The following is a 57,671-nucleotide window of genomic DNA, read 5'->3' as shown; positions in this document are numbered from 1 at the left end:
AATCAGGATGTTGCGGTGCTGCAAGCGGTGGTGATGATTTCGGCGCTGGCGTTTGTGCTGATTAACCTGCTGGTCGATGCGTTGATGCCGCTGTTTGATCCCCGTCTGCAATCCATTGCCGGAGGTGCACGATGAGCCTGGTCGAGTACTCAACGGCGCGGAAAAGTATCCGCACAGCGCGGGTTCTAAACATCCAACCCGGATTATGGCTGGCGTGGGCGGTGATGTTGCTGGCGCTGCTGGCGGCATTCGCGCCCGGATTATTTACCCATTTCAGTCCCACTGAAGGCGTGCCCGGCGCACAACGGTTAGCGCCGCAAGCCGCTTACTGGCTCGGAACCGATCAGCTGGGCCGCGATCTCTACACGCGCATTGTGTATGGCGCATCGCAATCACTGTCGGCCGCGGTCGCCGCGGTGACGATGGGCTTGATTGGCGGTACCTCGCTCGGCGTGCTGGCAGGCGCATGCGGCGGGCGCACGGAAAACGCGCTGATGCGCTTAGTCGATGTGCTGTTATCGATTCCTTCGTTATTGCTGTCGCTGAGCATTTTGATTTTGCTCGGTTTCGGCACCGTGCATGCTGCGTTAGCCGTCGGCATCGCCTCGATTGCCAGCTTCGCCCGTCTGGCGCGCGGTGAAGTGGTGCGCGTGCGCCGCAGCGAATTTGTCGAAGCGGCTTATGGCAGCGGCGGCAGCTTCTGGCGCGTGTTGTGGCGTCACATCTTGCCCAACTCGTTGACGGCGGTGATTGCCTTTGCCGCGTTGCAGTTTGGTCAGGCGATTCTGGCGCTTTCAACGCTGAGTTTTCTCGGCTACGGCACGCCGCCGCCGACACCGGAATGGGGTTTACTGATCGCAGAAGGACGTAATTATTTGGCAACCGCGTGGTGGCTCACCACCTTCCCCGGCATCGTGGTGGTGGCGGTGGTATTGGCTGCCAATCGCATTAGTCGTCAATTGGCCGGAGGTGACGCATGAGCGCGCTATTAGCTATTGAAAATCTGACGTTGAGTTATCGCCAGCAAGGTACATGGCGTGAAGTGGTACACAACGTCAGCTTCGCGTTGCAGCCAGGTGAAATGGTGGCGCTGGTTGGTGAATCCGGTTCCGGTAAAACCACCACCGCACAGGCGATTATTGGTTTGCTGGCGGAAAATGGTCGCCGCGACCGTGGCAAGATTGTGCTCAACGGCACTGATATTGCCGGTTGGTCATCAAAGCGGCTGGATAGCTTGCGCGGCGTCAGCATCAGTTTGGTGCCGCAAGATCCCGGCAATTCGCTCAATCCGGTGAAAACCATCGGCGATCAAGTCGGTGAAATGCTGCAACTGCACTTGAAAATCAGCCCAGCGGAGCGACAACAGCGCGTGCTGGAGTTGCTGCAAAAAGTCGGTTTGAGCCATCCAGAGCAGCGTTTGAAGCAGTATCCGCATCAGCTTTCCGGCGGCATGAAACAGCGCGTGTTGATCGCCATCGCCCTCGCCTTACGTCCGCAAATCATCATCGCCGATGAACCCACCAGCGCGCTGGATGTCACGGTACAAAAACGCATTCTCGATCTGCTGGATGTGCTGCGCCGCGAATCCGGCACGGCGGTGCTGTTCGTCACCCACGATTTGGCGTTGGCGGCGGAACGCGCCGATCGGCTGCTGGTATTCCGTCATGGCGAAGTGCAGGAGCAAGGCCCAGCGGCGCAAGTAATTGCCGCGCCAAAACAGCCCTATACACGCCAACTGTTGCAGGATGCCGATCCCGGCGACAGCGCGTTAACCGTGCCCGCGCACGCCACGTTCTCCGCTCCAGCGATTCAACTTTCCGCCATCAACAAGCAGTTTGCGCTCAATCGTCAGCAGCAATTACAGGTGGCGAAAGACGTTTGCGTCACGGTTGCGCGCGGCACCACGCACGCGTTGGTGGGTGAATCCGGTTCCGGCAAAACCACGCTGGCGCGCATTCTGTTGGGATTTGAACAAGCCGACAGTGGACGCGTGGTGATTGATGGCATTGATGCCACCGCATTGCGCGGCGAAGCGCTGCGCCAGTTGCGACGTAAGATTCAGTTTGTCTATCAAAATCCGTTTGCTTCACTCGATCCGCGCCAGACGCTGTTTAGCATCATTGAAGAACCGCTGCGTAATTTTGAAAAACTCAGCCGGGATCAACGACGTCAGCGCGTCGAACAGGTCGCACAGCGCGTGGCATTGCCGCTGGATTTCTTATCACGTAAACCGCGCGAGTTATCCGGCGGTCAGCGTCAGCGGGTGGCGATTGCGCGCGCCTTGATTCTGCAACCGGCAATCCTGGTGCTGGATGAAGCCACCTCGGCGCTGGACGTCACGGTGCAAGCGCAGATCCTGCAACTGTTGCAGCAGCTACAACGCGAACTCGGCCTGACTTATCTGTTTATCACCCACGACCTTGCCACTGTGCGCAGCATTGCGCACAGCGTCACGGTGCTGTGCGCCGGTGAAGTGGTGGAGCAAGGTGACACCGTCACGCTATTTAACGCGCCGCAGCATCCTTATACCCGATCGCTGATTGACGCCATTCCCGCTTTCCGTCCGCTGATTAAGGAGTCTGCATGACGCGTAAACGCATTGGATTTTTCACCCGCTTGCTGGATGACACCACCGCGCAGCAGCGCTATCGCCTGGCAACCGAACAGATTCAGCACGCCGAACGTAATGGTTTCGATAGCGCGTGGATTGCCCAGCACCACTTTCACGAACACGAAGGCGGCTTGCCGTCGCCGCTGCTGTTCCTTGCGCATGTGGCGGCGCATACGCGCACCATTCGTCTCGGCACCGCCATCATCACTTTAGCGATGGAGAATGCGCTGCGCGTGGCGGAAGACGCGGCGGTGCTGGATTTGCTGAGCAACGGTCGCCTCGAAGTGGGCTTGGGATCGGGCGGTACGCCGACGTCGTTCCTGCCATTTGGTTTAACCATCGAGCAACGTGCCAGCGTGTTCGCCGATCATCTGCATCAACTGATCAGCGCATGGCGCGGCGATACGCTGGCGCATCCGGACAATCACCTGTATCCGGCGGCGCCAACGCTGGCGCAACGCGTGTGGATCGCCACCTTCTCGGTGGACGGCGCAGCGCGTGCAGGACAAGCCGGACACGGATTGATGCTGTCGCGCACACAACCGCGTCCGGCTGATCAGCCCGATTTAACTCTCGATCAAATCCAGAATCCGATGATCGATGCCTATCTGGCGGCGCTGCCTGCGGGCGTTGCGCCGCGTATTTTGGCGTCGCGCACCGTGTTCGTCGCCGATTCCACCGATTACGCGCGCCGTCTGGCTGAACCCAACGTGATAGCCGATGCGCACTATGGCGATGCCGAATCTGTGCTGGCCTCGTTGCTGGCCGATAGCACGATGCAACGCGCAACCGACATCAGTTTCCAGGTGCACTCCATCGATCCACCGCACGCCGACATTTTGCGTTCCATCGAACTGATTGCCGAATACATCGCGCCCGCGCTGCGCTGATAGCTCAGTGCGCACATCATTTATGGTGACCAAATAACGCTTTAACTGGAGGATTTCATGTCTCAACCCACCGATTTATTGGCCGCGCTGGCGGATATCGATCCGGCATCTGAACTGGCGCGCGCGCGTGCCGAACGCCCTGCCGCTACGCAACATGCGCAAGGCAGCTACGATGTGTTGTTCACCCAGGATGATGAAGATTTCCCGTTGGCTGAACGCTTGACTATCGCCGCACAAGTCGCGGCATGGCATGGCGCAACCCGCTTGCAGGCGCATTACCAACCGCAAAACGCCGTGCACAGTGCGCGGCTGGAAAGTGGCCGCGCGTTTGCCGAATTGCTGAGTCTGCATCCGGTCGATGCCGCACCGCAGCATATCGACAACCTGCAAAGTGCCGGTTGGTCGCCGCGCGGCATCGTCACGCTGGCGCAGTTGGTGGCTTTTGTTAGCTTCCAAAGCCGCTTGCTGGCGGGATTACGCTTGCTGAACGGCGAAGAAACCACAGCGCAGCCGCATGCGGTAGCCGGTAAATGGCACGACGCCCCGCGCACGTTGAGCGGCAAAACCGCGCTAACGGCGTTTACTCAGCAAGAATTAGGTTGGGAACCGTGGCTGGCGGCCAAACCGTTCAATGAATTCAGCGCCGAGGAGCAAGCCACGCTGAAGAAGTTTGGCCACGCCGATTCCGATTATTTCCGCCTGTTAGGACGCAATCAGCCGTTGCTGGAGCAGCGCACGCTTACCGACAAAGGCATTTTCTACACGCCAGGCGGATTGTCGCGCGCGGAACGCGAGTTGGCCGCCACGGTAGTGAGCAAAGTGAACGGCTGCATTTATTGCGCTTCGGTGCATGCGCGTAAAGCCAGCCAGCTATCAAAAGATGAAGCGGCCGTGCAGAAGTTGCTGAACGTTGCGCCAGGCGCTGAGCTGTCGCACGGACAATCAGCACGCTGGGCAGCGCAGATCGATCTGGTGGCGACCTTGTCGATCACGCCAACTGCCACCCGCTTGAATCAATTACAGGTGTTACGCGATCAGGGATTCAGCACGCTGGAACTGCTGGATTTGATTCAATCCGCCGCCTTCTTTGCCTGGGCCAACCGCCTGATGCTGACGCTGGGCGAACCTTTCTTACCTGAACATCAAGGATGAGCATGTCTGAGTTATTTCCGCAACAACTGCTGCGCTGGCGACGCGAGCTGCATCAGCATCCTGAATTGTCCGATCAAGAGTTTGCCACCACCGAACGTATTCGGCACTGGCTGGAGCAGATGAACATCCAGCCGTTACCTTTGGCCTTGAAAACCGGTGTTGTCGTTGAAATTGGCCACGGCGAACCGCTGATCGCCTTGCGTGCGGATATCGATGCCTTACCGATCGACGAACAAAGCGATCAGTCATGGCGATCACAACAGCCGGGCGTGATGCACGCTTGCGGCCACGATCTGCACAGCAGCGTCATGCTTGGCGTGGCGCAGCAATTGAAACGTATTGAATCCCAACTTCCCGGCCGCGTGCGCATTCTGTTTCAGCCTGCCGAAGAGATTTTCACCGGCGCCAAACAGCTGCTGGCTGCTGGCGCTTTACAGGATGTGCAGGCGATTTTTGGCTTACACAACGCGCCCGATCTGCCGGTGGGCACACTGCGTACCCGTGGCGGCGCGTATTACGCCAACGTTGATCGCTTCCAAATCAATATCAGCGGTAAAGGCGCACACGCCGCGCGGCCACACGAAGGCATTGATAGCATTGTGATTGCCAGCCACATCGTCACCGCGCTGCAAACCTTGCCGAGCCGGGTGTTTAGTTCGCTGGAATCGGTGGTGCTGAGCGTGACGCGCTTCACCGCGGGCAACAGCTGGAACGTGCTGCCACAAACGGTGGAGCTGGAAGGTACGGTGCGCACCCATAACGCTGATATTCGGGCACAAATTCCCGACAAAATTACAGCCTTGATCAACGGCATCGCGGCAGGATTTGGCGCGCAGGCCGAGCTGGTCTGGCAGGAAGGACCGCCGTCGCTGGTGAATACGCCAGAGTGGGCCGATTTCGCGCTGGATCTGGCGGCCGAGCAAGGATATCAAACCCAAGTCGGCACGCCGCAAATGGGCGGCGAAGACTTTGCATTCTATTTGCAGCACCTGCCCGGCGCGTTCGTCAGCATTGGCAGCGCCAGCGAATTTGGCCTGCATCACGGCGGATTTGATCCTGATGAAGCGATGCTGGAACCGGCGGTGCATTACTTCACCGAACTGGCACAACGCGCATTATCGACACTGCGCCAACAACAGGCGCTGGCATCGTGACCTTACGAACAAGGAGAAGACCGATGGCGATTTCTGTACCGGTTCCGCGTCTCGACCATGTGGTGATTAACGTTGCCGATCATTTAGACGACGCAGCCGCGCTGTTTCGTCGGCTGGGTTTCCAACTCACTGAACGTGGGCATCATTCGCTCGGCTCGAGCAATCATCTGGCGATATTTGGCGATAACTATCTTGAGTTGCTGGGTTTTGAAGCCGGCCGCGGCAATCTGCGTAAGGATTTGTGGCAAGCGCCGATTGGTCTCAGCGGCTTGGTGTGGAAAACCGAGGATGCCGATGCGGTGTGGCGCTATCTGGAAAGCCAGGATATTGATGGCGATCCACCCGCCAGTTTTTTCCGCCCGGTGACCTTGCCGGACGGCAGCGAACAACAAGCGCGCTTCCGCACCGTGCGCTTGCGTCCGGAGTTGGTGACAAATGGCCGCAGCTTTTTCTGCCAGCACGACACGCCGGATGCGGTGTGGCAAGACGCATGGCGCGATCATCCTAATGGCGTGATCGATATCGTGGAATTTGTGGTGGTGGCGCAAGATCCCGCCGCCGCCGCTCAGCCCTACAGCCGCTTGTTTGGCGCGGACAAACTCACCGCCTGCCAGGAAGGCGCATTTGTGCTGAAAGCTGGCGTCGCCACCGTGCGCTTCGCCGCCGAGAATTACGTCACGCAACGCTTTGCGGGATTACCGACCGATTACAACGGCAGCGCGCGTATGGCCGGGTTGAGTTTACGTACTCACGACTTGAGCAAAGTGAAAGCCAGTTTGTTGCTGGGTGATGTGGCGTTTCATGAGGAAGACGCGTCGATCATCGTGGCAGCCGATCAAGCATTTGGCGTGGCGTTGCGGTTTCAGTTGTAAAGGTTGGCGGTCACCATAAATGGCGACCCTACAACACGCAGCGCCCCCCACAGACATGCACCGATATCGTAGGGTCGCCATTTATGGTGACCGCAGCGCGCAGCGAATCCGCAGACACGCACCGATCGCGTAGGGTCGCCGTTTATGGTGACCGCAGCGCGCAGCGAATCCGCAGACACGCACCGATCGCGTAGGGTCGCCGTTTATGGTGACCGCAGCGCGCAGCGAATCCGCAGACACGCACCGATCGCGTAGGGTCGCCGTTTATGGTGACCGCAGCGCGCAGCGAATCCGCAGACACGCACCGATCACGTAGGGTCGCCATTTATGGTGACCGCAGCGCACAGCGAATCCCGCAGACACGCACCGATCATGTAGGGTCGCCATTTATGGTGACCGCAGCACGCAGCGAATCCCGCAGACGCGCACCGATCACGTAGGTTCGTCATTTATGGTGACCTGGTTAAAATAGTGTCATCTACTCCACGCATCAGCGAAGGTGAATATTAGTGACACCCCTCATTATCGAAACCTCCCGACTCATCTGCTCGCAAATAAAAGAAGCCGACTGGGACTTTTATCGTCAGCTACAACTAACCCCCGCAGTGATGCACTACGTCGCCGATGAAAAATCCTCAGAGCAAATTCGCGCTGACTTCAATTCCAGACTGCCAATCTGGTCGCCACTCAGCGCACATTGGCTATGTTTGGTGGTGCACGAAAAACATACCGGCAATCGCATCGGCGTCAGCGGCTATATTCACCGCGCCAGCGATAGCGCTGAAGTCGGGTTCCTGTTCGCACCAGAAGCACAGGGCAAAGGCTATGCCTATGAATCGTTGCAGGCTATTTGTGACTATGCATTTAGCGATGGCGGTATTCGACGCTTAAGCGCAACCGTCACCGCTGGCAATGTGCCATCGCGCCGTTTATTAGAGAAAGTCGGTTTCGTATTAGAAGGTGAGCTGCGGGAAAGTTATTGGCTAAGAGATGCATGGCGGAATGATTGGTTATTTGGCTTAGTGCGTGGGGAATAATGTTTCGACATGAGAGTGGAATTTTGTTCGCTTTGGATTGGCTATATTCGCTTAGCAAGGGGAAACTGCTGAGTACCAGAGTGAGCATCATTAAAAGCATGATTTGTTAAATTGTAGACCGCAGGTCAAAGAACTAAGAAGCAGCATTTTTTTGGAGAAATAGAATGAGTAATGGTGTTTTTGGCTGGTCACTTTTGGGTTTATTTTGTGGCTGTTTCTGGGGAGTATGTGTTGTAATAAAGGCAATTAGAACAGGAGTAGTCACGGCAAGCATCAATCATAAAAAGCGAACATTCTATCGTGGGGAACGCTATTATATTACTGTGCTAATCATGCTCTCACTCATAGTGGTGGTCGGATTATGTATAGGGACATGGTTACTATTGGCTCAATATGTGTAGGTGAAATCGACTACGGGTTGATATATCATTTTTATATCATAATAGCTCACATCAGCAGGTAACTTCCGGCTTCAGCTTTTCGATCTATGCGAACCTATTAAAGCCACCTTCTGGAAGATATTTAGGTTTTTTAGTGTACGATTACTGTCACCATAACATGAAAAATGGATAATTAACTTTATGGCTAAGATTAAATACCACTTGTCCCGTGGAAGCGATGTCATCCGTGATGGTATGTTCCTTGAATTGTCTGAGGCTGGAACAGCCCCGCTTAAGCAAATTGCTGAAGTCTTCTATTCCGATGTAACTCACGAGTTCTCTTTTTCTTGCTATGAAAGATGCATCCCTCTAGAAGAGGTTGAAAAGCTCATTCACGAAGCGAAAAAACTGCTTCCGCCTACAAAGCTGGAATCGTGATGGGCCTGAACGTCTGCTGAGTGCCAAGAGCGGACGTATTCGAAAGAATATATGGATATAAACAGGCGAAGAATAAAAGCGATTATTGGCTCTCAACGTCTTGAGCGTTTAGCCCCAACTTTTCCGGTACGATATCGTTCAATATTGCTATTAACTCCGGATCCATAAAGAGGTAATCGTCAGGTATATCAAGCACATGGATGGGTTTGAAAGTGATAATCCGACCATATTCTGCCACTAAACGGTTTTTGTGCTTATCTTCCATAACACAAATAACATCGGCCCAATGCAACAATTCGGCAGAGGCTCTTTTTTTAGCACTCCGGCTTGTGCCAGCAGAGCGTACGACAAGGAATGGATGACGGCGGAATACCTGTTCCGCCGTCGGGCTTCGCCATTGATTACGACTGCATATAAAAAGTACGTTCATCAGAATATTGGTACTCTTCAAGGCCCCGTATAGCAAGCTGTTGGTTAGTTATACGTGGATACTCAAGCCCCAGCTGGGCGGCACGCTGCAATTTCTTTGACCGCATATAGAGCATCTTCCAGTTTTTTTCGCCACGGTAAGTGATTAAAGACATGTGGACATCACGAGACTTATTGCGTTGCTTCTGGGCATTGCGCCAACCTCGGGAACGTTTCTTTTCCATTGTTTTACTCTCTCAGATTGATCGGGTTAGCAGCCGCGATAATACGGGGAGAACAAACCGGGCAATTTTAGCTTCTTCGGAAGACAATTGCTATTCAACGTCAGCAAAGCTTTCCTGCACAACCTTTACTTCGGTTAGCGAAATCGGCCGAGGGCTTGGCTCGCTGATGAACTGAAAAAAACCATAAATCATTCAGTGCTAATGTCCGCTCCTCGCTCTAAACGGACATCGTACCCAGACAAGATGCAAGCGCCATCCTCAGTTATATATCAATAGTCACTACTTCCTTGCCATCAGACCCAAGCCGTCAGGCCCGAAACGCCGGGGAGCCGAAGAGGGCCATCTGGCTTTAGAAAGTTTCAGGTGTAATGACCAGGCAATCGTGGACGCAGCTCCATTTATCGCGCGGGTTTTAAAACGTGAAATATTTCGCTCGCCATAACGGCGACCGGTTCAATTAAAACGACCAGCGCACGCCCGCGTTGTAACGCCAGCCTTTTGCGCCGTTGCCGTCGATCTCTTTGCGGTAATCCGCTTCGGCGTACAGCGCCGCATCCTTGTTCACCGTCGCGGTGCCGCCCACGCCGACATCCCACATTTTGCCGAACTTGCCACTGTCGAAGGTTTCATCACCGCCAACATCCGCCGCGCCGATCTTCGCTTTCGCGGTGCCGCCCCAACCCTGCGTGTAATTCACGCGCAGATACGGCGTGTACTGATTCGCGCTGCTGTCCTGCCAGGTTTTATCCACGCGCGCGCCGACGCGGCCAATCGTCTGGCTGTAATCGTCGTAGGAAACGCGGGTGTTATCGCGGTCGGTGAAGCTGTCCATCTTCATTTGCAGCCAGGTGATCTGCGCCTGCGGTTCGATTCGCACGCCGCCGCCCAGTTCCAGCGGATAACCGGTCTCAACCGAAGCCGTCCAGCCGTTGCCTTTTGGTTTGGCGACATCTTTCTGCCGTGCAATGTCAGTCGCGCCGCGATGCCAGCCCCAGCTCAGCGAGCCGTCCACGTAAAAGCCGCTGTCGCGCAGCCATGTGCCGTACAGCGAAAGCGTGTCGCTGTCGAAGCTGGTCGAGCTATAGCCATCTGCTGCGTGCGGGCGAATGCGCGTGCTGCCGCGCGTGTAGGCCACGCCGCCGCGCAGGCTGCTGTCCGCGCCGTCCACGCGAATCACATTGCCGCCGAGCTGCACCGCGCTGTAGTCGAGATCGAAGTCGTAGCCGTAATTGCTGATGCTTTGGTTAGTCTGGTATTTCAGGTTGGAGCCGATGTAACGGAGGAACATCTCGCCGCCAACCGCATCCGGATTTGCCTGCTGCTGACGCAGTTCACCGAGGCGTTTATGCAGATCGTCGGTGATTGCCAGCGAGTAATAAGCGAGGCCAACCGGCGCAGAGATGTAGGACGGCACCTGTGGCGTTGCCGCCAGACGCGCGACGCTTTGCGCGCTGCCTGCTGACGGCTGGCACAGGCTGCCGTCTTCGCACACGAAGGCGTTCGCCAGTCGATAATCCCACGCGCTGCCGCCTAGCGCGCTGCGGGCTGGGTCATTGCTGCCCGGCGCGAAGCTGTACAAACCGTATTGCCAAGGGCCGGATGCGACATAGCCGCTTTTCAGCGCAAAGCTGTTGGCATTCGCGCTGCCGGAAACCTGCGCCAGCGATACGCCTTCGTTCGCAGAGATCACGCCATCGCCGTTGCTGTCAAACAGCGGTGCTCCCGCAAGTTTTGCTTCAACCTGCGTTACGCCCGATGCCACGCCATTCACCAGCACCACATCGCTGCTGACCGCGGTGGTGTTCAGCTTGACGCTGCCGCCCGCCGAGGCCAGTTCGCCGTCAATCGTTAGCGTGTTCGCCGCAGTGTTGCCGCCGTTGGTGAGATCCAGGGTGCCCGCGTTATTCACCACCAGCGAATCGCGGGTTCTGCCCTGCAACAGCGGATTGACGTTGTCACCCGCGAACAGCATACTTCCCGCATCCACGTTAATCGTGCTATGCGCCAGTTTGATGTTGTCGGTTAACGTCCATTGGGTTTTGTGGAAATTCAGCGTGCTCCAGCCTGAACCCAGATTGGTGCCTTTTGCCGCATCATCGCTAGCGAACGAACCGCCGCGCGCCTTAAGTTGGCTGAGATTGAGCGTGCTGCCCGCGCCATTTTCCGTGGTAATGTGGCGCGTATCAGCCAGACTCACTTTCTGCACCGTGGCCTGATTAGCCGCGCCGCTGCCCATCGTCAAACTGCCTTTGATGGTGCCGCCGGTGACAATCAATTCATCGCGTCCGTTGCCGGTGTTCACATCGCCAACCACCGCACCCTCCACCAGCGCAATGACGTCATTGGTCGCGCCGCCCGCCACGACAACCTGATCAGGGAACGGTGCATTAATGGTGCCTTCATTGATAAACACCGTTTGCCCGCCGCGCAGGTCGACCAGCGGCGCAACGCGACTTTGCGAACTGATGGTGCCCTGGTTAATCACCTGGCTGGCGGTTTTGGTGACAATCGCCGAGCCGCCGTTCGCCGCCTGAATATCAATCAAGCCCTGAGAAATCACGTTGCCGCGGGTGTTGGCGATCACGCCATTGCCGGTTCCTGTCACCACAATCGAATAATCCGGCCCGATCACCAGATCGTTGTTGGTGGTTGAGCCATTGGCGTTTTCAAAGCGATAACCGGTGCCCGAACCGCTAACGTTAATTTGCGCACTGCCAGCGGAATTGAATGAGGTCGCTGAGCGAATACCGTTACCGTTTACCACCTCTAAACGCACGTTATCCAAATTGATGTTCGGGGTTTCGGCGCGGTTGTTGATCGCGCTGCCGCTGCCGTACGCGCCGATAATGATGTTATCGGCTTCGAACCCATCCGCACCGACATCCAGTAACAAGCCGTCGGCGCTGCCGTTAGACTGCATCACGCTGTAGCCTTGGCCGTCGCCGTAGATTTTCATCCATGCGCCGCTGCCGACGCGCATCGCTGCAATGCCATCATCGACGCGCAATGCGCTATCGACCGGCACATATTGACCGTAACCGCTTGACACATCGACGCCAATGCCTGACGCAATGTGCATGCTGCCGCGATTAATGAAGTTGCCGCCGTCATGCACGCGTGCGCCGGTGCTGTGCGATCCGCTGAGATCCACCACGCCTTGATACTGATTAAACAGGCGCGCACCGCCGCTGACATCAAACGCCGTCGCGTTGGCGCCGTTGCCGCTGATGGTGGAGGCTGCGTAGATTTCCGTTTCGTCACCGCTGACCATCGCGGCGGTGGTATTTTCGCCACTGAGCGCAATGCCGCTGCTGATCACGCCCTCGGCGCGGTTGCTGGCGCTCACCACCACAGCACCTTTGCCGCTCGCCACATAGTTATCGGTGTAAGACACTTGCGTGCCCTCGCCGCTTAGCACCACGCCGCGACTGTTTTCACCGCTGAGCGTCACGTTGCCGGGGGCTTGCGTGTACAGCCACGCGCCATTGCTGATGTCATACAGCGTGGAATTCGCAGTGCGCACATCTATATTGTTGCCGTTGCTGATTAATTGCGTTCCCTCATCGTTGGCGCGATAGCCGGTTTGATTCGGGTCGTTGAAGGTGATGCGGCTATCCGGGCCAAACGTGATTCGACCACCTAAAAATGCGTTGGCACCCATCGCGTTGTCGCCATACAGATTGATAGTGCCGTTTTGGTAGATGCGCGCCAAATAGTTGCTGGCGACCAGGCCAATGGTGGTGTTCAACTCAAAACTGTCGCGGTTGTAGATGTTGATGGTGCCGCTGTTGAAGATTTCGGTCAGCGGGGCGCTATCAAAGCTACGCTGCAAACCATAGGCATACAAAGCATGGCTGCGCAGCGTCATGTTAATGGTGCCGCTGTTGGTCACCTTCGCACCGTATTGCGCGTAAATGCCGCCGCTGTCCTCACCGGTAAAAGTGATGTCGCCGGTGTTGGTGAGCTGAGCTAAATCGGTGGCGATTAAGCCGACCTGGAAGCGGCCACTGCCGTTAATCTCAGCATGGTTGGTGAGATGCGTATCAGGATTGGATTGGTGTTCGGGATCAATCGTGTTGCCTTGCAAGGTGTCGGCTGAGCCATCGACTTCTGCCGCCAACACGCTAGAACCATCAAGGTTAAAGCGTGTCGCAGCATCAATCGTACCCTGCGCACCATGCGCAATTTTTAGCCCGATGCCCCCGAGACCTCCACCGCCCCCGTTGCCAATATTTAACGTTGCGCCGTTGGTATTAACAAGGGTTCCCACGCCGCTGCCGTACACGCCCGTGGTATTCCTTTCGTTCATGGAGAGTGTCATACCGCGGCCGTCAAAATCCGCGCCATCCTCTACGCGGAAAATCGTGCCGTATTCCACCGATGTCGAGTAGCTGCCGTTTTTCGGCAGGTTGATTTTGGCGTTTTCGCCTTTGGTGTAGAAACTGATTTGCCGTACCAGTCCCCAGATATCGCGCGGTCCGGCAACCGGAATTGCGTTGGCGCTAACGTTCACCGTGGCGTTGCCTTCGGCGCGAATACCAATCGCATCGTTGCCGCCAAGCTGAATCGGTCCGCTGACGTTGGCGACGGCGTTGCCGCCCTCTTCGCCGATTACCCAAACGGCAGTGTTGTGATCGGTTGTGCCATATTGGCCGGCATCGCTGAGAATATTGATAGCACCGCGCGAATACGCTGTGGCGCTTTCCCCCGCGTGGGCGATGACTTTGAGGCCGGTGCTGTTGTAGCCATTGAGGTTGATGGTGCCCGCTTTGCCATTGCCGACTTTGCCGCCGCTGCCGGAATCAACCACCAGCATGCCGATATTCTCGCGCGGCTGCCCTTCTGCCATCCCATTCACATCGATCACGCCGTTATTGCGTGCGGTGGCATTCGGGCCGTATTCAACCAGCATGCCAACCGCATTCTGCACCAGCGAGCCGATCACGATACGTCCGTTGTTGACGATGCGGGAATCGAGAAAGCCTCGAATAGCGCTTGCGCCGCCGCTGAGGTTCACCGCTACATCGCGGGTTGTGTCGTTCTTGTGATTTTGCGGCGTGCGCCCGATGTAAATGGTGCCGCCTTTGGCGTTGGTGAAACCGCCTGCGCCGCTGGCGATTACGCCAGTCATCGAGCCGCTGCCGATGGTTTCGGTGACGCCGAGATTGATATTGCCGCGATTGACCGCTCGCGCATCGTAGAGCGTAATCGCCCTGCTATCGCTGTTGCCAGGCTGGAAGTTGATCACGCCGTAATTGCTGAAGCGACTGCCGTTGCTGACAAGCACGCCAATACCTGCGCCTAAGGTGTTGCTATCGACGCCTTTGCCGTCAACGTTGTTGAGGAATCCAGCGTTAATCACGCCGTTATTGCGACCGCGCGCGTAGTTTAACAACTCTAAGCCGGAGCCGTTGCTGGCAAGTTTGCCGTTGATAATGGCTTTTGCGCCGTTGCTGGCGCGCATCACCGCGCTGTGGCTATCCAGCACTTCAAGGGTTTTGCCGCGATTGATTTTTACGCTGGCATCTTTCCCATCCGCGCTTAGTACCACTTGATCGCCCAGCGATTGCGCCACTTCATCGTCGTAATTGTTGGTGCTCATGCGATACACCACGCGTCCGTCGCGCTGGATGAAGGCTTTATGGAATTCGTCGTTGTAGCGGTCGGTGCTGAGGTTGGAAAAGGTGACTTGCTCGATCAGCCAATTATTATAGTGACGCAGATCGTTGATATTGTTGATGTTGAAGTTGCTGGTACTGCCATCCAGGGTTGTAACGCTGATAGCTCCGGCATAATCCACCACGCTACCCACGTCGTACGCCAGGCGATCGCCGCCATAAGGTGGCGTGGCCGCCGTAAAGGCGATGCGGTTATCTGAATCCCAGTTGAGATGCCCTTTTTTGGTAGCGGTAAACAGTTGGCTTTGTTTCGCCGCCATAGACCAGCTATTAGTAGATGAATTAGCCGCCGCGCCATGTTCGCCAATATCGATATTTAGCGTGCCGTTACTGACGGAACCGATGCGCGCATTAATATATTGTTTGTCGTTTACATCATAATAATCTGGCACTACGGTATCGAGGCCGACACTCGGTAAATCGACTAAATCAGCGGAGTTATAAACGTCGTAAGTTGTATATATCCAATCTTCGAAACTCGGTATTTGAATGGTGAGATTCTGCTGGCCTATTTGCAGCCGCGGCTCGCCAATCAAGTTGTCATTGATTATTCGACCAATACTTTGCAATTCGCCAAACGTCACCGTGGTTGCCCCGCTTTCACCGGGCGCGAATTGTGGTAAACCGCGCAGCGTTTGCGTCGATCCATTGCATAAGCAATAAGCTCCAACTTTATTGTCATTAATTTCAGGCGTATAAGGTTTTAACTCAGCCGCCCACGAGAGTGAAATAGGGAACATCAAACCTTGCGCCGCCACAAGGCTTAGTAACACCGGATTTAATTTGAACACAAAGTATTCCTCAACCGAGAAGACAACGCGCGCATGGGTAAGCCAACGCGCTGGAAGTTAAGTCGCTGATATAATTTGTTTCAGAAATTTAATATTTGGTATCTGGTGTAATGAGTATCTACGTATTGCGCGGAAAACGTCCAGTTTGAGTTAAGGAATTGTGAGGCGGGAGATGGGATTTAGGAATTTGGCTAGGGGCAATAATATAATTATTGGACCTAAAAATAAGTATGGCTGGTTATTGAATATTCTAAACAGCCCGACTTATGACTCTAAAAGCTTTCTAGCAGGCTTCAAGTCAAAATCAGCAGGCATTTGTTGCGGGGGAGATGGCGAGGTTGGTTTTAGCGGAGATTAACCTGATTGGCATCGAATATGGCCGTAGCTCAGCCAGGCTTTTTCGCTTTGGTGTAAATATCAGGGCGGGTGATGGTCCATGCATAATTTTCCCGATTGACGGGTTCATAGCCCAACTTTTCATAAAGCCAGGGCGCGGTGGTTGTGAATAGCATGATCCTGCGCAGTTGCTCAAAAACGGGATGATCGTGTATGCATTCCATCACCCATCTTCCCAGCCCTTCTCCTTGATGCTTTTCAAGAACATAGACATCACAAAGATAAGCGAACGTCGCGTAGTCTGTGATTAAGCGAGCGAAACCTACCTGGGTTTGATCATGATAAACACCAAAGTTAAGGCTGTTCTCGATTGAAGCAGAAACAGTATCCAGGGGAATACCCTCGGCCCAGGTTGATCTTGTCAGATAACGGTGAATAGCCGGTATATCCAGTTTATCTCTGTCTGTACTTACCAGGTAACTGCCCTTACTCCATTGATGTTTTTTTGCAGTGTTCACGTTCGTTCCTGCTTAGAAGATTTAAGGAAATCTAACCATATTAATTGAACGACTTAGGAATAAAAAAATTCCAGTCAGTTAGCAATGATGTGTTACTTACTCTTCTCACTTATAACAGACCGCTGAAACCGGAGTTGGACATCTTTGTGCCAGAAACGGACGTGAATATCAAAACAGAAAGTTCGCGGATAAGTGATTGCCAAAATATATCGGTCGCCATACAACGGCGACCACATTATTTCCAGTAATAACAGCGTGCAGGACTCGTAGCGGCGCAATTTATTGCGCAATGTCGAGTCGGGGAAATAAAGTCAAAACAACGCGATAAATCGCGCCGCTACTAAATGTGCGGTGATTAAATACGGCAATTAACACATCGGCATTTCGCCATTTTCATTGCCTATCAACATTGAGTAATACGCGTGTCGGCAATGGTTAAGGCAAAATCAGCGCCGAACACATCCACTGGAGAGTGAAATCCTGCACGAAATTCCCCGTTTACTACGCGGCGTCCCGCTTCAGCTGCGGCTTCAGCAGTGAAGCTGTAGCCATTTACGGTATCCAACAACAGATTCACCCGCGTTCCATTTTCATCTACCGCGACAATTGCTGCCTCGTAACGATGAGATGCACGCTCTTCATAGGTCGGACCATCAGGTAAATCAGCAAGATTGCCTTGTGGAAAACTATCGCCAGCCACATGCACGTAGGTATCGATGTTAGTAATACCGGTTGAACGCCCTATCGTTACCACATCCGGTAAAGTAACCGGGAAGCAGGATAATGTGCCTTGGGCAAACTGGAAGGCTTGCAGTGAGGGATCTTCTTGCTCAATCAACCGGTTGTTGCGACGAACCAACTGATGTGGTGAAAGATTTTCCACTGCGGTGATCGCTGACCCTCGCGACATGGGTCCACTCACGCGCAACGCTAATTGCACACTTTTGGGCTGCGCTAATAGCGCCACGGCATGCGCCGCCAATGTTCCCAGCATCGCTACGCTGCCGCCGCTGCCAGGCAATAACATCACTCCTGCCGCTTCAGCCTCATTGTCCAACGTCTCAGCCAACAAATAGCTATCAAGCTCTGCGGCTACATCGAGATAATGAACCTGATTTCTGATTGCCGCTGGCATCAGAATCGGTGCAGTGTGCTGAAAAGGCCCGGCACAATTAAGCACAGCAGTCACACCAACGAGTGCACTATCAATGTGTTGCTCACTTTCGAGTGTGAATAAACGATAGGGCACGTCGAGTTCTGCTGCCAAACCCCGTAATGCAGCAGCGTTGCGCCCCGCGAGAATAATATTCACCCCAAGCGCTACGGCATGCGCCGCCACCATGCGTCCGGTATAGCCGGTTGCGCCGTAGATCATTAATAACTTGGTCATCAGTGTTGCCAACTTTTAAAGACAAATTCGAGGCTATATCCGTCAGGATCAAAGACGTTCGCCGCGTAATAGCGCGGATCATAATGCAAACGTGCACCTGGTGCGCCGTTATCCGCTGCGCCAGCGGCCATCGCCGCAACATAGGCGGCATCCACTGCTTCACGGCTGTCGGCGACAAAACCGATATGTACAGCGTTGGCCTGAACCTCTCCCTGCTGCAACCAGAAGAAAACGCGTCCGTGAGCACCAAACCCTTTCAAGTCAGGATGGCCCGGCGGTCCATCTTTGCCGTCATAATCGTGGCTTTTGGCGATACAGAGCGGTGCGAGAGCCGCAGCGTAAAAAGCAATGGATCGGTCAATGTCGCTGACGGTGAGAAAGATGTGATCAAGCATGCGTACTCCCCAATTTAGATGTTGTAGCCGCCAGCAACTTCGATTGATTGCGCATTGACCCAAGCGCTATCGCTGTGCAGCAAACCCGCAATCACGCTAGCCACATCTTGCGGTTCGCCCACACGCCCGAGGGCTGTTTGTGCCGCGAGTATCGCCTCAAATTCATCATTCAATCCGCCACCCAATTCAGTGCGAATGGCACCAGGCGAAACCGCATTCACCCGAATTCGACGCTCTCCAAACTCTTTAGCCATATAGCGAGTAAGTACTTCGAGGCCACCTTTACAGGCGGCGTAAGGCGCAACGCCGGCTGTAGCCACTCGCGTGGTGGCACTGGTTAAATTGACGATGCTGGCACCGTCGGCCAACAATGGCAGCAAGGTTTGTGTCAGGAAAAATGGCCCTTTTAGATGAACATTCATCAAGCCATCAAACTGAGCTTCCGTCACGGAAGCCAGCGGATTAAATAATCCGTATCCGGCATTATTCACCAGCCCAACCAGCGGCTGATTTTGTAGCTTCTGCTCAAGCTGGGCGCGAAACGCCGCAAAACTGCCTACGTCACCCACGTCCAATTTAAGCGCTATGGCTTTACCGCCTTCGCCTTCAATTTGTTGAACGACCTCAGCTGCGGCTTCGGGATTGCTGTTATAGGTAAGAAAAACAACATATCCGCGTCTTGCACACTCTTGCGCGGTGCTGCCGCCAATACCGCGACTGCCGCCGGTGATCAGAACATTCATCAGTGATTCCTTAGTGGATGAGTTAACGAATTCAAGACTACGCAGACTTGAATGCCAGTGCTCATGCGATCCTCTTCAAATGTTGCCTGATTCTGCTTTTAGCTTGTCGGCGTGGGTGCGAGGTGATATCAAGGTGGGATGGAAAAACAATTGCAGGAACTGCGTGAGCTGGCCGCCGGGGCCGGAAATCAACGCACTGAAACCGCTATCCCACGCATTGCGATGGTTCAGGGTGAAATCCCGGAACATCGCTTGTCCGCAGTTTATGAACCGATGATTAACCTCATCCTCACCGGTTCCAAACGCATGACGGTGGGCGATCGCACCTATCAATATGATCCCGCAACTTACTTTGTGATGTCGGTGGATTTACCGGCTGTTGGTAATGTCTATCCCGATGCGCAAACGCACGCGCCCTATCTGGCGGTGAGTTTGACGCCCTCGCCACAGGTGATTAGCGATTTATTAACCAATTTGCCTAATTATGGCGAAGAGCCACTTTATGATTCCGGATTCGCGGTGGCCGCGGTGACGCCGGAGTTATTGGATGCCTGGCTAAGGATGTTGCGGTTGTTGCATAAACCCGATGAGATTGCCGCGCTGGCTCCCGCCTATGAACGCGAAATCCTGTTTCGCGTGTTACAGGGGCCGCTCGGTTGGATGTTGCGCGATATCGCGATGCCAGAAACCCATTTGGCGCGCATTTATAGTGTGGTGAACTGGATAAAACAGCATTACACGCAGACGCTGCGGATTGAAGAGTTGGCCGCCATGGCGGCGCTAAGTGTTTCGGCATTTCATCGCCACTTTAAGGCGATTACCGCGCTCAGCCCGCTGCAATACCAAAAACACATCCGGCTGATGCATGCGCGTACCCAACTATTTACCGAAAATCACAATGTCACCACCGTGGCGCATGCCGTTGGCTATCAAAGTCATACGCAATTCAGCCGCGAATACGCGCGCTTGTTTGGCAATCCGCCATCACGCGATCAGCGGCGAAAGAGCTAATCAAAACTTCAATTGCGCACGCTGGGTGAACAAGCGGCGATAGGCCAAATAGGCGGCGATGATAGTGGATAAGCTGGCGGTGCCGATCAGCATAAACGTCACCATAATCTGATACTTAATCGCTTTTACCGGATCGATACCGGCAAAGATCAGTCCCGACATCATGCCTGGCAAACTCACCAAACCAACGGTTTTTGCGCCATCGACGGTGGGAATCATTGCCGCACGAATGCTGGCGCGAATAAAAGCACCGGACGCCACTTTTACCGGCGCGCCCAAACTGAGCATTTCGAGAATTTTTTGCCGGTTATCGTCGAAGCGTTGATTGAGATTGGTGAAGCACAACCCCACCGCCACCATCGCGTTGCCAGCAATCATGCCGGAGATCGGGATCACCTGCATGGGAATGAATTCAATCGCGCCGCTCAGCACCAGAATGGTCAAAGTCAAAGTGGTGCCGGTGGTGATCGCCACAAAGGAGATGATAAAACCGTGGTCGATATTGCGACTGCGTTTGCGTGCATTGATCGCCGCATTGACGCAGATAAACAGCACCATCAGCAGCGTCAGCCAATCATTATTCAGGTCAAAAATCGACTTCAGCACGTAGCCCACAATCACTAACTGGATAATCGCGCGGCAAACGCTCCAGATAATGTCTTTGCCCATGCCCAACTTCTCTTTCTGGCTGATCAGCAGCGCAATCACCACCAGCATTAGCGAAAGTAACAACGAGCTATCGGTAATATTATGCTGGCTCATGTTCAGCTCCCTGCGCAGGTGCGTGCAGCTTCAAGATGTTATTGGCGCTGCGAATCTCATTTATATCGTGGCTAATGCCGATAACGGCCAAATTCTTCTCGCGCACCAACGAGTCAATCAAACTATTGATAATCAACTTGTTCTCTTCATCCAGGGCGCTGGTCACTTCATCCAGCAGCAACACTTTGGGCATAAATTGCAGATTACGCAGCAAGCCGACACGCTGCTTCTCGCCGCCGGAAAGTTGCTCAATGTTTTTATCCAACATCTCCGCCGCCAACTGCACGCTGGCCAATGAGGCCACTAATTGTTCACGTGTTGGCTTCTGCTGACGAATCTGCCACGGCAACGCCAAATTGTCGTATACCGTCTCGCCAAACAGCTGCGGCGTTTGGAAACAATAGGAAACTTGCTGACGATAGTGTTCGGGATTGAGCGTCGTGATGTCACGCTGTTCAAACGTAATTTTTCCGGCGCTGGCTTCCAGCAGCGAGGCGATGATCTTCAATAAGGTGCTTTTACCGCTGCCGGACGGGCCGGTCATCAATAACCGTTCACCGGCGTGGAGTTGCAGCGAAACCGGCGCTAACAGCGTGCGCCCCTGCATGGCGTAGCTCACCGCTTGCACATCCAGCAAGAGGGATTGGGTTGTCATGGGTATCTTCCAAAAAGTTTATGGCGTTTGCGATTTGCGCGCGCCGGGTCGCGTCAGCGCGTTACTGATTTCATACAGTTTGTTCATGCTATTCAAGGTGGCAATCGGCGCGGTCGCGGCTAATCCTAGCACCAGAATTTCCAGGCAGATCATCGGCGTGGCATGCACCGGCATTTTGTCGGCGGCACGGCTGCGCGGGATCTCAATCATCACATCGGCACGTTGCGCGAACATCGAATCGGTTGCGGCAGTCAGCAGAATAATCGGGATGCTGAGCCGCTGCGCCTCGGCAATTGTCACCCGGCCTTCAGGATGCGCACTTTTTTGCGCCATCATAATCAGCACATCGCCGTGGCGCATGTCAGCTATCTGCTCGCTGAGCGCAATGCCGGTGCGATTCAACACATATGATGCGCTGCCGTTGCGTTTGAACAGGCGCGCGGTGTAATCCGCCAGTATCGCCGACGCACCAATGCCAAAAATAGCCACCCGCTCCGCCTGTTGCAGCAGGTCAATCGCCTGTTGTATGGCTTCACGATTCGCGGCTGTCGCCAGCATTTCGCAGCTCATGCGATAGCTATCCAGCACAAAATCCACGCTGCCTTTCGCGTTCTGCGCCAGTTCATTGACGGTTGATGCCACCCGCGCCGGTGAACGTTGCTGCACCCCTAAATATTCTGCCATCACGATTTTGAGATCGCGGAAGCCCGAAAATCCCAACGCCTGGATGGCACGAATCACTGTGGCATCAGAGGTTTGCGTATCAATGGCAATACCGAGCGCCGTCTTCTCTAGCACCGCGCTGCGATGTTGATGGATGTAGTGCGCAACCTTCAATAAGCGTGGCGAGAGTTGATGTTTGCAGGCATGAAAACGTTCACCATATAAATCATAAGGACGTTTCTGGGTTTTCGGCGCGGAATGAGTCACGGCAGTTCAATACCTTTCAGTGCATGCGCCGGAATAACCCTATTATTGGCGCGAGGATTAAGAAAACCTTAATGCGTAAAAATAAGACAAAACAATCGATCAACTAAATGTGCCACGACATAACCCACCGTCGAACAGCAAAATGTAGTGTAAATTACAAAGCACAACAAAAACTACAACCACTACTACATAATGTCTTTATCATCATGAAATAAATGAAATTAAAAAACTACATTTAAATTTTATGTTGCAATCATTCATGTTTTTCTACTGTCGAAAAAACGATTTATTTAATTAAAAAATCCACAAACGTGCTAATAAAACACAACAATTTTGTTGTAAATGAAAATCAATCTCATTACTATCCAGACTTCTAAATATTCCTGTTTTGATGCGGATTTAAAATAATGAAGTATCTTTGTTTCTTTTCACCAGTGGTTAAATATACCCGCTCTGGCTCTCAGGTTTTACTGGCTTCGACCTTGCTGTACGGCACTTCTGCGATAGCAGCCGACTCAACTATTACCGTTACGGCAGATCAGTCTGCGGCTAGCGGCAGCTATAACCAGGAAGATGCGGCAGCCACCTTGCGCACCAACACGCCGCGCAGTGAAACCGCGCAATCGATCAGCGTGGTTACACCGCAAGTGATCAAGGATTATCAAGTCACCAGCCTGAATGATGCGGTGAAGTTTGTCAGTGGCGTGACGCAAGGCAACACGCTGGGCGGCACCGAAGATGGTTTTGTGAAGCGCGGTTTTGGCTCGAATACCGATGGATCGATTTTCATCGATGGCGTGCGCAGCAATCAGGGCTTAACCATGGATTCGAGTATCGACCATGTGGAAGTGTTGAAAGGATCGTCCTCGCTGCTGTACGGCATTCTCAATCCCGGCGGCATCATCAATTTGGTGAGCAAAAAGCCGCAGTATGAATGGAACACCCACATCAGCGGCGAATCCAGCAGCTTTGGCGGCGGCACCGGCATGGTGGACGTTACCGGGCCGCTGGGTAACGGTTTTGCTTTTCGTATGGTGGCGGAACGCCAGCGCGAAGATTACTGGCGCAATTTTGGCGTCAATGAACACACGTTATTGGCACCTTCCCTCAGTTGGTACGGCGATCGCGCATCTTTCAACATCAGTTACGTCGAGTATAAATATGACGTGCCATATGATCGCGGCACGGCGTTTATCGGCGGCAAACCGGTAGATATTCCCTACAATCGCCGTCTCGATGACAACGCTAACCACGCGTGGGGCAAGAACAAACGTCTCAACGTGACTTACGGCTACAACCTCAACGATGTTTGGGAAACGCATCTCAATTACGGCTGGATGCAGCGCCGTTACGACAGTAATGAAGTGCGCGCCACCGCGATTAACACCACCACCGGGATTGTCTCGCGCCGTGCCGATGCCAACCGTGGTTTCAACCATCAGACCGAATACACCTCGTGGGATATCAGCGGCTCGCCGGTGATCGCCGGAATGCAGCACGATCTGTTGCTTGGCGTCGATTACGAGCAGAACGAAACTTACAAAGCCCGCTCTTATCGCGGCACGGTTTCGCGCAGCTTTAATATGTACGATCCGGTGTACGGCGAAGAACCGGTGGTGAGCGACAGCACCTACAGCGATAGCATCAGTAATCTGCGCACTAACCTGTATAGCCGTTCGATCTTTGCCAAAGACAACATCCATCTGACTGACAAATGGATTGCCGTTTTGGGAGGCAGATTCCAGCGCTATACGCAAACGTCCAGCAATGGCTGGAATGATCCCGAGACAACGCTCAACGATCGCGGCAACGCCTTCCTGCCGCAACTCGGCGTGGTGTATAAAGTTTTACCGCAAGTGTCGTTGTACGGCAGCTACAGCAAGTCGTTCACACCATCAACGCAAACCGATGACAACGGTAATGTGGCTTCAACGGAAAAAGGCAGCACCTGGGAAGTGGGTTCCAAATGGCAAGTGTCACCGAGTTTGGCCGCGACGTTAGCGTTGTACCGCATCGATGAAACCGACATGTCGATCTTCATTAATGGCGTCACGCGCAACATTCCTAAAGCGCGTTCCACCGGCGCGGAGTTGGAATTAAACGGCGAGATCACGCCGGATTGGAATTTGATAGCCAACTACAGCTACGACAAAACAGAGATCGTTTCTGACAACGTCAATCCGGACAACGTCGGCAATCGTCTGGTGAACGCGCCGACCAACATGGGCAGCTTGTATCTCAGCCATACGCTGCGTTTCTCGTGGTTGCCGGGTGAATTGCGCCTCGGCGGCGGTGGTCGCTATGTTGGCACGCGTGCTGGCGATCCGGAAAACAGCTTTGTGATGCCCGCCTATACCGTAGCGGATGCGTTTATTGCGTGGGACAGCCAACTGGTGGGCAAACACACGCAGTTGAAGTTGAACGTAAAGAACCTGTTCAACCGTGAATACTACGAATCGAGCGCCGGTAACCTGCGCGTGATTGAAGGCGAGCCGCGCGTGATGTATCTGCAAGCGTCGGTGGATTTCTAAGGTGATTTGCTCCGTCCTCTTAGGGCGGAGCCATCAGAGAGAACGGTAATGAAACGAATTCTGCTGGCAGCGTTGTTAATGCTGCCTCTGCTTGCGCAAAGCAAAATGCTCACCGACAGTCTGGGCCGCGAGGTTGACGTGCCCGAAAATCCGCAGCGCCTGGTGATTGGTGAAAGCCGGATGATTTACACCCTGGCGCTGGTTGAAACCGGTAATCCGGCGAAACGCGTGGTGGGTTGGCCGGCGGATTTGCGCAACCTTGATAAGCAAACCTGGGATCGCTATGTAAAAGCCTTCCCGGAAATTGCCAATATTACGCAAATCGGCAATTCCAACTTTTCTCAGCTTAACGTGGAGAAAGTGATCGCGTTGCAACCGGATCTGGTCATATTGCCGGTTTACGCGCGCACGCCACCGAACAATTCACAGTTAATGCAGCAGTTAGCCGCCGCCCATATTCCGGTGCTGTTTCTCGATTTCCGCGTTGATCCGCTGAAAAATACCGTGGCGAGTTTAACCACGCTGGGCAAAGCGTTGAATGATGAAGCGAAAACCGAACGCTTTATTGCGTTCTATCAGCAACATATGCAGCGTATTCGTGAACGACTGGCGAGTTATCAAGGCACGCGTCCCAAAGTGATGCTGCAACTGCATCTGGGTAAGAAAGCCGAATGTTGTACCACCGTTGCACATGGTAATCTGGCTGATTTAATCGCGTTTGCCGGTGGCGATAACATTGCCGCCGGACGTTTCCCGGCAGTGTTCGGGCAACTCAATCCAGAAGCGGTGATCGCGGCCAATCCTGATATCTATATCGCCACCGGTTCAGCATCGCCTGCTGAGAGTGACTTTTTGCAACTCGGTCCGCAGGTCAGCGCCGACGCCGCAAGATCCACCTTCCTGCATGCGTTAACGCAAGACAGCACCGTCGCCGCGCTGCCCGCAGTGCAGCAGCAGCGCGCCTACGCGTTTTGGCAAAATTTCTATATGAGTCCGTGGCACTTGCTAGCGGTGGAGTTTTTCGCCAAAACCTTCCATCCCGATCTGTTTCATGACTTGTCTCCTGATGAAACGTTGAAGGAGATGAGTCAGCAGTTTTTGCCGCTGCCAGAGACGGGAACCTATTGGACGCATAATTAGGCTGTTAAAGATTAATGCGCACCCTGCGAAATCGGGCAGCAAATAGGGTATTGCGCGATCATCGGTCACCATAAATGGCGACCGTACGATTGTTCGGTACGATTATGGCTCTCATTTATGTAACTAAAGCACGGTTTTGAAGGGTCGCCATTTATGATGACCACTGCGCGCACAGGACCAAATCAGATCCACCCATTAATAAAATAACCTTTCCAAGACCCAGCCTAATGTTCGCTTAATCTTCACCAGTGAAAATGCCCTCAACCTAAGAGGAATTTTTCCATGAAATCGATGTTGTCCCGCCCTTTTAGCGAATATGCCGCCCTTGCGGTTAGCACATTCGCCGTGGTGAGTTTTCTTGCCATCTGGTTCGCCGCCTAAAACGCCACGCTGTGGCGTTTTTTTATTCCTGTTGTTGATCAATTGCTTGGCGGGCCGCACGCCATTCCGCAAAAAGATGACATCCACGCATCGTCAGATGACAAATTTGTCATCTTCCCCTTTCCTTTCTGTTCGGTGAGCTTCGATAAACTGGCGCAAATAAGATTATCGCTCTGAGGCATCATGGCACTGAAACACAAGGGCACGCTGTTGCTCATCACTGGCTTATTACTCGGCAGCGCAAGCTGGTACTTTTGGCCGCGCCAACAGGCCGATGCCGCGGTGAAACCCGCCAATGCGCCTGCGCTGGTGAGTATGATCAGCGCTAGCGTTAAACCGCTGCCGATCACCTTAACCACCCAAGGCCACGTGGTGGCGCTGAACCAGGTGGATATCCAGGCACAAATCACCGGCACAGTGAAAAGCGTGGATTTTCACGAAGGTGATTTTGTCAAAGCCGGGCAGCCGCTGTTCACGCTAGATAGCGCCAGCCAGCAAGCTGCTTACGATCACGCGGTCGCCACCGTCGGTGAATCCAAAGCCATGCTGGTTAAGGCGCAAAGCGATCTGCAACGCGGTCGCGCGCTCAAAGCGAAAAACTACATTTCAATGTCTGATTGGGACACCTTGCTAAGCAACGTGCAGCAATATCAGGCGCAATTTCAAGCCGCCCAGCAAGATGTGGCGACTGCCCGCGTTAATCTCGGCTACACGCACATTGTCGCGCCGGTCAGCGGCAAAACCGGTGCACTCAACGTCCATCCGGGCAGTCTGGTGCAACCAGGCAGCACCTTGCCGCTGGTTTCGGTGATGCAGTTTGATCCGATTGGCGTCTCTTTTACGCTGCCTGAGCAAGATCTCAAACCGGTACTGGCGGCGCAGTCGAAAGGCTCGGTTACCGTTTGGGTGGAAAATGCTAGCGGTACGCCGACAGCCGGCAAGCTGGACTTTATCGATAACAGCGTCAGTACCGCCAGCGGCACCATCAGCCTTAAAGCCCATTTCAGCAACAAACAGAGTTTGCTGTGGCCGGGTCTTTTCCAGAACGTGAAAGTAGATGCTGGCGTCACGCCGGATGCGGTGGTACTGCCACCACAAGCGGTACAGAACGGTCCGGATGGGCATTTTGTTTATGTCATCGACCAGCATAATCAGGCCACGGTCAAACCGATTACGCTGCTGCGCGTGCAACAGCAATTAGCGGTGATCACCGGCATTACGGAAGGAACGCAGGTGGTGAATGAAGGTGCGAACAATTTGCGTCCGGGTATGACGGTGCAAATCGCCAGCAATCAACATCAGGCGGTGGCGCAACCATGAAACTTTCAGAACTCTGTTTGCAACGCCCGATTGCCGTGCTGTTGTTGTGGATTGCCATCATGGTGGCGGGTTTTGTCTGCTGGCGTAATCTGCCGGTTGCTGCGCTGCCCACGTTTGATACGCCAACCATTAAAGTGAATGCCTCGCTTTCCGGTGCCAGTCCAGAAACCATGGCGTCATCGGTTGCTACGCCGCTGGAGAAGAATCTGGCGACGATTGCTGGCGTCAACATGATGACCTCGACCAACCTCGAAGGCGCAACCACCATCGTGCTGGAGTTTGATCCGTCGGTGAACATCGATTCGGCTTCAGTCGATGTGCAGGCAGCGCTGTATCAGTCGCTGAAGAAATTGCCGTCGCAGATGACCACCCCGCCGACGTTCAAAAAGGTCAATCCTGCCGATGCGCCCATTGCGCAAATCAGCCTTGATTCGCCGTCGATGACCTTGTCCGATCTCAACCGCTTTTCGGATGATCTGATTTCGCCGGCGTTATCGATGGTCAAAGGCGTGGCGGAAGTCACGGTGATTGGTCAAAAACGTTATGCGGTGCGGGTTGAAGTCGATCCCGCCAAACTCGCCGCCACCGACATGACGCTGGAAGAACTGCACACCGCGTTGAAAGCCGCCAACGACAACTCGCCAGTCGGTGAATTGGATGGCAAGCGGCAGATGATGATGCTGCAAACCAGCGGCGATCTGCGCAATGCCGATGATTTTAAAAACGTGGTGATTGCCACGCGCAACGGGCAGCCGGTGCGTTTAACCGATGTGGCTGACGTGCAAGACAGCATCGAAAACACCTTGAGCCACAGCGCGGTGAACAATCACACCGCGATCGTGCTGAGCATCACACGCCAGCCCGGTGCCAATTTGGTCGCTACGCTCGACACCATCAAACAGCTGATGCCAAAGTTGCAGCAGCAAATGCCTTCTTCGGTGCACATGCAGTTGCTCAACGACCGTTCTATTTCGGTGCGCAACGCGATTCATGACGTCAACCTCACCCTATTGCTGACTATCGCCTTGGTGATCATGGTGATTTTGCTGTTCCTGCGTCACGTGCGTGCCACCGCGATCCCTGCGCTCAGCGTGCCAATCTCGCTGCTGGGTGCATTTGGCCTGATGTACGCTTTTGGCTTGAGCCTCGATAACATTTCGTTGATGGGGCTAACCATCGCCGTCGGCCTGGTCGTGGATGATGCCATCGTGGTGTTGGAAAACATCATGCGCTACATCGAACAGGGCGAAGAACCGAAAAAAGCCGCGCTGAAAGGGGTAAAAGAGGTCGGCTTTACGGTGATTTCGATTTCCCTGTCGCTGGTCGCGGTGTTTATCCCGATCTTCTTTATGCCCGGCACCATGGGCTTACTGTTCCACGAATTTGCCTGGGTCGTTTCGCTGGCGATTCTGGTCTCTGCTGCCGCGTCGTTGACCATCATTCCGCTGTTAGTGCCGATGCTGTTCCGTCATCACGCTGAACACAACAAGCCAGAACCGGCGTGGAGCCAGCTGTTTGAACGGATGTTCGAAAGCCTGCGTCAGCGCTATGCGCACGGTTTAAATTGGGCGGTCGATCACCGCACCCTGACGCTTTCCGTGGCGGCATTAACCGTGGCGTTGACTGCCTGGCTGTACGTCAGCGCACCGAAAGGCTTCTTCCCTCAGGAGGATATCGGCCAGGTCACCGCCAATATCGATACGCCGCAGGATATGTCGTATGACGCGCGTAAAGATGTGGCGTTCAGGCTGGGCAACACGCTACTTAGCGATCCGGCGGTGCAAACGCTGGTAACCAAAGTGGATCACGACACCACGCAGTTGAATATCACGCTGAAAGATCAAACCCAACGTCCAGCGATGGCGCAGGTTCTACAGAAAATGCGTGCCGAAACCGGCTATTTGCCAGGTATCAAGGTCTATTACAGCCCAGTGCAGAACTTTAAAGTTGGTGGCCGTTCGGCGAAAAGCACCTATCAATACACGCTGCAATCCGTCAGCAGTAGCGCAGGTCTTAGCCTGAATGACTATGCTAATCAATTGATGGCAGAAATGAACAAAAGCGGCGTGTTCGTGGGGGTTAATAGCGATGCACAGCTGAACGGCTTGCAAGCGCAGCTGACGATCGATCGCAATAAAGCCTCGTTGCTGGGTGTCGATGTCGATCAAATCAGAAGCAATCTTTACGCGGCTTTCGGTACGTTGCAGGCGTCCACCATTTACGCGCCGGAGGACAGCTACGAGGTGATCATGGAAGTGAAGCAGCCATTCCGCCAGAACGAAAGCGATCTGTCGCAAATCTATGTGCGATCCTCGACCAATGCCCTGCTGCCGCTCTCTACCTTCACGCACATTAGCCGCGTGCAAGGCGTCACCGCCGTCAACCATCAGGGACAACTCCCAGCGATTACTTTGTCGTTTGATTTAGCGCCGGGTAAATCGTTGTCCGATGCCACGCAGGCGATCACGCAGGCTGAAAACAACATCAACTTGCCATCGACCGTGTTTGGCACCTACGCCGGGCAAGCGGCGCTGTTCCAGCAGTCGCAAAGCAGCCAAATCTGGCTGATTGTGCTGGCATTGGCGGTGATCTACGTGATTCTGGGCATGTTGTATGAAAGCTGGATTCACCCGATCACTATTTTGCTCGGCTTGCCTTCGGCGGCGGTCGGCGCGCTGCTCTCGCTGCGCATCATGCAGTTGGATCTCACTTTTATTGCGATGATTGGTATTTTGCTGCTGATCGGTATCGTGAAAAAGAACGCCATCATGATGATTGATTTCGCCCTGTCGGCGCAGCGCGAGCAAGGACTCAGCGCACACGACGCGATTATTCAGGCCTGTTTGCAGCGTTTCCGTCCGATCATGATGACCACCTTGTGCGCCATTATGGGCGCATTACCGATTGCCTGCGGCTGGGGCGCGGGCGCAGAACTGCGTCAGCCGATGGGCGTGGCGGTGGTTGGCGGCCTGATTTTCTCGCAGTTCATTACGCTCTTTATTACCCCTGTGCTCTATTTACTGTTTGAGCGCACAGGCTCGCGTTTAGACGCACTGATCCACGCGGTGGAAGAATCATGAGATTGCTATTAGTTGAAGACCAAAATATGGCGGCGGATTACATCGCTAAAGGCTTGCGCGAAAATGATTTTGTGGTGGACGTTGCCGCCAACGGCATTGATGGCCTGCATTTACTCCTAACGCACGATTACGACCTGGCGATTCTCGATGTGATGCTGCCCGGCATGAACGGCTGGAAACTGCTGGAACTGGCGCGTCAGGCTGGCAGATCAACGCCGGTGATGTTTTTGACCGCGCGCGATGACGTGGACGATCGCGTCAAAGGGCTGGAGTTGGGTGCAGAAGATTATCTGATCAAACCGTTTTCGTTCAGTGAATTACTGGCACGCGCGCGGGTGATCCTGCGCCGCCAAACCAGCAATGTGCAGGCGGTGAGTGACGAATCTCAGCTGCAAATCGGCGGACTGGTGCTGGATGTGGTGAAGCATAAAGTCACGCGTGATGGTACACGTATCGAGCTGACGCAAAAAGAGTTCCTGCTGCTGAGCTTGTTGATGCGCCGCAGCGGCGAAGTGCTGTCACGCACGGTGATTGCCGAGCAAGTATGGGATATGAATTTCGATCCGGAAACCAACGTGATTGATGTCGCCATCCGTCGCTTACGCGGCAAAATTGATGATAACTACGCCACAAAGCTGCTGCACACCATTCGCGGTGCCGGTTATGTACTGGAAGAAAAAGAGCATGTTGATACCCCGTAACGTCCCGATCACCCTACGTTTAACCTTGTTCTTTTCGGTAGCGATGGCAGTGGTGCTGTATAGCGTGTCCGGCTTGTTGTATCAGACCTTACGCGATCAACTGAACACCAAAGATGTCAATGAGTTGCGCAGTACGCTGCAATTTCAGCAAGAGATTGCCACCACCATCAGCGAACGTCAGGGGCCGCAAGAGCAGTGGCAAAAGGAGCTGTTTGAATTTATTGCCGAGCAGGATCGCCTGTCGCTGCGCATTATTAGCCCGGATGGCAAAATCTGGTCGCAATCAAAAAACATGCGCGTGCCGGTGGCCGATTATCCGGCGCCCACCGCCAATTTTAACTATTCCAGCTGGAAGCATCGTGACGGCGAACTGCATGAAAAATACCTGATCACTGCCACCACCTTTACGTTGAAAGGACATGAACAGTGGTCGGTGCAGGCCGCGCTGAATGTGTCACGCAATAATGAAATCATCGAAAATTATTGGGCGCGCATGCAAATCGCGGCGGCGTTGGCAATTCTGGTATTTGCAGCGGGCGGTTATTGGCTGGCGCGGCGCGGTTTGCGTCCATTGCGGGTGATGAGCCAGCAAATAGAGCAAATTAATGTTGAGGAGCTGCACACGCGTTTGGCCTCCGAACGTTGGCCGTCAGAACTCATTATCCTGGCGCGATCTTTTGACAATATGCTGACGCGTCTCGAAGCCTCATTTGATCAACTGACGCGTTTCTCATCCGATTTAGCCCATGAACTGCGCGGGCCGATTAATAATTTAATTTCTGCAGCCAGCGTGACGTTAAATCAGCAGCGCGCCAACGCAGAATATCAGGAAACGCTGGAAGCGATTGTCGAGGAAGGCGAACGTCTTTCCCGCACCATCTCTTCAATGCTGTTCCTGGCGCGTGCGGATAATAGTCGTGAGCCGTTGAAGAAAGAGACGTTAAATAGCGAAGTTGAATTCCGCCGTTTAATTAGCTTCTACGGCATTCTGGCGGAAGAGAAAAATATCACTTTGACCCAACGCGGCACGCTGACTTTTTCCGCCGATCCGCTGCATTTCCAACGCGCCCTAGCCAATTTATTAGCCAATGCGCTGCATTACACGCCAGCGGGCGGGCATATTTCATTGCAGGCGCAGCGCGATAATCATGGGCTGCATTTTAGCGTGATTGATGATGGCGAAGGCATCGCGCCGGAACATCTTCCGCATCTGTTCGAGCGTTTTTACCGCGCAGACGAATCACGCAGCAGCAACGAAAATACCGGTTTGGGATTGGCCATCGTCAAAACTATTGCTGAACTGCACGGTGGAAAAGTCAGTGTAAAAAGCACGCCGGGCAAAGGCAGCACTTTCACCCTTTCATTGCCGGACACCTTGAGTCTGTCAAAATTGTAATCTGCATGTTTAAAGCGGGTCACTGCGGGTGAGAGATAATAACGCCATCAACACAAACGGTGTTGTTTTAACCCCGAGGTGACCTATGAAACATAAACTGATGGTAATTGTCTTAGCCGCTTTATCATTACTGGCCATGACGCAGGTTGAGGCAAATAGTGGCGTCGAGCGTACCGCAAATACCTGGCTGCTGACGCCAGCGAGTTGGACACACAACCGCAATCAAATCGAAGAGAATTATCCATTCGACCTGCATGAGAGCAAGATTAATAACGGCGATGGCGATCAGGCGCGTCATTACAATAATGGCAGCGATCAGCATCCGTTAAGCGATCAATCAGTTTCATCGCCGGTATATCAGCAGAAGCAATAATGTTAAATCGGTCGCCATAAATGGCGACCTTACTTTCCTACGTTGTATCCATAAATTCCCCAATCTCTCGCCAACCGCTACAATATGCACTGTCTTAATTCGTTCGAGTATTCAGCACATGCGCAAAACCGATCACCTTGGCGGCATTACCGCTTTTGTCACTACCGCTCAGCACGGCAGCTTCACGGCGGCGGCGGAACGTTTAGGTTTGACCAAATCGGCAGTGGCGAAAAGCGTGGCGCGACTCGAAGCACGATTAGGGCTGCAACTGTTTCAGCGCTCAACCCGCCGCCTGAGTCTAACGCCCGACGGCGAGCGGTTTCTGGAAAGCAGCCAAAACGCGATTGAAATTCTGGAGCAAGCCGAAGCCGAACTCACCTCACATATCGTTGAGCCTGCAGGCAGATTGCGAATCGATCTGCCGGCGGCATTTGGCCGGCAACGCATCCTTCCCCATTTGCTAAACGTTCTGCGTCATCACCCTAATCTCGCCATCACCGTGACCTTCAGTGAACGCTTTGTCGATCCGATTGAGGAAGGCATCGATTTGGTGGTGCGCATTGGTGAACTGGCGGACAGCAGCGGCTTAGTGGCGCGTCGCTTGACCACGCAAAAGTTGGTGATCTGTGCTTCGCCCGGCTATCTCCAGCAACATGGCGTACCGCAACAACCCGCCGATATCAGCCAACATCACTGCATTGTCGGACTGCGCCGCAATCAGCCGAAAAACTGGCTGTTGAAAAATCCAGAGGGTGAGATTACCCGCTTGATTCCCCCTGCAACCCATGAATTTGCCGATGGTGATGCCATGCTCGCGGCGGTGCGCGCCGGTTGTGGGCTTTCGCAATTGCCGCGCTGGTTAGTGGGGGAGGATTTGGCGAGTGGGAAACTGCAAGAAGTGCTGAACGAACATGCCGGAGCCGAAATGCCCGTCAGCGCTTTGTGGCCGAAAAGTCGCCAGTTGCTGCCTAAAATCCGCTATATCGTCGATATATTGGTGAAGGCAGCTGAAGACGGTTTATTAGATTAACAGTTAGTTTTGCTTGAGCGGGTTACAGGCAACACTAGCGGGATTGTCGGCGCGCTGCTTAATCACGATGCTAATAAAGGCCAGCAGCGCAAAGATGATGCTGCTGAACACCACCGAATGGGTGCCAAACTGGGCGATAAACCAGCCGCCGACCAGCGAACCCACGGTGATGCCGAGGTTGGAAAACGACATATATAAGCTGTTGGCAAATTCCGGTGCCTGGCTGGCTTCACGCATCAACCAGGTTTGGCTGATCACCAGTCCTGAAGAGTGGAACGCGCCCCAAAAAACCGTTAACAGGCACATCGCTAACACTGAACTTCCCACCAGCCAAATCAGCAGCAAGACAAACGCGAACAGCAGTGGATAGAGATACGTGGTTTTCACCACACTCTTTTGCAGGAAGCTACTGAAGACAAAATTGCCGATGAAACCACAAATACCAAACAGCAGCAGCATGGCACTGATGTCGTTGTTATCCATCTGAGTAATACGCGCGAGATAGTCTGCGACGTAACTAAAGCTGGAAAACATCGCAGCAAAAATCATCGTGACCGTGACGATGGTTAACCACAGTTTGCCGTTACGTAACACGCGTAGCTGGCTGGCGTAAGAGACCTTCTGCGTGGCGGGCATCGACGGCACAAACAGCAGGATGCCGATAAAGGCGACCAGACAAGCCGCTGCCGCAAACCAGAACGCCACCGCCAATGAGAAATGTTCGGCCAGTAAGGTATTCAGCGGCACGCCCAACACCAAACCGACGGCGACGCCGGCAAAGATTTTGGCCGCGGCACCGGCAGATTTTTCTTTCGGCACCGAGTTGCTGGCGACCACTAACGCAACGGAAAAGAACACCGCATGCATCAACGCTGGCAAGATTCGGAATGCCAACATCATGTTAAACACATCGGTGGTGGCGTAAATCAGGTTTGAAACCACAAACACCAACAGGATCGCCAGCAACACGGTTTTTTTGTTGACGCCAGACAACAGCAGCGTAATAAACGGGCCGGTTACCGCCACAATCAGCGCGTAGATGCTGACCAAAAATCCGACCTGCGTGGCGGTAACATGCAGTTGTGAAACCAGTTTTGGCAGCAAGCCAATAATGCCAATTTCCGTGGTGATGACGCCAAAAACGGCGACAGAAAGCGTCAATAACAGCAGTGAACCTTTGTTTTGCATCGTACTACCTATAAGAATAAGCCTGTTTTGGATAGCGCTATTCTTAAGGAGTTAGCTCAACTCGGAAATATCACTCTACGCGCATCTTTGACGACATAAATTCGTCAATCGCCGGTAAAACCTCCGCGCAGCCAATACACCGACGGCATACTGAGATACAGCGCCAGCATAATCGAGACAAACACATCACCCGGCCAGTGCATGCCCAATGCCAGGCGGCTGATAATTACGCCCGCGGCCCACAGCACAATTACCACGGAAAGCAGCCATTTACCGCGCGATAGCAACAAACTCACCGCCATGAGCGCCCAGGTTGCGGCGAAAATGGTATGTCCTGATGGGAACGCAGGATCGGTTTGCGCCAGCCAATGTTGCTGCTGCCAGACGGGAATCGTGCTGTTGCTGGCTAAATCCCGTTTGATCAGCTGTTGCCGCTGCGCGGCATCAAGCTGATAGAAGTGCTGATCGGCTTGGCGATCAGTTTGGCTCAGCCACACTACATAAGGACGCGGTTCTTGGTTGTGTTGCTTGATCACATTGATCGCCAACTGACCGATAATCACCGGTAACAGCAACGCCAAGGCAAATTTCCCCCATTGAATACGCGGGATGCCGAGCGAATAAAACATCATTATCAGCAGCACCAATGACGTTATATAACCAAAAGGTCGGCTGACTGTTTGCGTCAATAAATAAAAGCCCCACAACAATGACGATTGTGCATTGGCATGCCATTGCCAATGTAATACCCACGCCAGCAACGGGATGCAAAATAACATCCCACTGATGAGTAAAAGTAAAAATAGCGGTTTGCGCAACAGTTGCATGCATATAACCCGCATCAGCTTTTAACATTCGAACGTTTCAATGAACCAAATAGCCAATCATTCAAACGATACAGTTTGCCAAACAGCGGATCGAACATATGTTCTGACTTTTTCACTATCCAGCCACAGAAGGTTGCCACTAAAAGTGAACCTAAAATATCGCCTGGGAAATGCACGCCTAAATAGACACGTCCCCAACCAATAAACAGCGCCAGCAATAACAAACTCATACCCGCAACGTTTCTTTTGCTGAAGATAAAACTAATGGCAATGGCACAGGCCAGCGTCATGTGGTCGCTGGGGAACGAGGAGTCGGCAACATGGCTAATAAAGGTATGGCCGATTGGCACCATAAAGGGCCGCGGATGCGGGAAGAAATGGGCAATCACCATGTTCGCGCTTAACGCCAACAGCGATGCCAGTAACGCCTGAAGCGCGATTTTCTGCTTGGTGTTATTGAAGCTAAACCAATAAATCAGCAGCATCAACGGATAGAGGAAAATTAAACCGGAAGCACACAGATTGCCGAAGCCCAATAATAGCTGTGATGCGTGTGCCGGGGCATTGATCCACAAAAATAATGTATCGTTAATATTTTCCGCAGTTTCAGACGTTAAAAACATATTCCTCTCCTTGTAAACTTAAATATGTGGCAGTGAAAGTTGCACGTTCAAACCTGATGACGTTTGTTTGGCTGAACTGAGTTTCACCTGCCCTTTCATGCGCGCCATCATGGCGCCGACAATGGATAATCCCAGGCCAGAACCAATAACATCGCTGCCCTCAATACGATAAAAGGCATCAAATACCCGCTCTCTTTTATCAGGTGGAATACCGGGGCCAGAGTCTTCAACTTCAATCGAGACCCAGCCTTGCTGGTCATGCAGCGAAATATCTATTTTTCCGTGTGCTGGCGTATATTGAATTGCGTTGTGGATGATATTGCGCAATACCGTATACAGCTCAGAAGGACGAACAGAAACTAACGTGTTGCTTTCGCCGACTACGCCGATATCCTGCGATTTCTCTTCCGCTAAAGGATGTAAATCTGAAATCACCTGTTTGATCACCGTAAATACCGCAATATTCTCCGGCGGTGGCAATTTGATATTTTCGCCACTTTGCGCCCGGCTAAGGCTTAATAATTGCTCGACCAGCGCCGCCATGCGTTTCATTCCTTCACGCAATACGCCGAGGCTGTTGCGGCTGGCTGGCGGCAAATCACCGGCCTCTAAGCGAGCGGTTTGCAGCAGCAACGCCGTCAGTGGCGAGCGCAATTCGTGTGCGGCGTCCGCCACAAATCGCCGCTGCAATTCCACCGATTCCGCCGAGCGCTTTAATAAACGATTGATCGCATTGACGAAGGGCGTGATTTCGCGCGGCAAGGATTCACTGTTAATCGCCGCATTTAAGCCATCACTTTGCGCATCCACATCATCGGCCAACTGGCGAATGGGACGGAAAATCTTGCGCACCAAATCGGCGACCAAATACAGCAGCACTGGAAACAGAATGAAGAATGGCACCAGAGTGCGCAGCGCCGAGGATAACGCCACGCTTTCACGCACCGAGGCGCGCTGCGCAACCGCGACGCGAATGCCATCATGCACATCCTCAATCAACACCCGATAAGCGTGCCGATTGATCTTTAGCGTGTGAAAACCCGTGTCTAAGTTGGCCGGTAACGCAAAGTGATCTGGCGAGGTTGCCAACGCCTGGCCTGCGGGCAACAGAAAATGCACCACCACGCGTGACGCTTCTTCATCGTGCAGCGGCGGGCTGACAAAATTGTCGTTGCGCGGCGTGAGCATGCCATCTTTGGCGAGGCTGGCAATTTGCTGCAATGACGAATCCTGCAACTCATGCGCTTCATCCCAGGCAGAGAGAAAACCCAACACGCCGCTCAATAACGCAATGCCGCCCACCGCCATGCATAGCACGAACGACAGGCGCAGCTGCACCGACTCGTTCACTCGCCTTTTGAGACTTTCCATCCCACGCCTCGAATATTTTTAATCGCATCACTGCCCAGTTTTTTGCGCAGCGCATGGATGAAATATTCCACGGCGTTGCTTTCGATCTCCTCGCCCCAGCCGTAGATCTTTTCCTCCAGCTCGCTACGCGAAAATATTTGCCCCGGCTGCATCATCAGTGCGTGCAGCAAGGCGTATTCGCGGCTGGATAACAGGTGTTTTTGCTGACGTTCGATGTGTAGCACTTCGCGCGTAGTGGGATTGAGTTCCAGCGTACCGTTGGTGAAAAGCGGCGTGGCGTTGCCCGCTTTGCGCCGCATCACCGCTCTGGCGCGCGCCAGTAACTCGCTCATTTCGAACGGTTTGAGCACGTAATCATCGGCACCGGAATCCAACCCTTGCAAGCGATCTTCCAACGCATCGCGCGCCGTGACGATCAGTAAAGGCACTTGATTACCGCGACGACGCAGATCGTTGAGCACCTCGAAACCATTACGCTGCGGCAGTCCCAGGTCTAGCAGCACCAGATCGTAATGGTGCGTTTCAATGCTAAGCAATGCTTGCGCGCCGTCGCGCACCCAATCCGCTGCATAGGCGGCATCTTTCAGTGCCGCATGCACCGCGGCACCGATCATGCGGTCGTCTTCAACCAGCAGCACTCTCACGGGCGCTCCTGCGGAATGCGACTGTAGAAACTGGATGCGCCGATTAACGTCACCATGCCGACCAGGAAAATAATATTCACTGGCGTGGTGCCGTAACCCAATCCACCCTCTTTAATCGGCTGCGAGAACAGATCAGCCAACGCCGCGCCTAAAGGTCGGGTTAAGACATACACCGTCCAGAAACACGCCACAGCGCTGAGCACGCGTAAACGCCACAGGAAAGCGCTAATCGCAATTAACACCGCAAACAACAGCGAGGTGGACAAATATCCCAGTCCTAAACGTTCGGCTAAGGCATCGCCCAATGCGGTACCAAAGGCGAAGGTGATCATGATGGCGAGCCAATAATAGAGTTCACGGCTCACGGTATTAATTGCGGAGAATTCCAGCGTTCCTTCAGTGCGATGCCAGAACATTAAAACCATCACTAAAGCGGAGCCAAACATCGCTACCGAATAGAGCAGCGGCACTTGCATTTGGTCGGTTAAATAATCGGTGATCAGCGTACCGGTAATACTGACTAATAAAACGGTTATCCAGTAAAGCCAGGAAATATAACGCGGTGACTTAAGCTGGAAAATAAGCACGATGAGGAATAAACCCGCCGCGATGATTGAGGTATGCACCAGGCCAAAGCCCAGGCCAAAATTAATCCAGTCGGCTCCGGTTTCTCCCACCGTGGTCGACATCATTTTCAACACCCAAAACAGCAGCGTCGCTTGCGGGACCTTGGTTTTAAGGTCGGTTAAATGATCGGTCATGTTGGGATTCCCCGTCTGAGTATTGAACCCAGCATGACGAAGTAAACTTAAAGCTCCCTTAAATTGGGCAAATATTCATTTGCAGGATGTGCATGAGGTTGAAAACGGTCACCATAAATGGCGACCCTACGGGTTAATATTGATATTTTTCAATATCATAACCATTTATGACAATTTTGTGATGGTGCTTAAGGTTCACTTAACCTTAGTTTCTTAAGCTTTCTCGCATCTTCACTCATACGGATGTTTTCATGACGTTTTCGCTGTCAAAAAGACCCACGTTAAGTCGGCTGGCTTTTATTGCCCTATTTTCGGTTTATATTGCGGTTTTTCTCAACATAGCATTTTATCGTCAGGTCATTAGCGCCTTGCCGCTGGATAACCTGCGCAATATTTTGGTGTTCCTTTCCATGCCATTAGTGGCATTTAGCGTCATCAATATTATTACCACGCTTGCCTCATTTATCTGGCTCGACCGCTTAGTGATTGCGCTGTTTGTGTTGGTTTCTGCCTCGGCGCAATACTTTATCTGGAGCTTTGGCATTGTCATCGACCGTTCGATGATCACCAATGTGATGGATACCACGGCATCGGAATCAATGGCGTTAATGTCGCCGAAATTAATTGTCACGCTGGTGATCAGCGGCCTGCTGGCTGCGCTATTGGCGTGGTGGATTCGTGTCAATAATGGCCCATCTTTCTGGAAAAGCGCGGCTAAGCGCATTGCGTCCATCGTGCTATCAGTGCTGTGTATTTCATTGGTAGCCATGTTCTTTTATAAAGATTACGCCTCGCTGTTCCGTAATCAAAAAGAACTGATTAAATCGCTTAGTCCATCCAATTCCATTGTCGCCACCCTTTCCTGGTATAACCACAGCAAAACCGCGAATTTACCGCTGGTGCAAATTGGTCTGGATGCGCAGCAAAAGCCGCAAATGTTGGCAGGCCCGAAGAAGAACCTGACCATTTTAGTGGTGGGTGAAACCACGCGTGCGGTGAATTTCCAGCTTAATGGTTATGAGCGTGAAACCACGCCACTGCTGGCAAAAGATGACGTCTCGTATTTCCCGAATACCCAATCGTGCGGTACCGCAACGGCGGTTTCATTGCCTTGCATGTTCTCGAATATGCCGCGCAGCAATTATGATGATTCACTCGCCAGCCATCAGGAAGGTCTGCTGGATATTATTCAGCGCGCGGGTGTGCAGGTGTTGTGGAATGATAACGACGGCGGCTGTAAAGGTGCCTGCGATCGTGTGCCGCATCAGGATATGACCGCGCTTAACCTGCCGGATATGTGTCACGATGGCGAATGTTATGACGAAGTGTTATTCCACGGCATCGAGGATTACATTAAAAATCTCAAAGGCAACGGCGTGATCGTTCTGCATACCATCGGCAGCCATGGTCCAACGTATTACAACCGTTATCCGCCGCAGTTTAAGAAATTCACGCCAACCTGTGATACCAATCAGATTCAGGATTGCTCGCAAGAACAACTGGTAAATACCTACGACAATACCATTTTGTATATCGATTACATTGTCGATAAAGCCATCAATGTGCTGAAGTCGCATCAGGACCAATTCACCACCAGCCTGGTCTATCTCTCTGACCATGGCGAATCACTGGGTGAAAATGGCGCTTATTTGCACGGCATGCCGTATGCCATTGCACCATCAGAACAGAAACATGTGCCGATGCTGATTTGGTTGTCGCCGGATTATCAACAGCGCTATGGCGTGGATAAATCCTGCATCGATAAGAAAGCGGCACAGCAAGGTTTCTCGCAGGATAACTTGTTCTCTACCATGCTCGGCTTAACCGGTATTCAGACCCATGAATACAAGCCAGCTGATGATATTCTCACCGCGTGCCGGAGCGATCATTAATGAAAGCGCTGATCGTAGAAGATGATGAATTGCTGTTGCAGGGCTTAGTGATTGCCCTGGAAAGAAAAGGCTATATTTGCGACGCGGTTTCCACCGTGCGCATCGCCGAAGCCAGTTTGCAAAGTGGGCATTACAGCCTGATTATTCTGGATTTGGGCTTGCCTGACGACGATGGGATTAATTTTCTTCTGCGATTACGTCAAAACAAAATCAGCGTGCCGGTATTAATTCTTACCGCACGCGATAGCGTTAATGACCGAATTATTGGCTTGGATGCTGGGGCTGATGACTATTTGCTGAAGCCCTTCTCATTGGATGAGTTATTAGCGCGCGTTCGTGCGCTGATTCGCCGCCATCTTAATGAAGGTGATGAAACGTTAAATGTCGGTGAGTTTTCACTCAACATCAGCAATAAGCAGATTTGCCTGGCGGGCAAAGCGCTGGAATTAACCCCAAAAGAGTATGCGATATTGTCGCGCTTGATGTTTAAAGCTGGGCAACCGGTGCATCGCGAAGTGTTGTTTAACGATATTTATAATTGGTCCACCGAACCGGCCACCAATACCTTAGAAGTGCATATTCATAACCTGCGTGAAAAGATTGGTCGCTCCTTTATTAAGACCACGCGCGGCTTTGGTTACACCTTAGTGGTGGAAGAAGAGTAAATGCGCAGTTTGGCCGCTTGATTTGTCTATAAGAGAAATTTAAGTAATAATGCCCTCCGCTGTCGAGCACATTCCAGGGAGGAATAGATGTCAGTTTTGCCTTATTATTTCGCGATCGTTTTCATTCTCTGCATTGCCTTTATCTCCATTAGCTTGGTGCTCGACCTGTTCGATATGCGCTGCTGGATGCATCACACCACCGATTTCCTCGAACAAACATTAAAAAATTCGCCAGAAGAATAGCGCGTCGGGTGCCGATATCTGCGCGCCTCAACGCGGTCACCATAAATGGCGACCCTACAACGATTTTTCCGTAGGGTGCGCATTTTTGCGCACCTGTTCCAACATGCCGACTCTACGATTTCACTCCGCACCAACGCACCAACGTCAACGCAATCGCTTTGGTGCACGCCACCAAATCGCTGATCGGCACATGTTCATTGGGTTGATGCGACATCGCCGGATCGCCGGGGCCGAAGTTCACCGTTGGCGTTTGGCCGAGCGTACTCGGCAAGCCAATATCGCTGTGCGCACCGAATCCCGCCAGTTGCGGATTCAACGCCGCATCACCCACGCCTTGCTGGAAAGTGGTAACGAAGGGATGATCGGCGGCGATTTCGGCGCAATCGGCATCCAGAATCCATTCAATTCGCGCCGGATGTTGCGCCAAATAGGGATCGAGCGCGCAAACCTTCGCCACGTGCGCTTCAATCTCTTTTTTGACGTTGCCGCCCAAGCCCATCTCATCTTTTTCGGCGGGCAAATATTGCACATCAATCACGATCTCGGCGCGACCGGCAATTGACGCAGGATGTTCACCCACTTTCAACTGGGTGACGATGATTTGATTCGGTAGCTCCATTAGCGGATGATTTTTATTCGGTTGGCTTTGCCAGCGACGATTAAGCACATCCAGGCCATCGAGCATTTGTCGACACAAAGTGACCGCATCCACCGGGCCGCTGCTGTCCCAACTGTTTGGCGTGAGTTCGGCATGCCCGCCGATGCCATCGAGAATAATCCGTCCCCACAAAATGCCGTGGCAAATCGGCGAAATACGATTGGCCGTCGGTTCAGTCATGATGCCCGCATCAGCTTTAAAGCCGCGATCGACCATCGCCAGCGATCCCATGCCGCCAATCTCCTCATCGACCACGGTGGTGAACACCACATCGCCCGCCAGACGAATGTTGAGATCCTGCAACAACTCCACCGCCATCAACATGCAGGCGACGCCGCCTTTCATATCGACTGCGCCACGGCCGTACACCGCCGCATTTTTAATTTCTGGTACGAACGGATCGCTGTGCCAGTGTTCCGGCGGCCCCTGCGGCACCACATCAATATGGCCAGTTAGCATCAGCGATTTGCCGCCGCCCGCGCCCGCTAAGGTGCCGCCCAGATTAGGACGGCCTTCAAAAGTGCGGCCTTTATTTGCGCCCGGCCGACCCTGATATTTGTCGTACAGCGCCGGGCCATCGGGATCCCAAAGATCGGTTGTCATGCCCAGCGCTTCGAGGCGTTGTTGCAGATACCGTTGGCAATCACGCTCGCCCGGTCCAGCCTCACGCGGATCGGCCTTCACAATCGAGGGAAACGCCAGCAGGTCGCACAGTGTTTGTGCGATACGTTCGGCGCTGGCATCAACGTGCGCGCTGATTTGTTCGGTCAGATTCATGGTTATCTCCGATAGATGAAAAGTCGTTGTGCCATCAACACGATAATTAACAGAATGCCCACCACGCCAAGTTGCCAGACGCTGTTCAGTCCCAACTGCAACATGCAGGTTTTGATAGTGACCAGCATCAGCGCCGCCGCTAATACGCCGATCACGCTGCCGCGCCCGCCAAAAATGGCGACGCCGCCGAGCAGGGCTGCGGTGAGAGATTCGAGTTCCAGATTGACGCCGATTTCTGGCCGCGCGCTGCCCAGCCAACTGAGAGAGACAAATCCAGCACAACCCGCCAGTAATCCACTCAGGCAGTAGGCCAGCAAGCGCAGGCGATCAACCGGGATGCCAACCAGGCGCGTGGCGTGTTCATTGAAGCCGCAGGCGTAAATCCACTTACCCCACGCGCTTTTGCTCAGAATCAGCCAGGCGATGAGGAATGCCGGGATCACGCAGGTGAGAAACGGCAAGGGGATCGCCAATTGCGCACCGCGTCCCCACTGGGTTAATTCCGCTGGCACCCCAGCAATTGCTGCGCCGCCGGTTAATGCCAGCGCCAGGCCGGAAAACAGATAGAAGCTGCCGAGCGTGACAATAAGCGGCCAAAGCCGTAACCGGGCGATCAGCAAGCCGTTGACCGCCCCCGCCAGCGTGCCGCTAATCAGACAAACCAACGGCAGCAATGCCGGATTGAGTCCCTGATCGAGCGCCAGCATGCCTATTACCGCCGATAACGACACATTGCCGCCGACCGACAAATCAATGCCGCCACCGCCAGTCATCACCACCAGCGATTGGCCGAGTGCGACCAATGACAGCAAGGTGGCGAATTGCAGAATCGAGGTGATCGACCAGCTCGCCAGCATCTGCGGTAGCACCAGCACGATACCCAGCGCCAGCAACAACCACAGTGCGATCAGTAGCGTGATATCCGGTGATTTGCGCCAGAAAGTCATGCCAGCCTCCGGAAGGTAAACATGCGTCCGCTGACCGCTTCGCTGCTAAGAACAATCAGCAACACCGCGCCAGTCACCACGGTTTGCCACAGCGACGGAATCCCCACCAGCAGCAAGCCGTTTTGCAGAATGCGCAGCAATAGCACGCCGAGCAGCGTGCCCAACAAGCTGCACGAACCGCCGGTGATGCGCGTGCCGCCCAGCACCACCGCAGCAATCGCTTCCAGCGCTAAACTGCCGCCAACCGTCATTTCAACATTGCGATAGGTGGCGATATAACAGGTGGCGGCGATGCCACACAGCAGGCCGCTGATCATGAAGGTGGCGATGCGCACTTGCGTCACCGGAATGCCTGCCAGTCGCGCTTTCTCCTCTGAATTGCCCGCCGCCAGCAGCCACAATCCGTACGGCGTGTGGCGCAACATCAACCACACTGCCGCCCACGCCAGCACGATGATCCACGCCATCAGCGGCAATCCCAGCAGCGAATGCATTAATCCGCTGGTTAAACTGTCGGGCAAGCCGGAAAGCCACTGGCCGCCGAGCAAAGCGAACAAGCCGGTGCGCCACACGCCAAACAATCCCAGCGTGCCGACAATGGCCGGAATGCGGCCAATCACCACCACCAGCGCGGTGATCAACCCCAACAGCAATCCCAGCAGCGGACCGGCCAGCGCCGCCAGCCACGGTGATTGCGCCAGCAGCAGTTGCCCGACGCCCCACGCCGCCACGCCCATCACCACGCCAACCGACACATCAACGCCGCCCATCGCAATCACCAGCGTCATGCCAAGCGCGATCAGCAGAAGTTCGCTGCTGTTGCGCAGAATGGTTAACAGGTTATCGAGCGTAGCGAACCACGGCGAAAACCACGCGAAACCGGCGCTGGCGAACAGGGCAATCGCCAGCAAGGCGATCTCCCGTGAAGTCATCTGCATGCGCATCCCCGTTAGAATTTGAACTGATCAACGTTCTCTTTGGTGAACACCGCAGGCGAACCGAGCAGCAATACGCCGGTTTTGCTGTCAAATTTCACCGGCTCGGCAAAACTCGGCACGTTGTTTTCGGCGCTGAAGGCTTTGCCATCAATTAACTGCTTACCGGCCCACACGGTCAGATAGCCGAGTTTTTCCGGGTCCCACAGCACGGTGTAACCAAAGGCACCGCTTTTCAGGTAAGAGCGTGCGGTGTTCGGGCTACAGAAGCCGCTGCCGATCACCTTGCCATTTTTGCCGGCGGTCTCAATGGCTTGTGCCACGCCAGGGCAAGTGGTCGATGCCATCGCGATCAAGCCTTTAAGGTCAGGATTGGCTGACATCAAATCGGTAGCAATCTGCGCCGCGCGGCTGGCGGAACCGCCCGCGTACTGCGGTTTGAGTAAGGTGACGTTGGGATATTTGCTCTTCACGCGCTGCTGCATGAAGCCAATCCAGCTATTGAGGTTCGAAGCGGTGGCTTCACCGGAGACGATGCCGATTTTGCCGTGATCGCCGACGCGCTTGACCATCTCATCAATGATGGTTTCGCCCAATCCCTGATCGGTGGCCTGCGCCACGTACACCGGACGGCCGCTATCTGGCGCATCACTGTCGCTGGTAAACAAATGCACGTTGTTGGCTTTGGCCTGCGCCATCACCGGCGCGATGCTGGAGGCATCTAATACGCTGATACCAATCGCATTGACCTTCTGCGCAATCAGGTTTTGCACGATCTGCAACTGATCCATTGGGTTGGTATCCACCGGCCCGCTGTAGACAAACTCAACGCCCAAATCATTGGCGGCGCGTTTGCCGCCCGCTTCCATCGCCTGGAAATAGGGAATGCCAATAATCTGCGGCACAAACGCCACTTTTTCAGCGGCGAGCGCCAGCGTGGAAAACAGTAAAGAGAGAGAACAAACAGCTGTAGTTATTCGACGCATCTTTATTTCCCCTGGATTGATGAAGTGACCATTAGGCATTTTCAAAGGCGCGCGCTTCGGGATGCGCACCGGTAATTAATGAAACGATTTCATCGGGCGAGGTTTCAGCGTGACGGCGCTCGGCAATTTTTCGTCCACGACGAAACACCACCATGCGATCGGCCACCGCAAACACATCGCTGATGTTGTGGCTGATTAGCACCACCGCGCAGCCGCGTTCAGCCAGCCGGCGCGTCAATTGTAGGACTTTTTGCGTTTCGGCCACCGCCAACGCGGCGGTCGGTTCATCCATGATCACCAGTTGCGCATTGAGATTCAGCGCGCGGCAAATCGCCACCGCCTGGCGCTGTCCACCGGACAGGCTGCCAACTGACGCTTCGGCATCGGAGATGTGCGCATCGAGATCTTTCAGCAACTGATCGACCTGTTCACGCATCTCACGGCGGCGCAGAAACGGAATGCCCAACACGCGCCGCTTCAGTTCACGCCCCAAAAACACGTTTTCTGCAATGCTGAGGTTTTCCGCCAGCGCCAGCTCCTGATAAATAGTGGCGATGCCATGTTCGGCGGCCTGACGCGGCGAGGTGAATTTCACCGCTTTGCCGTCGATCCACAGTTCGCCGTCGCTGGCGCTGTAGGCTCCCGAAAGCACTTTGGTGAAGGTCGATTTGCCGGCGCCGTTATCGCCGAGTAACGCCAGCACTTCGCCACGATGGATGCTGAGATTGACCTGGTTCAATGCGGTTAACGCACCAAAGCGTTTGCAGATATTGCGCGCCTCAATAAAGCAGTTATTCATCTTCACGCCCCGCTGCTGGGATAGGCGGCACTGTGAAAATCGATTTCCCACTGCAACACTTGGCCGTATAGCACCGACAAGCGGCTTTTCTCTTCGGCGCTCAATGTCTGCGCGCAGGCATCCAGTTCGCCTTTCAGCCACAACGCCTGTTGGTAAAACTCATCTTCCGCATGCATATCGACCCAACGACGGATGTCGCTGTCGGCAATCGGTTGGCTGCTAACGCGTGCGCACCAGTGGTAGTACATCCACTCCGCGCCAAACATCAGCGTGATGATCTCGGCAAAACTGCCCTGCTGCGCCACCTTGAACATGCCATCGCGAAACGCATTCACGCCGGGCAGATCGTCGGGGTAATCGTTGGGATTGATGTTGCGCTGCGCCAGCACCTGTTCAAACCAGGCGATTTGCGTGTCCACCAGCGCATTCAGCACGCCGATTAACCAGCGCTGCTGGCGAATATCCGGCGCTTTGCTGACGGCCAACGCAAAGATGTTGATGGCAGTGGCGACGAAATTGCCTTCAAACACCAAATAGCGATTGAACACACTTTCAGGCAGTTGATTGCGTTCGATATCCAGCACAAATCGGTGCTGCTGCATCGCCTGCCACAATGTTTGATGCTGCTGCAAAAGCTGATCGCTGAAGCTCTCCATCACGCCTCCTCCAGCGCCGCTTGCGCTACCGCCATAAAATGCTTCACGCGCGCCAACTCCACTTCGTTCCACCACACACCATCCACTTTTAAGGTGCTGGCGACGATCACGCCCTGGGTGCGTCCAAGGATTTGGCAGATATTGGCGGGTGTGACGCCGGAACCGACTAACAGCGGCAGTTCAGTGGCGGCACGGATTTCATCGATTTCGTCCAGCGTGGCGCTGTCGCCAGTACGTTGGCCGGTGGCGATCACCGCGTCGGCTTCGAAGAAATCGACGTCGCGGGTGAGTTCCTGGATTGAGCGATCGGCAACAATAGCGTGGCTGCCGTGTTTCACGTGGCTGTCGGCGAAGACGCGGATGTGTTCGGCGCGCAGCTGGCTGCGATAGCGCAGCGCTTTGGCGGCAGCACCTTCAATAAAACCTTCATTAGCGATATAGGCGTTGGCCCACTGATTAACGCGCACAAAGTCGGCACCGCCTGCCAGCGCGGTGGCAAAGGCGGGAATCGCCGCATTCGCCAGCACGTTAATCCCCAATGGCACGCCAAAACGCTCACGAATCTTTTCCGTGATCACCGCCATAAATGCGGCGGTTTCTGGGCCAATATCGTCGGGTTTGGCAAACGGAATATCGCCATGATTCTCGATAATCAAGCCGTGCACGCCACCAGTAATATAATTATCTGCATCACGCAGCGCGCGCTCAATAATATCTTTCAATGGCTTATTACGATATTTAGGCGAACCCGGAAAGGCATCACAATGCACCACGCCAATCACTGCTTTCTTCCTGGAAAAAATATCTTGTATTGCGCTGCTTTTTCCTGCTGATATAGAAACCATCTTCTTCACCTTATTAACGAGAACCATTATGCGAGTTTATGTTGCAGGGAATATTGTGGTTGATGAAACCTGGTCGATTAACGATTTACCACAAAAAGGCGCGTCAATTCACGGCGTAAAAACATCGCAGGATATTGGCGGCAAAGGCGCTAATCAGGCGATCGTTATTTCACGCTGTGGTATTGAGACACGCTTAATTGCAGCAACGGGTAATGACAGCAATGGCGCATTCATTCGTCAACAAATTGCGCATGAACCGCTAACGTTATTACCCAAAAGTTATTTAACCACGCATAGCGACACCTCAATTATTCTCAACAGTAGCGACGGTGATAATGCGATTATTACCACCACCGCGGCAGCAGATGCTTTAACACTAGAAGAAATGCTGCCCTATTTAGCCGATGCCCAACCCGGCGATATTTTATTGCAGCAAGGTAATTTCTCACTGGAGAAAACCCGTGCGCTGTTTATCTGGGCCAAAGCTAACGGCTTGATCACCGTATTTAATCCTTCGCCGGTGAATGCCGATTTCGCGCAACTCTGGCCGCTGATCGATATCGCCGTGGTCAATCAATTAGAAGCCGAGCTGTTACGTCCTGCCGGTGTGAACCACTTAGTGATCACCCAAGGTGTGCAAGGTGCCTGGCTGATCACCGATCGGGAAAAGTGCTTCAGTCCGGCGTCCACAGTGCGCGCGGTAGACAGCACCGGCGCGGGCGATACCTTCCTCGGTGTGATGCTGGCTTCGGCGCTATTGCGCGGCGTGCCACCCGATGAACTTGCCCTGCAACATGCCAGCCTGGCCGCCGCGATCACCGTCAGCCGCGTTGGTACCGTGAACGCTTTTCCTACCGATCAAGAACTCGCTGCGCTCCTGGCGACGCGCAGCGTGTAAACCTTACTTGAACAGCGGACGGTAACTATCCACGTTCGCTTTGGTCACCACGGTGGCGGGCACTAAAATAGTTTTGCTCACCGTTTTGCCTTCAGAGATAGCGTTGAGGGCTTTCAGCGCCTCTTCGCCCATCTTCTTCGGATCCTGCTGCAACACGGCTGTGACGTAGCCGCCATCAATGCCGCTGATGGCTTTCGCCGTCAAATCCCAGCCAAATACTTTGATATCTTTCTGGCGTCCCTGGTTTTCTACTGCGGCAATCGCGCCCAATAACGCCGGTTCGCCGGTGGCATAAATCGCAGTTAAATCCGGGTTACCGGTGATCAGGTTTTCCGCCGCCGTCATGGCGTTGTCCTGAATATTTTGTCCATCAACCACATCCGCAACGGTGATTTTGCTGTTGCTTTTGATGGTGTCTTCAAAGCCTTTTTGCCGTTGGTTTTGGATCGCCGAATTCAGCGCGCCGACAATGCCCAAACGCGCTTTGCCGCCCATCTCTTTCGCCACATAATCGACGAAATATTTACCGAGGATTTTGCCGCCTTCGAGGTTATCGACACCCACTTGCGCCGCTTGCGGTCCTGCCGGTAATACCGCGTCAATGGCAATCACCGGAATTTTCGCCGCCGCCGCTTCTTTAATAGCAGGCATGATGCCATTGACATCAATCGCATCCACCAAAATACCTTTCACACCTTGCTGAATATAGTTTTCAATCGCATCGTTTTGCGCCACCGGATTATCGGTGGCATTGAATATCACCAGATCTTTACCGCTGGCTTTTGCCGCTTCTTGCGCGCCTTGATTCATTAGATTAAAGAACAGCGCTTGCTGATTAATCTGCACTAATGCATAAGTGGGCGCGGCTTGCGCCACAGAGAAAAATGAACCCGCAGAAATGAGAGTGGAAGCCAATACCAATAAACGCAGTTTTCCGGTGAAAGATAACATCATGGTGTTCCTCGTCGGGAATAAAAAATAATCAGCGTATCCCAGCGTTTTAACGCTGAGTTTATGTGGCGGGCAAATATCGATGGAATGATGTCATTCACTGCAAAAATGCAGTGTTGTTAAGGCAGCTGGATTAAGCGTTTTTCGGTTTCCCATCCGTTAGGAATACCTGGTGAATTAGCTTAAATCAGTTTGGGAATAGATTCCCGGTGATGCGGTAAACTGAGCATACAATTCGCCGAGTGAATATTTTTGTCAAGTGTTTATTTGGTGAGTGATGTGCAATGATTAAGTCTGGTGAAGGAATAGGTCACCATAAATGGCGACCCTACGAATGTAAGGCGCGGTTTTGTAGGGTCGCCATTTATGGTGACCACACCGCGACCAGCAATGAATATGGCGAGGAACATGAGTACAAAACGCGTGTTGTTATCTGACGTGGCAAAACTGGCCGGGCTATCGAAAGCCACGGTTTCTCGCTACATGAATCACAGCATCGTCTTGCCGCAAGAGACGATTGATCGCATTCAGGCCGCCATCCGCCAGCTTGATTATCGCGGCAACAGCCTCGCGCGACGTCTGAGCAAAGGCGGCAGTGAAACGCTGGGTTTGGTGCTGCCGGATATCACCAACTCCTTCTTCGCCGAACTGGCGGATGCCGCCGAAGAAGCGGCCTCGGCGCGCGGTTACAGCCTGGTTTTGTGCATCACACGCAACAATCCCGACAAAGAAGCGCAATTTATTCGCTGGCTGGATACGCGTCAGGTGGATGGTTTGCTGTTCACCACCAACCGCCCGGACAACGGCGTGCTGTGCAGAGAGGTGCAGCGTCATCAGCATATCGTGTTGCTTGATGAAGATATTCCCGGCAGCAGCGTGCCGAAAGTGTTCGCCGATAACGTTCAAGGTGGGCGCATCGCCACCGAACAGTTGATCGCCGCGGGACATCGCCATATCGCGTTTATCGGCGGGCCGGAACAGTTGATGAGCGTGCGTGAACGTTATCTCGGCTTCTGCACCGCGATGAAGCAGGCCGATTTATCGGTGCCGCCGGAATGGGTGATGTACGGAAATTATCAGCGTGAGTTCGGCCAACAGTCATTGCAGCAGCTGTTTCGTGGCGCCAGGCGCCCCACCGCCGTGTTCGCCGCCAGTGATTATTTAGTGTTGGGCTTGCTGGATGGTTTACGTGCCAGCGGGCTGCAAGCACCTGAAGCACTTTCGCTGGTTGGCTTTGATGATGCCAATTACACCGACCTGACTCAGCCGCGCATTTCCACCATCCGCCAACCTGCGCGGCAGCTGGGTTACACCGCAGTGGACATCATGTTGCGCCTGCTGAATAACGACGCCGACATCCCGCTGGAAACCCGTTTGCCGGTGGAATGGGTCGGACGTGATTCGATTCAGATTCTCCATCCCTGAACCACAATGGCGCAAAAACGCACAACTTTGGCGCAAAACATCAGCAATCAACGCGTTATTCACTCACTGAGGTAAACCGGTTTACTCATCACTTGAATTTTATCTTGCTGAATTCACTTAGTTTTTCTCTTGCCAGAAGTGGTTAATTTATAACCTGGCACAGAAGCTGCAACGCGGATAGCGGCAAACAAATATCGTTGATACGTATTGTGGTGTTGCTGCGAACTGGCGTTTTATCTGACAGGTAAACCGGTTTACTAGCATGTAAATCGTGTTAGATCGGCGCGGTTCGTAGCAACAGACAAGGTTCCCGGCAATAGCAATGGGAGTGATCAGATGCAGCAGCCACACACTACGCCAGCGCGGGTAGAGATGATTAACATCACCAAAACGTACGGCTCGATTCGTTCCCTGCGCGGCGTCAATTTGCAACTGGCCCCGGGCGAAGTATTGGGATTGGTCGGCGATAACGGCGCCGGGAAATCGACGCTGACCAAAGTGCTCTCCGGCGCGGTGGTGCCAACCAGCGGCACCATTCGTATCGATGGCGAGCAGCAGCACTTCGCCAATCCGGCCGATTCGCGCCGCTGTCATATCGAAATGGTCTATCAGGATTTGTCGCTGTGCGACACGGTGGATGTCGCCGGAAACCTGTTTATGGGACGCGAGCCGATGAAATCGGTGCTCGGCATTCCGTTCCTCGATCAAGCCAAAATGCACGCCGAAGCGCGTGAAATGCTTAAAGGTTTGGGGATTTCAATTCCCGATACGCGCCTGTTAGTGCGCAATTTATCCGGCGGTCAACGCCAGGCGATTGCGATTGCGCGCGCGGCGGCATTCGAACCCAAAGTGCTGATCATGGATGAACCCACCGCCGCACTGGCGGTGGCCGAAGTCGAAGCGGTGCTGGAGTTGATTCGCCGCGTGTCGGCGCGCGGCGTCAGCGTGATCCTGATTACTCATCGCTTACAGGATCTGTTCCTGGTGTGCGACCGCATTATGGTGATGTACGAAGGCACCAATGTGGCCGACCGCCGCGTGGCGGATACCAGTTTGAGCGATATCGTTAACTTGATCGTGGGTGAGAAATTTACCGCTCACTCCGCGGCGGCACATTGAGGTCACAGGATGAGCATCATGAATTTGAGCAGTTCGCGCATGATTCAACATTCGCTGCCGCGCCGCCTGTTGCACAACCATTCGGGCGTGGTGAGCATTGCGCTGTTTTTCATCTTTTGCTGCGTGGTGTTTTCGCTGATCACCAGTAATTTTCTCACCAGCACCAACTGGCTGAATATCATTCGGCAAAGCGCCCCACTGCTGATTGTCGCCACGGCGATGACGCTGGTGATCACCACCGGCGGCATTGATTTATCGGTCGGTTCGACGCTGGCGCTGGTCGGTGCGCTATCCGCTATCGCCTTGAATAATTGGGGTTTGCCGTGGCCGGTGGTGCTGATCGGCGGTTTGTTGCTGGGCGGATTGGTCGGTGCCATCAACGGCTTCTTTATCGCCTTTGAAGGAATTCCGGCGTTTATCGTAACGCTGGCGACATTGGCGGTGGTGCGCGGCATCGCGCTGCTGGTGACGCAGGGATATTCGATTCCGGTTCCGGCCGACAGCTTGTTTACCTTCATGGGCCGCGCATGGGTAATGGGCATCCCAATGCCGGCGCTGATTGGCATCGTGGTGCTGTTTGCCGGGCATATTGTGCTGAATCATATGCGTTTTGGTCGCTACGTCACGGCGATTGGCGCTAACGCCGAAGGTGCGCGCCGCAGCGGCATCAATACCAAAGCGGTCACCATGAAGGTGTACATCATCAGCGGTATGGCGGCGGCGCTGGCGGGGATGATCATCACCGCACGTCTCGGTAGCGGCTCCTCCAATCAGGGCGAAGGTTTTGAGTTGCAGGTGATCGCCGCAGTGGTACTTGGCAGCACCAGCCTGTTCGGAGGCTTCGGCACCATAATCGGCACGTTACTGGGCGCGCTTTCAATTGCGATTATCCAGAACGGGCTGATTTTGTCGCACATCTCGCCGTTCTATACGCAAATCGCCACCGGCACCATCATCCTGCTCGCCATCTGGCTCAACACCCGCATTCTTAATCCCACGCGCGCACCGGCAAAAGGATAGCTCATGAAAGGATCGATTTTTCGACACGCGGAACCGCTGCCGCTCGGTGTGTGCAGTGGCCATGTGATGACGGTTTTAGGCCCGCTGCCGCTGGCGGAAATGGGCGTGACCTTGATGCACGAGCACATTTTGCTGGATGCGTCCGGCAAGTGGGTGCCGCCCTGCTGTTGCAGCGATCGCCATATCGCCGAGATGCCGGTCAAAATCGAGAATCTTGGCGAGTTGCAGATGAACCCGCTGATGAGCCGCGATAACTGCCAGCTGTTTGACGTGGATTTAGCGATTGAAGAGTTAATGAAATACCGCGCGCTGGGCGGCGAAACTATCGTTGATCCCACCAACATCGGTATTGGCCGCGATCCCAAAGGATTGCAACGCATCGCGCGTTTAACCGGGCTGAATATCGTGATGGGCACCGGTTTATATCTGGAGCCGTCGCATCCTGAATGGGTAAAAGCGATCAGCGTTGAACAACTGACCGACAAACTGATCTTTGATCTTGGCGGCGCGGCAGAAAAACCCGAGGTGATTGCCGGGCTGATTGGCGAGATCGGCATTTCCAGCCGCTTTACCGCTGATGAAGAGAAGTCATTGCGTGCAGCCGGACGCGCCAGCGCCGCCACCGGCGTGCCGATTCAGGTACATCTGCCCGGCTGGGAACGTTTAGGCCACAAGGTGCTGGATATTCTGGCGCAGGAAGGGGCCGATTTGCACCATACCGTGTTGTGCCACATGAATCCGAGTTTCGCCGATAAAACCTATCAACGTGAACTGGCGGATCGCGGCGTGTTCCTCGAATACGACATGATCGGCATGAGCTATTACTACGCTGATGAAGCGGCGCAATCGCCGTCGGATGAAGAGAATGCGCGCGCCATCGTTGAGCTGATCGCTGACGGCTACATTCAACAAATCCTGCTATCACAAGATGTGTTCCTGAAAACCATGCTGACGCGCTTTGGCGGTCACGGTTACGGCTACATCCTCAAACATTTTGTCCCGCGTCTGAAACGTCTTGGCGTGAGCGGCGAACAACTCGAAACATTAATGATTGCTAACCCGCAGCGCGTGTTTGGCGGATAAAGGGAGAATCGAATGCAGAAGCAAGTGTTGCTGGTGGGCGAATCCTGGACCAGCACCTCAAGCCACATTAAAGGCTTTGATCAGTTTGCCACCGCCACCTGGCACAGCGGTGCCGGGGATTTTATCGCGGCATTAAAACACAGTGATTACGCGGTGACGCACATGCCAGCGCATGCCGCCGCCACCGATTTCCCACTGACGCTGGAAGGTTTACAGCAATGGGACGTGATTATTCTGTCGGATATTGGTGCCAATACGCTGTTGTTGCATCCCGATACGTGGATGAAAAGCCGCCGCACCGCTAACCGTCTTGCGCTAATCCATGATTATGTCGCTGCGGGCGGCAATCTGATGATGATTGGCGGCTACTTCAGTTTTCAGGGCATCAACGGCGGCGCGCGCTTCCGTAATACCCACGTGGAAAAAGTGCTGCCGGTGCGCTGCCTCGCCTGGGACGACCGCATTGAAACGCCAGAAGGTTCTACGCTGGAGATCGCGCAGCATCATGCCGTTTTCAGCGCTATTGAGGGTGAATGGCCGTGGATGTTGGGTTACAACGAAGTTGAGATGCATCCCGAAGGTACGCTGTTGGCGACGGTCGCGGGCACATCGCATCCTTTATTAGCGGTACGCGAATATCAGCAAGGCCGTTCGTTGGTGTGGACCAGCGATATGTCGGCGCACTGGCTGCCGGAAGAGTTCACGCAGTGGCCTGGCTATCGCCAACTGTGGATTAACTGCCTTGATTGGCTGACGGAGCGCGCGTGATGTGCCCGGCTTCGCTCTCGCTTGCCCAGCGACTGCTCGGTTTTGACACCATCAATCCGCCCGGCAATGAAGCGGCGTGCATGCAGTTTTTTGCCGACTGGCTAAGTGACAATGGATTCGAGGTCACGCTAAGCGCATTTGGCACCGATCGCGCGAATCTTATCGCGACGATGTCCGGCGCGGCCGACGGCAAGCCGCTGGCGTTTACCGGTCATCTGGATACCGTACCGTTGGGCAATCAGGCCTGGCAGCACGATCCATTTGGTTCAGAGATTGACGGCGATCGCCTGTACGGACGCGGCTCCAGCGATATGAAAGCGGCGGTAGCGGCTTTCGCCCTCGCCTGCGTTGAGCAGCAAGCAGCGATTCGTGCCGGACGTGGCGTAGTTTTGCTGATCACCGGAGGCGAAGAAACCGGTTGCGATGGTGCGCAGGCACTGATTGAAGCCGGAAATTTACCGGAAATTGGCGCGCTGATTGTCGGAGAGCCGACCGCCAATTATCCGGTAATTGGCCATAAAGGCGCATTGTGGCTGCGCTGCGAAACCCACGGCAAAACCGCGCACGGCGCGATGCCAGAATTGGGCATCAACGCCATTTATCTGGCCGCCGATGCGCTGGGCAAAATCCGCCACTTTTCGCCTGGCGCGCCGCATCCATTAATGAAGCATCCGACGCTCAATGTTGGCCGCATTCAGGGCGGATTAAACATCAATTCGGTACCGGATCGCGCCGCCTTTGATGTGGATATTCGCAGTGCGCCTAACTTGCAGCACGCCACCATTCGCCAGCAGTTAAGTGATTTCTTGGGGGAATCGGTGCAGATGACGACGTTGGTGGATCTGCCTGCGGTGCTGAGTTCAGCGGAAAATCAGTGGGTTCAGTCAATATATCGACTTTGTCAGACGCGGTTTGATCAGCCGCTGGAAGCGCGCGTGGTGCCCTATTTTACCGATGCATCGCTGCTGCTGCCCGCGTTGGGCAATCCGCCGTGCATTATTTTAGGCCCGGGAGAGCCGAGCATGGCGCATCAAACCGATGAGTATTGTTTGTTGAGCAAATTGAGTGAAGCCGAGCAGTTGTATGCGGAGATCATTGGCGAGTGGATGGCGGGTTGAGAGAGGTCACCATAAATGGCGTAATGCCGATCAGTTAAGCCAAAAATGATCGGTTGAACGATCCGGCAGTTCTGCAAGAATCCGTAATCTATCAGGGATTACGGATTTTTTTATGTTACTCAGT

General features: G+C 53.8%; 52 protein-coding genes (1 of these 52 running past the window's edge). 28 read left to right on the top strand and 24 right to left on the bottom strand.

The window, feature by feature from the left end; translation table 11 throughout:
• From ACPUC7_RS22255 to ACPUC7_RS22215, 9 genes are all read left to right on the top strand, one after another.
• Positions 1–135 carry the end of an ABC transporter permease gene (locus ACPUC7_RS22255; RefSeq protein ID WP_494924620.1) on the top strand. The gene continues 810 nt to the left of window position 1, outside the view, so 135 of the gene's 945 nt are visible here — the last part of the coding sequence; the start codon falls outside the window, past its left edge; the stop codon is at positions 133–135.
• Entirely contained in the window at positions 132–980 is an 849-nt protein-coding gene (locus ACPUC7_RS22250) for an ABC transporter permease (RefSeq protein WP_494924585.1), read from the top strand. The genes ACPUC7_RS22255 and ACPUC7_RS22250 overlap by 4 nt, the downstream gene beginning before the upstream one ends.
• The gene (locus tag ACPUC7_RS22245) at positions 977–2,587 is read left to right on the top strand and encodes a dipeptide ABC transporter ATP-binding protein (RefSeq protein WP_494924584.1); all 1,611 of its coding nucleotides are present in this window, start codon (positions 977–979) and stop codon (positions 2,585–2,587) included. Before ACPUC7_RS22250 ends, ACPUC7_RS22245 begins: the two co-directional genes overlap by 4 nt.
• Positions 2,584–3,501 carry a putative FMN-dependent luciferase-like monooxygenase gene (locus tag ACPUC7_RS22240; RefSeq protein WP_494924583.1) on the top strand — a complete coding sequence of 306 codons (918 nt, stop codon included), beginning with the start codon at positions 2,584–2,586 and terminating at the stop codon, positions 3,499–3,501. Before ACPUC7_RS22245 ends, ACPUC7_RS22240 begins: the two co-directional genes overlap by 4 nt.
• Positions 3,502–3,558: 57 nt before the next feature.
• On the top strand, positions 3,559–4,653 hold the full coding sequence (locus tag ACPUC7_RS22235) for an alkylhydroperoxidase domain protein (protein ID WP_494924582.1): 1,095 nt from the start codon (positions 3,559–3,561) through the stop codon (positions 4,651–4,653).
• 2 nt (positions 4,654–4,655) lie between these two features.
• The gene (locus ACPUC7_RS22230) at positions 4,656–5,807 is read left to right on the top strand and encodes an amidohydrolase (protein WP_494924581.1); all 1,152 of its coding nucleotides are present in this window, start codon (positions 4,656–4,658) and stop codon (positions 5,805–5,807) included.
• Positions 5,808–5,830: 23 nt separating this feature from the next.
• Positions 5,831–6,679 (top strand): VOC family protein, encoded by an 849-nt coding sequence (locus tag ACPUC7_RS22225; RefSeq protein WP_494924580.1) that lies wholly within the window; start codon positions 5,831–5,833, stop codon positions 6,677–6,679.
• A gap of 509 nt (positions 6,680–7,188) precedes the next feature.
• A complete protein-coding gene (locus tag ACPUC7_RS22220; protein ID WP_494924579.1) occupies positions 7,189–7,716 on the top strand; it encodes a GNAT family N-acetyltransferase in 528 nt (175 codons plus the stop codon).
• A gap of 581 nt (positions 7,717–8,297) precedes the next feature.
• Positions 8,298–8,534 carry a hypothetical protein gene (locus tag ACPUC7_RS22215; RefSeq protein WP_494924578.1) on the top strand — a complete coding sequence of 79 codons (237 nt, stop codon included), beginning with the start codon at positions 8,298–8,300 and terminating at the stop codon, positions 8,532–8,534.
• 82 nt (positions 8,535–8,616) lie between these two features.
• Here ACPUC7_RS22215 and ACPUC7_RS22210 read toward each other — a convergent pair whose 3' ends face one another.
• The 7 genes from ACPUC7_RS22210 to ACPUC7_RS22180 all read right to left on the bottom strand — a co-directional run bounded on the left by ACPUC7_RS22210 (position 8,617) and on the right by ACPUC7_RS22180 (position 19,038).
• Positions 8,617–8,964 carry a low molecular weight protein tyrosine phosphatase family protein gene (locus ACPUC7_RS22210; RefSeq protein ID WP_494924577.1) on the bottom strand — a complete coding sequence of 116 codons (348 nt, stop codon included), beginning with the start codon at positions 8,962–8,964 and terminating at the stop codon, positions 8,617–8,619.
• Positions 8,936–9,187: a hypothetical protein gene (locus ACPUC7_RS22205; RefSeq protein ID WP_494924576.1), complete on the bottom strand. Its 252-nt coding sequence runs from the start codon at positions 9,185–9,187 to the stop codon at positions 8,936–8,938. Before ACPUC7_RS22205 ends, ACPUC7_RS22210 begins: the two co-directional genes overlap by 29 nt.
• 457 nt (positions 9,188–9,644) lie before the next feature.
• On the bottom strand, positions 9,645–15,656 hold the full coding sequence (locus ACPUC7_RS22200; RefSeq protein WP_494924575.1) for an autotransporter outer membrane beta-barrel domain-containing protein: 6,012 nt from the start codon (positions 15,654–15,656) through the stop codon (positions 9,645–9,647).
• 386 nt (positions 15,657–16,042) lie between these two features.
• A complete protein-coding gene (locus ACPUC7_RS22195; RefSeq protein WP_494924574.1) occupies positions 16,043–16,510 on the bottom strand; it encodes a GNAT family N-acetyltransferase in 468 nt (155 codons plus the stop codon).
• Between the two features lie 403 nt (positions 16,511–16,913).
• Positions 16,914–17,900, bottom strand: a complete 987-nt coding sequence (locus ACPUC7_RS22190; RefSeq protein ID WP_494924573.1) for a saccharopine dehydrogenase NADP-binding domain-containing protein — start codon at positions 17,898–17,900, stop codon at positions 16,914–16,916.
• Positions 17,900–18,295, bottom strand: coding sequence for a VOC family protein (locus tag ACPUC7_RS22185; RefSeq protein ID WP_494924572.1), 396 nt, complete (start codon positions 18,293–18,295; stop codon positions 17,900–17,902). The genes ACPUC7_RS22190 and ACPUC7_RS22185 overlap by 1 nt, the downstream gene beginning before the upstream one ends.
• Positions 18,296–18,309: 14 nt before the next feature.
• Complete coding sequence (locus ACPUC7_RS22180) at positions 18,310–19,038, bottom strand: SDR family NAD(P)-dependent oxidoreductase (protein ID WP_494924571.1); 729 nt, start codon at positions 19,036–19,038, stop codon at positions 18,310–18,312.
• Positions 19,039–19,176: 138 nt separating this feature from the next.
• Here ACPUC7_RS22180 and ACPUC7_RS22175 point away from each other — a divergent pair, with 138 nt between their 5' ends.
• The gene (locus tag ACPUC7_RS22175) at positions 19,177–20,049 is read left to right on the top strand and encodes an AraC family transcriptional regulator (RefSeq protein WP_494924570.1); all 873 of its coding nucleotides are present in this window, start codon (positions 19,177–19,179) and stop codon (positions 20,047–20,049) included.
• Here the strand turns inward: ACPUC7_RS22175 and fetB are convergent, their stop codons facing one another.
• The 3 genes from fetB to ACPUC7_RS22160 are packed head-to-tail and all read right to left on the bottom strand — an operon-like array spanning position 20,050 to position 22,396.
• A complete protein-coding gene (fetB, locus tag ACPUC7_RS22170; RefSeq protein ID WP_494924569.1) occupies positions 20,050–20,811 on the bottom strand; it encodes an iron efflux ABC transporter permease subunit FetB in 762 nt (253 codons plus the stop codon). It abuts the gene before it with no gap.
• Complete coding sequence (fetA, locus tag ACPUC7_RS22165; protein ID WP_494924568.1) at positions 20,798–21,466, bottom strand: iron efflux ABC transporter ATP-binding subunit FetA; 669 nt, start codon at positions 21,464–21,466, stop codon at positions 20,798–20,800. The genes fetB and fetA overlap by 14 nt, the downstream gene beginning before the upstream one ends.
• A gap of 18 nt (positions 21,467–21,484) precedes the next feature.
• Positions 21,485–22,396 carry a MurR/RpiR family transcriptional regulator gene (locus tag ACPUC7_RS22160; protein WP_494924567.1) on the bottom strand — a complete coding sequence of 304 codons (912 nt, stop codon included), beginning with the start codon at positions 22,394–22,396 and terminating at the stop codon, positions 21,485–21,487.
• Between the two features lie 407 nt (positions 22,397–22,803).
• Between ACPUC7_RS22160 and ACPUC7_RS22155 the strand changes: the two genes are divergently transcribed.
• The 8 genes from ACPUC7_RS22155 to ACPUC7_RS22120 all read left to right on the top strand — a co-directional run bounded on the left by ACPUC7_RS22155 (position 22,804) and on the right by ACPUC7_RS22120 (position 34,348).
• Positions 22,804–24,927, top strand: coding sequence for a TonB-dependent siderophore receptor (locus ACPUC7_RS22155; RefSeq protein WP_494924566.1), 2,124 nt, complete (start codon positions 22,804–22,806; stop codon positions 24,925–24,927).
• Between the two features lie 48 nt (positions 24,928–24,975).
• Positions 24,976–26,067, top strand: a complete 1,092-nt coding sequence (locus ACPUC7_RS22150) for an ABC transporter substrate-binding protein (RefSeq protein WP_494924565.1) — start codon at positions 24,976–24,978, stop codon at positions 26,065–26,067.
• Positions 26,068–26,631: 564 nt separating this feature from the next.
• On the top strand, positions 26,632–27,768 hold the full coding sequence (locus ACPUC7_RS22145; RefSeq protein WP_494924564.1) for an efflux RND transporter periplasmic adaptor subunit: 1,137 nt from the start codon (positions 26,632–26,634) through the stop codon (positions 27,766–27,768).
• Complete coding sequence (locus tag ACPUC7_RS22140) at positions 27,765–30,848, top strand: efflux RND transporter permease subunit (protein ID WP_494924563.1); 3,084 nt, start codon at positions 27,765–27,767, stop codon at positions 30,846–30,848. Before ACPUC7_RS22145 ends, ACPUC7_RS22140 begins: the two co-directional genes overlap by 4 nt.
• Positions 30,845–31,549: a heavy metal response regulator transcription factor gene (locus ACPUC7_RS22135; RefSeq protein WP_343550440.1), complete on the top strand. Its 705-nt coding sequence runs from the start codon at positions 30,845–30,847 to the stop codon at positions 31,547–31,549. The genes ACPUC7_RS22140 and ACPUC7_RS22135 overlap by 4 nt, the downstream gene beginning before the upstream one ends.
• Positions 31,533–32,945, top strand: coding sequence for a heavy metal sensor histidine kinase (locus tag ACPUC7_RS22130; protein ID WP_494924562.1), 1,413 nt, complete (start codon positions 31,533–31,535; stop codon positions 32,943–32,945). The genes ACPUC7_RS22135 and ACPUC7_RS22130 overlap by 17 nt, the downstream gene beginning before the upstream one ends.
• 85 nt (positions 32,946–33,030) lie before the next feature.
• Positions 33,031–33,318 carry a hypothetical protein gene (locus tag ACPUC7_RS22125; RefSeq protein WP_494924561.1) on the top strand — a complete coding sequence of 96 codons (288 nt, stop codon included), beginning with the start codon at positions 33,031–33,033 and terminating at the stop codon, positions 33,316–33,318.
• Positions 33,319–33,436: 118 nt separating this feature from the next.
• A complete protein-coding gene (locus tag ACPUC7_RS22120) occupies positions 33,437–34,348 on the top strand; it encodes a LysR family transcriptional regulator (protein ID WP_494924560.1) in 912 nt (303 codons plus the stop codon).
• A gap of 3 nt (positions 34,349–34,351) precedes the next feature.
• Here the strand turns inward: ACPUC7_RS22120 and ACPUC7_RS22115 are convergent, their stop codons facing one another.
• From ACPUC7_RS22115 to ACPUC7_RS22090, 6 genes are all read right to left on the bottom strand, one after another.
• Positions 34,352–35,536, bottom strand: coding sequence for an MFS transporter (locus ACPUC7_RS22115; protein ID WP_494924559.1), 1,185 nt, complete (start codon positions 35,534–35,536; stop codon positions 34,352–34,354).
• Between the two features lie 104 nt (positions 35,537–35,640).
• Positions 35,641–36,363, bottom strand: coding sequence for a phosphatase PAP2 family protein (locus tag ACPUC7_RS22110; protein ID WP_494924558.1), 723 nt, complete (start codon positions 36,361–36,363; stop codon positions 35,641–35,643).
• 14 nt (positions 36,364–36,377) lie between these two features.
• The gene (locus tag ACPUC7_RS22105) at positions 36,378–36,986 is read right to left on the bottom strand and encodes an undecaprenyl-diphosphatase (RefSeq protein ID WP_494924557.1); all 609 of its coding nucleotides are present in this window, start codon (positions 36,984–36,986) and stop codon (positions 36,378–36,380) included.
• 18 nt (positions 36,987–37,004) lie between these two features.
• Positions 37,005–38,357 carry a sensor histidine kinase gene (locus ACPUC7_RS22100; RefSeq protein ID WP_494924556.1) on the bottom strand — a complete coding sequence of 451 codons (1,353 nt, stop codon included), beginning with the start codon at positions 38,355–38,357 and terminating at the stop codon, positions 37,005–37,007.
• Positions 38,333–39,001 carry a response regulator gene (locus ACPUC7_RS22095; RefSeq protein ID WP_494924555.1) on the bottom strand — a complete coding sequence of 223 codons (669 nt, stop codon included), beginning with the start codon at positions 38,999–39,001 and terminating at the stop codon, positions 38,333–38,335. Before ACPUC7_RS22095 ends, ACPUC7_RS22100 begins: the two co-directional genes overlap by 25 nt.
• Positions 38,998–39,762, bottom strand: coding sequence for a COG4705 family protein (locus tag ACPUC7_RS22090; protein WP_343550450.1), 765 nt, complete (start codon positions 39,760–39,762; stop codon positions 38,998–39,000). Before ACPUC7_RS22090 ends, ACPUC7_RS22095 begins: the two co-directional genes overlap by 4 nt.
• A gap of 251 nt (positions 39,763–40,013) precedes the next feature.
• Between ACPUC7_RS22090 and eptA the strand changes: the two genes are divergently transcribed.
• From eptA to ACPUC7_RS22075, 3 genes are all read left to right on the top strand, one after another.
• Positions 40,014–41,654, top strand: coding sequence for a phosphoethanolamine transferase EptA (gene eptA, locus ACPUC7_RS22085; protein ID WP_494924554.1), 1,641 nt, complete (start codon positions 40,014–40,016; stop codon positions 41,652–41,654).
• The gene (gene pmrA, locus ACPUC7_RS22080) at positions 41,654–42,319 is read left to right on the top strand and encodes a two-component system response regulator PmrA (protein ID WP_494924553.1); all 666 of its coding nucleotides are present in this window, start codon (positions 41,654–41,656) and stop codon (positions 42,317–42,319) included. Before eptA ends, pmrA begins: the two co-directional genes overlap by 1 nt.
• Positions 42,320–42,406: 87 nt before the next feature.
• A complete protein-coding gene (locus tag ACPUC7_RS22075; protein ID WP_494924552.1) occupies positions 42,407–42,562 on the top strand; it encodes a hypothetical protein in 156 nt (51 codons plus the stop codon).
• A gap of 112 nt (positions 42,563–42,674) precedes the next feature.
• On the opposite strand, the gene ACPUC7_RS22070 is transcribed toward ACPUC7_RS22075, so the two are convergent.
• From ACPUC7_RS22070 to ACPUC7_RS22040, 7 genes are read right to left on the bottom strand one after another with little or no spacing between them, the layout of a single operon-like run.
• Entirely contained in the window at positions 42,675–43,997 is a 1,323-nt protein-coding gene (locus tag ACPUC7_RS22070; protein ID WP_494924551.1) for a M20 family metallopeptidase, read from the bottom strand.
• A 2-nt stretch (positions 43,998–43,999) separates the two neighbouring features.
• Positions 44,000–44,944, bottom strand: coding sequence for an ABC transporter permease (locus ACPUC7_RS22065; RefSeq protein ID WP_494924550.1), 945 nt, complete (start codon positions 44,942–44,944; stop codon positions 44,000–44,002).
• Entirely contained in the window at positions 44,941–45,882 is a 942-nt protein-coding gene (locus tag ACPUC7_RS22060; protein WP_494924549.1) for an ABC transporter permease, read from the bottom strand. The genes ACPUC7_RS22065 and ACPUC7_RS22060 overlap by 4 nt, the downstream gene beginning before the upstream one ends.
• A gap of 11 nt (positions 45,883–45,893) precedes the next feature.
• Complete coding sequence (locus tag ACPUC7_RS22055) at positions 45,894–46,865, bottom strand: autoinducer 2 ABC transporter substrate-binding protein (protein WP_494924548.1); 972 nt, start codon at positions 46,863–46,865, stop codon at positions 45,894–45,896.
• A 31-nt stretch (positions 46,866–46,896) separates the two neighbouring features.
• On the bottom strand, positions 46,897–47,664 hold the full coding sequence (locus ACPUC7_RS22050; protein WP_494924547.1) for an ATP-binding cassette domain-containing protein: 768 nt from the start codon (positions 47,662–47,664) through the stop codon (positions 46,897–46,899).
• A 2-nt stretch (positions 47,665–47,666) separates the two neighbouring features.
• Positions 47,667–48,320 (bottom strand): TenA family protein, encoded by a 654-nt coding sequence (locus ACPUC7_RS22045; protein WP_494924546.1) that lies wholly within the window; start codon positions 48,318–48,320, stop codon positions 47,667–47,669.
• A complete protein-coding gene (locus ACPUC7_RS22040) occupies positions 48,320–49,165 on the bottom strand; it encodes a BtpA/SgcQ family protein (RefSeq protein WP_494924545.1) in 846 nt (281 codons plus the stop codon). The genes ACPUC7_RS22045 and ACPUC7_RS22040 overlap by 1 nt, the downstream gene beginning before the upstream one ends.
• A gap of 28 nt (positions 49,166–49,193) precedes the next feature.
• Here ACPUC7_RS22040 and ACPUC7_RS22035 point away from each other — a divergent pair, with 28 nt between their 5' ends.
• Complete coding sequence (locus ACPUC7_RS22035) at positions 49,194–50,063, top strand: PfkB family carbohydrate kinase (protein ID WP_494924544.1); 870 nt, start codon at positions 49,194–49,196, stop codon at positions 50,061–50,063.
• 3 nt (positions 50,064–50,066) lie between these two features.
• On the opposite strand, the gene ACPUC7_RS22030 is transcribed toward ACPUC7_RS22035, so the two are convergent.
• Positions 50,067–51,017, bottom strand: coding sequence for an ABC transporter substrate-binding protein (locus ACPUC7_RS22030; RefSeq protein WP_494924543.1), 951 nt, complete (start codon positions 51,015–51,017; stop codon positions 50,067–50,069).
• 393 nt (positions 51,018–51,410) lie between these two features.
• Here ACPUC7_RS22030 and ACPUC7_RS22025 point away from each other — a divergent pair, with 393 nt between their 5' ends.
• From ACPUC7_RS22025 to ACPUC7_RS22000, 6 genes are all read left to right on the top strand, one after another.
• Positions 51,411–52,439, top strand: coding sequence for a LacI family DNA-binding transcriptional regulator (locus ACPUC7_RS22025; RefSeq protein ID WP_494924542.1), 1,029 nt, complete (start codon positions 51,411–51,413; stop codon positions 52,437–52,439).
• 372 nt (positions 52,440–52,811) lie between these two features.
• Positions 52,812–53,558 carry an ATP-binding cassette domain-containing protein gene (locus tag ACPUC7_RS22020; RefSeq protein WP_494924619.1) on the top strand — a complete coding sequence of 249 codons (747 nt, stop codon included), beginning with the start codon at positions 52,812–52,814 and terminating at the stop codon, positions 53,556–53,558.
• Positions 53,559–53,576: 18 nt separating this feature from the next.
• The gene (locus ACPUC7_RS22015) at positions 53,577–54,578 is read left to right on the top strand and encodes an ABC transporter permease (protein ID WP_494924541.1); all 1,002 of its coding nucleotides are present in this window, start codon (positions 53,577–53,579) and stop codon (positions 54,576–54,578) included.
• 3 nt (positions 54,579–54,581) lie between these two features.
• A complete protein-coding gene (locus ACPUC7_RS22010; RefSeq protein WP_494924540.1) occupies positions 54,582–55,661 on the top strand; it encodes a phosphotriesterase family protein in 1,080 nt (359 codons plus the stop codon).
• 12 nt (positions 55,662–55,673) lie between these two features.
• Positions 55,674–56,429: a glutamine amidotransferase gene (locus ACPUC7_RS22005; protein WP_494924539.1), complete on the top strand. Its 756-nt coding sequence runs from the start codon at positions 55,674–55,676 to the stop codon at positions 56,427–56,429.
• On the top strand, positions 56,429–57,547 hold the full coding sequence (locus ACPUC7_RS22000; protein ID WP_494924618.1) for a M20 family metallopeptidase: 1,119 nt from the start codon (positions 56,429–56,431) through the stop codon (positions 57,545–57,547). The genes ACPUC7_RS22005 and ACPUC7_RS22000 overlap by 1 nt, the downstream gene beginning before the upstream one ends.
• Positions 57,548–57,671 lie beyond the last annotated feature (124 nt).

The organism is Pantoea sp. CFCC18179 (genome assembly GCF_059412405.1).
Note: the sequence above shows the minus strand (reverse complement) of the source record. Positions and strands in the feature narration are given on the sequence as shown.

Bases quoted from the DNA above. Each gene is read 5' to 3' on its own strand.
- fetB (WP_494924569.1), bottom strand. From the start codon at position 20,811: ATGAGCCAGCATAATATTACCGATAGCTCGTTGTTACTTTCGCTAATG.
- ACPUC7_RS22190 (WP_494924573.1), bottom strand. From the start codon at position 17,900: ATGACCAAGTTATTAATGATCTACGGCGCAACCGGCTATACCGGACGC.
- ACPUC7_RS22235 (WP_494924582.1), top strand. From the start codon at position 3,559: ATGTCTCAACCCACCGATTTATTGGCCGCGCTGGCGGATATCGATCCG.
- ACPUC7_RS22055 (WP_494924548.1), bottom strand. From the start codon at position 46,865: ATGCGTCGAATAACTACAGCTGTTTGTTCTCTCTCTTTACTGTTTTCC.
- ACPUC7_RS22245 (WP_494924584.1), top strand. From the start codon at position 977: ATGAGCGCGCTATTAGCTATTGAAAATCTGACGTTGAGTTATCGCCAG.
- ACPUC7_RS22240 (WP_494924583.1), top strand. From the start codon at position 2,584: ATGACGCGTAAACGCATTGGATTTTTCACCCGCTTGCTGGATGACACC.
- ACPUC7_RS22125 (WP_494924561.1), top strand. From the start codon at position 33,031: ATGAAACATAAACTGATGGTAATTGTCTTAGCCGCTTTATCATTACTG.
- ACPUC7_RS22145 (WP_494924564.1), top strand. From the start codon at position 26,632: ATGGCACTGAAACACAAGGGCACGCTGTTGCTCATCACTGGCTTATTA.
- ACPUC7_RS22250 (WP_494924585.1), top strand. From the start codon at position 132: ATGAGCCTGGTCGAGTACTCAACGGCGCGGAAAAGTATCCGCACAGCG.
- ACPUC7_RS22120 (WP_494924560.1), top strand. From the start codon at position 33,437: ATGCGCAAAACCGATCACCTTGGCGGCATTACCGCTTTTGTCACTACC.
- ACPUC7_RS22030 (WP_494924543.1), bottom strand. From the start codon at position 51,017: ATGATGTTATCTTTCACCGGAAAACTGCGTTTATTGGTATTGGCTTCC.
- ACPUC7_RS22075 (WP_494924552.1), top strand. From the start codon at position 42,407: ATGTCAGTTTTGCCTTATTATTTCGCGATCGTTTTCATTCTCTGCATT.
- ACPUC7_RS22000 (WP_494924618.1), top strand. From the start codon at position 56,429: ATGTGCCCGGCTTCGCTCTCGCTTGCCCAGCGACTGCTCGGTTTTGAC.
- ACPUC7_RS22215 (WP_494924578.1), top strand. From the start codon at position 8,298: ATGGCTAAGATTAAATACCACTTGTCCCGTGGAAGCGATGTCATCCGT.
- ACPUC7_RS22205 (WP_494924576.1), bottom strand. From the start codon at position 9,187: ATGGAAAAGAAACGTTCCCGAGGTTGGCGCAATGCCCAGAAGCAACGC.
- ACPUC7_RS22140 (WP_494924563.1), top strand. From the start codon at position 27,765: ATGAAACTTTCAGAACTCTGTTTGCAACGCCCGATTGCCGTGCTGTTG.
- ACPUC7_RS22045 (WP_494924546.1), bottom strand. From the start codon at position 48,320: ATGGAGAGCTTCAGCGATCAGCTTTTGCAGCAGCATCAAACATTGTGG.
- ACPUC7_RS22175 (WP_494924570.1), top strand. From the start codon at position 19,177: ATGGAAAAACAATTGCAGGAACTGCGTGAGCTGGCCGCCGGGGCCGGA.
- ACPUC7_RS22150 (WP_494924565.1), top strand. From the start codon at position 24,976: ATGAAACGAATTCTGCTGGCAGCGTTGTTAATGCTGCCTCTGCTTGCG.
- ACPUC7_RS22015 (WP_494924541.1), top strand. From the start codon at position 53,577: ATGAATTTGAGCAGTTCGCGCATGATTCAACATTCGCTGCCGCGCCGC.
- ACPUC7_RS22230 (WP_494924581.1), top strand. From the start codon at position 4,656: ATGTCTGAGTTATTTCCGCAACAACTGCTGCGCTGGCGACGCGAGCTG.
- ACPUC7_RS22115 (WP_494924559.1), bottom strand. From the start codon at position 35,536: ATGCAAAACAAAGGTTCACTGCTGTTATTGACGCTTTCTGTCGCCGTT.
- ACPUC7_RS22065 (WP_494924550.1), bottom strand. From the start codon at position 44,944: ATGACTTTCTGGCGCAAATCACCGGATATCACGCTACTGATCGCACTG.
- ACPUC7_RS22155 (WP_494924566.1), top strand. From the start codon at position 22,804: ATGAAGTATCTTTGTTTCTTTTCACCAGTGGTTAAATATACCCGCTCT.
- ACPUC7_RS22010 (WP_494924540.1), top strand. From the start codon at position 54,582: ATGAAAGGATCGATTTTTCGACACGCGGAACCGCTGCCGCTCGGTGTG.
- ACPUC7_RS22025 (WP_494924542.1), top strand. From the start codon at position 51,411: ATGGCGAGGAACATGAGTACAAAACGCGTGTTGTTATCTGACGTGGCA.
- ACPUC7_RS22130 (WP_494924562.1), top strand. From the start codon at position 31,533: ATGTTGATACCCCGTAACGTCCCGATCACCCTACGTTTAACCTTGTTC.
- ACPUC7_RS22060 (WP_494924549.1), bottom strand. From the start codon at position 45,882: ATGCAGATGACTTCACGGGAGATCGCCTTGCTGGCGATTGCCCTGTTC.
- ACPUC7_RS22100 (WP_494924556.1), bottom strand. From the start codon at position 38,357: ATGGAAAGTCTCAAAAGGCGAGTGAACGAGTCGGTGCAGCTGCGCCTG.
- eptA (WP_494924554.1), top strand. From the start codon at position 40,014: ATGACGTTTTCGCTGTCAAAAAGACCCACGTTAAGTCGGCTGGCTTTT.
- ACPUC7_RS22020 (WP_494924619.1), top strand. From the start codon at position 52,812: ATGATTAACATCACCAAAACGTACGGCTCGATTCGTTCCCTGCGCGGC.
- ACPUC7_RS22110 (WP_494924558.1), bottom strand. From the start codon at position 36,363: ATGCAACTGTTGCGCAAACCGCTATTTTTACTTTTACTCATCAGTGGG.
- ACPUC7_RS22105 (WP_494924557.1), bottom strand. From the start codon at position 36,986: ATGTTTTTAACGTCTGAAACTGCGGAAAATATTAACGATACATTATTT.
- ACPUC7_RS22180 (WP_494924571.1), bottom strand. From the start codon at position 19,038: ATGAATGTTCTGATCACCGGCGGCAGTCGCGGTATTGGCGGCAGCACC.
- ACPUC7_RS22070 (WP_494924551.1), bottom strand. From the start codon at position 43,997: ATGAATCTGACCGAACAAATCAGCGCGCACGTTGATGCCAGCGCCGAA.
- fetA (WP_494924568.1), bottom strand. From the start codon at position 21,466: ATGACAACCCAATCCCTCTTGCTGGATGTGCAAGCGGTGAGCTACGCC.
- ACPUC7_RS22040 (WP_494924545.1), bottom strand. From the start codon at position 49,165: ATGGTTTCTATATCAGCAGGAAAAAGCAGCGCAATACAAGATATTTTT.
- ACPUC7_RS22005 (WP_494924539.1), top strand. From the start codon at position 55,674: ATGCAGAAGCAAGTGTTGCTGGTGGGCGAATCCTGGACCAGCACCTCA.
- ACPUC7_RS22225 (WP_494924580.1), top strand. From the start codon at position 5,831: ATGGCGATTTCTGTACCGGTTCCGCGTCTCGACCATGTGGTGATTAAC.
- pmrA (WP_494924553.1), top strand. From the start codon at position 41,654: ATGAAAGCGCTGATCGTAGAAGATGATGAATTGCTGTTGCAGGGCTTA.
- ACPUC7_RS22050 (WP_494924547.1), bottom strand. From the start codon at position 47,664: ATGAATAACTGCTTTATTGAGGCGCGCAATATCTGCAAACGCTTTGGT.
- ACPUC7_RS22135 (WP_343550440.1), top strand. From the start codon at position 30,845: ATGAGATTGCTATTAGTTGAAGACCAAAATATGGCGGCGGATTACATC.
- ACPUC7_RS22035 (WP_494924544.1), top strand. From the start codon at position 49,194: ATGCGAGTTTATGTTGCAGGGAATATTGTGGTTGATGAAACCTGGTCG.
- ACPUC7_RS22210 (WP_494924577.1), bottom strand. From the start codon at position 8,964: ATGAACGTACTTTTTATATGCAGTCGTAATCAATGGCGAAGCCCGACG.
- ACPUC7_RS22090 (WP_343550450.1), bottom strand. From the start codon at position 39,762: ATGACCGATCATTTAACCGACCTTAAAACCAAGGTCCCGCAAGCGACG.
- ACPUC7_RS22185 (WP_494924572.1), bottom strand. From the start codon at position 18,295: ATGCTTGATCACATCTTTCTCACCGTCAGCGACATTGACCGATCCATT.